Annotated in this window: 57 protein-coding genes (1 of these 57 running past the window's edge); 51 read left to right on the top strand and 6 right to left on the bottom strand. The window is 39.6% G+C overall.

The window, feature by feature from the left end:
- The 34 genes from rplD to J3U69_RS06135 form a co-directional block, all read left to right on the top strand.
- Positions 1–444, top strand: partial view of a 50S ribosomal protein L4 gene (gene rplD / locus J3U69_RS06300; protein ID WP_103752375.1) — the 3' portion only. It extends 189 nt beyond the left edge of the window; the window shows 444 of its 633 coding nt (coding positions 190–633); its start codon lies beyond the left edge, outside the window; the stop codon is at positions 442–444.
- Entirely contained in the window at positions 441–746 is a 306-nt protein-coding gene (gene rplW, locus J3U69_RS06295; RefSeq protein WP_103752376.1) for a 50S ribosomal protein L23, read from the top strand. Before rplD ends, rplW begins: the two co-directional genes overlap by 4 nt.
- A 15-nt stretch (positions 747–761) precedes the next feature.
- Positions 762–1,598 carry a 50S ribosomal protein L2 gene (rplB, locus tag J3U69_RS06290; protein ID WP_103752377.1) on the top strand — a complete coding sequence of 279 codons (837 nt, stop codon included), beginning with the start codon at positions 762–764 and terminating at the stop codon, positions 1,596–1,598.
- Positions 1,599–1,616: 18 nt separating this feature from the next.
- Positions 1,617–1,895, top strand: a complete 279-nt coding sequence (gene rpsS / locus J3U69_RS06285) for a 30S ribosomal protein S19 (RefSeq protein WP_103752378.1) — start codon at positions 1,617–1,619, stop codon at positions 1,893–1,895.
- A gap of 19 nt (positions 1,896–1,914) precedes the next feature.
- Entirely contained in the window at positions 1,915–2,268 is a 354-nt protein-coding gene (rplV, locus tag J3U69_RS06280; protein WP_038523752.1) for a 50S ribosomal protein L22, read from the top strand.
- A 13-nt stretch (positions 2,269–2,281) separates the two neighbouring features.
- Complete coding sequence (gene rpsC / locus J3U69_RS06275; RefSeq protein WP_103752379.1) at positions 2,282–2,953, top strand: 30S ribosomal protein S3; 672 nt, start codon at positions 2,282–2,284, stop codon at positions 2,951–2,953.
- The gene (rplP, locus tag J3U69_RS06270) at positions 2,953–3,393 is read left to right on the top strand and encodes a 50S ribosomal protein L16 (RefSeq protein WP_103752380.1); all 441 of its coding nucleotides are present in this window, start codon (positions 2,953–2,955) and stop codon (positions 3,391–3,393) included. The genes rpsC and rplP overlap by 1 nt, the downstream gene beginning before the upstream one ends.
- Positions 3,383–3,580 carry a 50S ribosomal protein L29 gene (gene rpmC / locus J3U69_RS06265; RefSeq protein ID WP_103752381.1) on the top strand — a complete coding sequence of 66 codons (198 nt, stop codon included), beginning with the start codon at positions 3,383–3,385 and terminating at the stop codon, positions 3,578–3,580. Before rplP ends, rpmC begins: the two co-directional genes overlap by 11 nt.
- Before the next feature lie 18 nt (positions 3,581–3,598).
- A complete protein-coding gene (gene rpsQ, locus J3U69_RS06260) occupies positions 3,599–3,865 on the top strand; it encodes a 30S ribosomal protein S17 (RefSeq protein ID WP_103752382.1) in 267 nt (88 codons plus the stop codon).
- Positions 3,866–3,897: 32 nt separating this feature from the next.
- Positions 3,898–4,266: a 50S ribosomal protein L14 gene (rplN, locus tag J3U69_RS06255; RefSeq protein WP_034980437.1), complete on the top strand. Its 369-nt coding sequence runs from the start codon at positions 3,898–3,900 to the stop codon at positions 4,264–4,266.
- A gap of 17 nt (positions 4,267–4,283) precedes the next feature.
- Entirely contained in the window at positions 4,284–4,535 is a 252-nt protein-coding gene (rplX, locus tag J3U69_RS06250; RefSeq protein WP_046307564.1) for a 50S ribosomal protein L24, read from the top strand.
- A gap of 14 nt (positions 4,536–4,549) precedes the next feature.
- Positions 4,550–5,092: a 50S ribosomal protein L5 gene (rplE, locus tag J3U69_RS06245; RefSeq protein ID WP_103752383.1), complete on the top strand. Its 543-nt coding sequence runs from the start codon at positions 4,550–4,552 to the stop codon at positions 5,090–5,092.
- 12 nt (positions 5,093–5,104) lie between these two features.
- Positions 5,105–5,290 (top strand): type Z 30S ribosomal protein S14, encoded by a 186-nt coding sequence (locus J3U69_RS06240; protein ID WP_103752384.1) that lies wholly within the window; start codon positions 5,105–5,107, stop codon positions 5,288–5,290.
- A gap of 22 nt (positions 5,291–5,312) precedes the next feature.
- The gene (gene rpsH, locus J3U69_RS06235) at positions 5,313–5,711 is read left to right on the top strand and encodes a 30S ribosomal protein S8 (protein WP_090092302.1); all 399 of its coding nucleotides are present in this window, start codon (positions 5,313–5,315) and stop codon (positions 5,709–5,711) included.
- A gap of 24 nt (positions 5,712–5,735) precedes the next feature.
- Entirely contained in the window at positions 5,736–6,266 is a 531-nt protein-coding gene (gene rplF / locus J3U69_RS06230) for a 50S ribosomal protein L6 (RefSeq protein WP_103752385.1), read from the top strand.
- Positions 6,267–6,290: 24 nt separating this feature from the next.
- A complete protein-coding gene (gene rplR / locus J3U69_RS06225) occupies positions 6,291–6,650 on the top strand; it encodes a 50S ribosomal protein L18 (RefSeq protein ID WP_103752386.1) in 360 nt (119 codons plus the stop codon).
- Positions 6,651–6,666: 16 nt separating this feature from the next.
- Positions 6,667–7,173, top strand: a complete 507-nt coding sequence (gene rpsE / locus J3U69_RS06220) for a 30S ribosomal protein S5 (RefSeq protein ID WP_103752387.1) — start codon at positions 6,667–6,669, stop codon at positions 7,171–7,173.
- Positions 7,174–7,186: 13 nt separating this feature from the next.
- Positions 7,187–7,372, top strand: a complete 186-nt coding sequence (rpmD, locus tag J3U69_RS06215; RefSeq protein WP_103752388.1) for a 50S ribosomal protein L30 — start codon at positions 7,187–7,189, stop codon at positions 7,370–7,372.
- Positions 7,373–7,395: 23 nt separating this feature from the next.
- On the top strand, positions 7,396–7,836 hold the full coding sequence (gene rplO / locus J3U69_RS06210) for a 50S ribosomal protein L15 (RefSeq protein WP_103752389.1): 441 nt from the start codon (positions 7,396–7,398) through the stop codon (positions 7,834–7,836).
- Positions 7,836–9,131, top strand: a complete 1,296-nt coding sequence (gene secY / locus J3U69_RS06205) for a preprotein translocase subunit SecY (RefSeq protein WP_103752390.1) — start codon at positions 7,836–7,838, stop codon at positions 9,129–9,131. The genes rplO and secY overlap by 1 nt, the downstream gene beginning before the upstream one ends.
- Before the next feature lie 10 nt (positions 9,132–9,141).
- A complete protein-coding gene (locus J3U69_RS06200; RefSeq protein WP_103752391.1) occupies positions 9,142–9,798 on the top strand; it encodes an adenylate kinase in 657 nt (218 codons plus the stop codon).
- Positions 9,799–9,863: 65 nt separating this feature from the next.
- A complete protein-coding gene (gene infA, locus J3U69_RS06195; protein ID WP_103752392.1) occupies positions 9,864–10,085 on the top strand; it encodes a translation initiation factor IF-1 in 222 nt (73 codons plus the stop codon).
- 14 nt (positions 10,086–10,099) lie between these two features.
- On the top strand, positions 10,100–10,216 hold the full coding sequence (gene rpmJ / locus J3U69_RS06190; protein ID WP_003647815.1) for a 50S ribosomal protein L36: 117 nt from the start codon (positions 10,100–10,102) through the stop codon (positions 10,214–10,216).
- A 23-nt stretch (positions 10,217–10,239) separates the two neighbouring features.
- Complete coding sequence (rpsM, locus tag J3U69_RS06185) at positions 10,240–10,587, top strand: 30S ribosomal protein S13 (RefSeq protein ID WP_046307546.1); 348 nt, start codon at positions 10,240–10,242, stop codon at positions 10,585–10,587.
- 24 nt (positions 10,588–10,611) lie between these two features.
- Entirely contained in the window at positions 10,612–10,995 is a 384-nt protein-coding gene (gene rpsK, locus J3U69_RS06180) for a 30S ribosomal protein S11 (protein ID WP_034980403.1), read from the top strand.
- Positions 10,996–11,040: 45 nt separating this feature from the next.
- Positions 11,041–11,979 carry a DNA-directed RNA polymerase subunit alpha gene (locus tag J3U69_RS06175; RefSeq protein ID WP_103752393.1) on the top strand — a complete coding sequence of 313 codons (939 nt, stop codon included), beginning with the start codon at positions 11,041–11,043 and terminating at the stop codon, positions 11,977–11,979.
- Between the two features lie 25 nt (positions 11,980–12,004).
- The gene (rplQ, locus tag J3U69_RS06170) at positions 12,005–12,388 is read left to right on the top strand and encodes a 50S ribosomal protein L17 (RefSeq protein ID WP_103752394.1); all 384 of its coding nucleotides are present in this window, start codon (positions 12,005–12,007) and stop codon (positions 12,386–12,388) included.
- 395 nt (positions 12,389–12,783) lie between these two features.
- A complete protein-coding gene (locus J3U69_RS06165) occupies positions 12,784–13,635 on the top strand; it encodes an energy-coupling factor transporter ATPase (RefSeq protein WP_220234744.1) in 852 nt (283 codons plus the stop codon).
- Positions 13,611–14,456, top strand: a complete 846-nt coding sequence (locus J3U69_RS06160) for an energy-coupling factor transporter ATPase (protein ID WP_267413430.1) — start codon at positions 13,611–13,613, stop codon at positions 14,454–14,456. Before J3U69_RS06165 ends, J3U69_RS06160 begins: the two co-directional genes overlap by 25 nt.
- A gap of 4 nt (positions 14,457–14,460) precedes the next feature.
- Entirely contained in the window at positions 14,461–15,258 is a 798-nt protein-coding gene (locus tag J3U69_RS06155; protein WP_220220056.1) for an energy-coupling factor transporter transmembrane component T family protein, read from the top strand.
- Positions 15,258–16,052, top strand: a complete 795-nt coding sequence (gene truA / locus J3U69_RS06150) for a tRNA pseudouridine(38-40) synthase TruA (RefSeq protein ID WP_103752398.1) — start codon at positions 15,258–15,260, stop codon at positions 16,050–16,052. Before J3U69_RS06155 ends, truA begins: the two co-directional genes overlap by 1 nt.
- 100 nt (positions 16,053–16,152) lie before the next feature.
- Positions 16,153–16,596, top strand: coding sequence for a 50S ribosomal protein L13 (gene rplM / locus J3U69_RS06145; RefSeq protein ID WP_103752399.1), 444 nt, complete (start codon positions 16,153–16,155; stop codon positions 16,594–16,596).
- A 13-nt stretch (positions 16,597–16,609) separates the two neighbouring features.
- Entirely contained in the window at positions 16,610–17,005 is a 396-nt protein-coding gene (gene rpsI, locus J3U69_RS06140; RefSeq protein ID WP_103752400.1) for a 30S ribosomal protein S9, read from the top strand.
- A 124-nt stretch (positions 17,006–17,129) separates the two neighbouring features.
- The gene (locus tag J3U69_RS06135) at positions 17,130–17,492 is read left to right on the top strand and encodes a DUF6176 family protein (protein ID WP_267413429.1); all 363 of its coding nucleotides are present in this window, start codon (positions 17,130–17,132) and stop codon (positions 17,490–17,492) included.
- 143 nt (positions 17,493–17,635) lie between these two features.
- On the opposite strand, the gene J3U69_RS06130 is transcribed toward J3U69_RS06135, so the two are convergent.
- The 4 genes from J3U69_RS06130 to J3U69_RS06115 all read right to left on the bottom strand — a co-directional run bounded on the left by J3U69_RS06130 (position 17,636) and on the right by J3U69_RS06115 (position 20,606).
- Complete coding sequence (locus tag J3U69_RS06130; protein ID WP_220232224.1) at positions 17,636–18,901, bottom strand: ABC transporter permease; 1,266 nt, start codon at positions 18,899–18,901, stop codon at positions 17,636–17,638.
- Positions 18,898–19,581 (bottom strand): ABC transporter ATP-binding protein, encoded by a 684-nt coding sequence (locus J3U69_RS06125; protein ID WP_220220053.1) that lies wholly within the window; start codon positions 19,579–19,581, stop codon positions 18,898–18,900. The genes J3U69_RS06130 and J3U69_RS06125 overlap by 4 nt, the downstream gene beginning before the upstream one ends.
- Positions 19,582–19,711: 130 nt before the next feature.
- Positions 19,712–20,341 (bottom strand): SdpI family protein, encoded by a 630-nt coding sequence (locus J3U69_RS06120; RefSeq protein ID WP_267413428.1) that lies wholly within the window; start codon positions 20,339–20,341, stop codon positions 19,712–19,714.
- Positions 20,334–20,606: an autorepressor SdpR family transcription factor gene (locus J3U69_RS06115; protein ID WP_103752405.1), complete on the bottom strand. Its 273-nt coding sequence runs from the start codon at positions 20,604–20,606 to the stop codon at positions 20,334–20,336. Before J3U69_RS06115 ends, J3U69_RS06120 begins: the two co-directional genes overlap by 8 nt.
- Positions 20,607–20,809: 203 nt before the next feature.
- Here J3U69_RS06115 and J3U69_RS06110 point away from each other — a divergent pair, with 203 nt between their 5' ends.
- The 7 genes from J3U69_RS06110 to J3U69_RS06080 all read left to right on the top strand — a co-directional run bounded on the left by J3U69_RS06110 (position 20,810) and on the right by J3U69_RS06080 (position 26,638).
- Positions 20,810–21,121, top strand: coding sequence for a PadR family transcriptional regulator (locus tag J3U69_RS06110; RefSeq protein WP_103752406.1), 312 nt, complete (start codon positions 20,810–20,812; stop codon positions 21,119–21,121).
- Positions 21,118–21,759: a DUF1700 domain-containing protein gene (locus J3U69_RS06105; RefSeq protein ID WP_267413427.1), complete on the top strand. Its 642-nt coding sequence runs from the start codon at positions 21,118–21,120 to the stop codon at positions 21,757–21,759. Before J3U69_RS06110 ends, J3U69_RS06105 begins: the two co-directional genes overlap by 4 nt.
- Before the next feature lie 2 nt (positions 21,760–21,761).
- The gene (locus J3U69_RS06100) at positions 21,762–22,625 is read left to right on the top strand and encodes a DUF4097 family beta strand repeat-containing protein (protein WP_267413426.1); all 864 of its coding nucleotides are present in this window, start codon (positions 21,762–21,764) and stop codon (positions 22,623–22,625) included.
- Between the two features lie 113 nt (positions 22,626–22,738).
- On the top strand, positions 22,739–23,563 hold the full coding sequence (locus J3U69_RS06095; RefSeq protein WP_267413424.1) for a CPBP family intramembrane glutamic endopeptidase: 825 nt from the start codon (positions 22,739–22,741) through the stop codon (positions 23,561–23,563).
- A 165-nt stretch (positions 23,564–23,728) separates the two neighbouring features.
- Entirely contained in the window at positions 23,729–24,802 is a 1,074-nt protein-coding gene (locus tag J3U69_RS06090; RefSeq protein ID WP_267413422.1) for a S66 family peptidase, read from the top strand.
- A gap of 192 nt (positions 24,803–24,994) precedes the next feature.
- Positions 24,995–25,255 (top strand): SemiSWEET family transporter, encoded by a 261-nt coding sequence (locus J3U69_RS06085; protein WP_220232219.1) that lies wholly within the window; start codon positions 24,995–24,997, stop codon positions 25,253–25,255.
- Positions 25,256–25,285: 30 nt separating this feature from the next.
- Complete coding sequence (locus J3U69_RS06080) at positions 25,286–26,638, top strand: hypothetical protein (RefSeq protein WP_267413421.1); 1,353 nt, start codon at positions 25,286–25,288, stop codon at positions 26,636–26,638.
- 68 nt (positions 26,639–26,706) lie between these two features.
- On the opposite strand, the gene J3U69_RS06075 is transcribed toward J3U69_RS06080, so the two are convergent.
- Positions 26,707–27,990 (bottom strand): glycosyltransferase family 2 protein, encoded by a 1,284-nt coding sequence (locus J3U69_RS06075; RefSeq protein WP_267413420.1) that lies wholly within the window; start codon positions 27,988–27,990, stop codon positions 26,707–26,709.
- Positions 27,981–28,481 carry a hypothetical protein gene (locus J3U69_RS06070; RefSeq protein ID WP_267413419.1) on the bottom strand — a complete coding sequence of 167 codons (501 nt, stop codon included), beginning with the start codon at positions 28,479–28,481 and terminating at the stop codon, positions 27,981–27,983. The genes J3U69_RS06075 and J3U69_RS06070 overlap by 10 nt, the downstream gene beginning before the upstream one ends.
- Before the next feature lie 500 nt (positions 28,482–28,981).
- Between J3U69_RS06070 and J3U69_RS06065 the strand changes: the two genes are divergently transcribed.
- The 10 genes from J3U69_RS06065 to J3U69_RS06020 all read left to right on the top strand — a co-directional run.
- Positions 28,982–29,431: a PTS sugar transporter subunit IIA gene (locus J3U69_RS06065; protein WP_220220044.1), complete on the top strand. Its 450-nt coding sequence runs from the start codon at positions 28,982–28,984 to the stop codon at positions 29,429–29,431.
- A gap of 4 nt (positions 29,432–29,435) precedes the next feature.
- The gene (locus tag J3U69_RS06060) at positions 29,436–29,753 is read left to right on the top strand and encodes a PTS fructose transporter subunit IIB (protein ID WP_220220043.1); all 318 of its coding nucleotides are present in this window, start codon (positions 29,436–29,438) and stop codon (positions 29,751–29,753) included.
- Position 29,754: 1 nt separating this feature from the next.
- Positions 29,755–30,852 carry a PTS fructose transporter subunit IIC gene (locus J3U69_RS06055; protein WP_220220042.1) on the top strand — a complete coding sequence of 366 codons (1,098 nt, stop codon included), beginning with the start codon at positions 29,755–29,757 and terminating at the stop codon, positions 30,850–30,852.
- 72 nt (positions 30,853–30,924) lie between these two features.
- Positions 30,925–33,594 (top strand): glycoside hydrolase family 38 C-terminal domain-containing protein, encoded by a 2,670-nt coding sequence (locus J3U69_RS06050; protein ID WP_267413418.1) that lies wholly within the window; start codon positions 30,925–30,927, stop codon positions 33,592–33,594.
- Positions 33,595–33,602: 8 nt separating this feature from the next.
- Positions 33,603–36,224 (top strand): glycoside hydrolase family 38 C-terminal domain-containing protein, encoded by a 2,622-nt coding sequence (locus J3U69_RS06045; protein WP_267413417.1) that lies wholly within the window; start codon positions 33,603–33,605, stop codon positions 36,222–36,224.
- Between the two features lie 57 nt (positions 36,225–36,281).
- On the top strand, positions 36,282–38,213 hold the full coding sequence (locus J3U69_RS06040) for a BglG family transcription antiterminator (protein WP_267413416.1): 1,932 nt from the start codon (positions 36,282–36,284) through the stop codon (positions 38,211–38,213).
- Between the two features lie 13 nt (positions 38,214–38,226).
- On the top strand, positions 38,227–39,105 hold the full coding sequence (gene scrK / locus J3U69_RS06035; RefSeq protein WP_267413415.1) for a fructokinase ScrK: 879 nt from the start codon (positions 38,227–38,229) through the stop codon (positions 39,103–39,105).
- Positions 39,106–39,356: 251 nt separating this feature from the next.
- The gene (locus J3U69_RS06030; RefSeq protein WP_220220037.1) at positions 39,357–39,617 is read left to right on the top strand and encodes a SemiSWEET family transporter; all 261 of its coding nucleotides are present in this window, start codon (positions 39,357–39,359) and stop codon (positions 39,615–39,617) included.
- A 1,106-nt stretch (positions 39,618–40,723) separates the two neighbouring features.
- Positions 40,724–53,068: a DUF1542 domain-containing protein gene (locus J3U69_RS06025; RefSeq protein ID WP_267413414.1), complete on the top strand. Its 12,345-nt coding sequence runs from the start codon at positions 40,724–40,726 to the stop codon at positions 53,066–53,068.
- 926 nt (positions 53,069–53,994) lie between these two features.
- A partial coding sequence (locus tag J3U69_RS06020) for a pectate lyase-like adhesive domain-containing protein (RefSeq protein ID WP_267413413.1) occupies positions 53,995–57,671 on the top strand: 3,677 nt, incomplete at its 3' end.

Raw genomic sequence — 57,671 nt, 5'->3', positions numbered from 1 at the left:
CCTTGGAAGCAAAAGGGTACAGGACGTGCTCGTCAAGGTTCAATCAGATCACCTCAATGGCGCGGCGGTGGTGTAGTCTTTGGACCAACTCCACGTTCTTACGCATACTCAATGCCAAGAAAGCAACGTCGTTTGGCTATCAAGTCAGTTCTTTCCCAAAAATTGATTGATCAAGATTTAATCGTTTTAGACCAGTTGACATTGTCAGCTCCTAAGACTAAAGAATTTAAGTCAATATTAGACAGCTTAAATATTGAAGGTAAAGTACTTGTTGTTTCAGAAGACAAGAATGTACAACTTTCAGCAAGAAACTTGCCAAAAGTTAAGGTTATTACAATTAACGGCTTAAACGTTGAAGATGTAGTAAATTACGACAAGTTAATCTTGACTAAAGACGCTATTGAGAAGATTGAAGAGAATGTTGAGGGGGCTTCGAAGAAATGAGTGCACATGATATCATTTTAAGACCTATCATTACTGAAAAGTCAACGAACTTAATGGATGATAAGAAGTACACTTTCAACGTGCTTTTAACTGCAACCAAGACTCAAGTTCGTAACGCTGTTGAAGAAATCTTTGATGTCAAAGTTAAGAAAGTTAATATCATGAATGTTCGTGGTAAAGACAAGCGTGTTGGCCGTTACACTGGTAAAACAGCTCGTAGCCGTAAAGCAATTGTCACTTTAACTGATGATTCAAACGACATTAAGATTTTCAAAGACGAAAATCAAGAAGAAAATAAGTAATAGGAGGTCAGTCAATTGGCTATTAAGATTTATAAGCCAACCACAAATGGTCGCCGTAATATGACTTCTTCCGACTTTGCTGAGATTACTAAGAGCAAGCCAGAACGTACCTTGCTTGAATCACAATCACACACTGCAGGTCGTAACTCATATGGTCATATTACAAGTAGACACCGTGGTGGTGGTCATAAGCAAAAGTACCGTATCATCGATTTCAAGCGTAACAAGGACAATGCAAAAGCTGTTGTTAAGGCTATCGAATACGATCCAAACAGAACTGCTAACATTGCACTTCTTCACTACACTGATGGTATCAAAGCTTACATTTTAGCTCCTAAAGGATTAAAAGTTGGCGATGTAGTTGAATCTGGTCCTAATGCAGACATTAAGCCAGGTAATGCTTTACCATTAAAGAACATTCCTACTGGTACTTCAATTCACAACATTGAATTAAGACCTGGTAAGGGTGGACAACTTGTCAGAAGTGCTGGTGCCAATGCTCAAGTTTTGGGTAGTGACGGTAAGTACACTTTAGTTAGACTTCAAAGTGGCGAAGTTCGTAAGATCTTGTCAACTTGTCGTGCAACTATTGGTGTTGTTGGTAACGAACAACACTCATTGATTCAATTAGGTAAGGCTGGCCGTAGCCGCTGGTTAGGCAGACGTCCACAATCACGTGGTTCTGTAATGAACCCTAACGATCACCCACATGGTGGTGGTGAAGGTAAGGCTCCAGTTGGTCGTCCACAACCTATGACTCCTTGGGGTAAGAAAGCTCGCGGTATCAAGACTAGAAATAGTAAGAGAGCTAGCGAGAAGTTAATTATTCGTCACCGTAAGGGTAACAAGTAATAGAAGGAGGGTTAATTAATGAGCCGTAGTATTAAAAAAGGGCCTTTTGCAGACGCATCTTTGCTAAAGAAAGTTGATGCACAAGCAGACACAGAGAAAAAACAGGTTATTAAAACCTGGTCACGTCGTTCAACTATTTTCCCTTCCTTCGTTGGTTTGACTATAGCTGTTTACGATGGTAGAAAACATGTTCCAGTTTACATTACTGAAGACATGGTTGGTCACAAGTTAGGTGAATTTGTTCCAACAAGAACTTTCCATGGACACAAGACATCTGACGATAAGGCAACTAAATAGAGGAAGGAGAAACACTTAAATGGCAGAACAAATTAGTTCAGCTAGGGCTGAAGCAAGAACTGTTCGTATTGCTCCAAGAAAAGCACGTTTAGTCGTTGACTTAATTCGCGGTAAAGACGTTGCAGAAGCATTAGCAATCTTGCAATTTACGCCTAGAGCTGCTTCCCCAATCGTTGAAAAAGTTTTACGCTCAGCAATCGCTAACGCGGAACACAACTACGATCTCGAAAGTGCTAACCTTTACGTATCAGAAGCATACGTAAACGAAGGTGCAACTTTAAAGAGATTTAGACCACGTGCCAAAGGTATGGCTTCTCCAATTAACAAGAGAACAAGTCATGTAGTTGTAGTAGTTTCAGAAAAGAACGATTAAGGGAGGTATATTAATGGGTCAGAAAATTAACCCAAATGGTTTTCGTCTCGGCGTAATTCGTGACTGGGAATCTAAATGGTATGCTGACAGAGGATACAAAGAAACCTTAAATGAAGACCTGAAGATCAGAAAATTCATTTCTAAGAAATTAAAGGATGCCTCTGTTTCTACTGTTGAAATTGAACGTGCAGCAAACAGAATCAACGTATCAATTAATACCTCAAAACCAGGTATGGTAATTGGTAAAGGTGGTTCTGAAGTTGAAGCTTTAAGAAAAGAATTAAATGCTTTGACTAACAAGCAAGTTCACGTTAACATTGTCGAAATTAAGAAACCAGATCTTGATGCTAAATTGGTGGCAGATAGTATTGCAAGTCAACTTGAAGCTCGTATTGCTTTTAGACGTGCAATGCGCCAAGCTACTCAAAGAACTATGCGTGCTGGTGCTAAAGGAATCAGAGTTCAAACTTCTGGTCGTTTAAACGGTGCTGACATGGCAAGAAGAGAATGGCATACTGAAGGTCGTGTTCCATTACAAACTTTAAGAGCTGACATTGACTATGCTTGGGTAAATGCCTTCACTACTTATGGTGAAATTGGTGTTCAAGTATGGATCAACCGTGGTGAAGTCTTACCTTCAAAGAGTAAGAAACCTGAAAAAGCTGTGAAGGGAGGAAACAAATAATGCCTCTAGTACCAAAAAGGGTAAAGCACCGTCGTGAATTCCGTGGTAAGATGCGTGGTGCTGCTAAGGGTGGCAAAACCATTGCCTTTGGTGAATATGGTTTACAAGCTCTTGAATCACACTGGATTACTAACCAACAAATCGAAGCTGCTCGTGTTGCGATGACTCGTTACATGAAGCGTGGTGGTAAAGTTTGGATTAGAATTTTCCCTCAAAAGTCATACACTGCTAAAGGTGTAGGTGTACGTATGGGTTCTGGTAAAGGTGCACCAGCCGGCTGGGTAGCTGTTGTTAAGAGAGAAAAGATTATGTTTGAAATTGGTGGCGTTAGCGAAGCAACTGCTCGTGAAGCTTTAAGACTTGCTTCAACTAAGTTACCAATTAAATGTAAGTTTGTGACTAAAAGTTCGGAAGTAGGTGGCAATTCTAATGAAGGCTAAAGATATCAGAGCACTAACCACTGATCAGATGTTGGACAAGGAAAAGCAATACAAAGAAGAACTCTTTAATTTGCGTTTTCAACAAGCAACGGGTCAATTAGAAAATACCGCTCGCCTAAGCAAAGTCCGCAAGAACATCGCTAGAATTAAAACAATTCTAAGTGAAGATGCATTGAAGAAAGATTAGTGGAAGGGAGTTATTAACTTGAGCGAATCAATCGAAAGAAATCGTCGTCACGTATATCAAGGTCGAGTAATTTCTGATAAGAATGACAAAACTATCACTGTTGTTGTTGATACTTACAAGAATCACCCTGTTTACAAGAAGCGTATCAAATATTCTAAGAAATATTACGCACAAGACGAAAAAAATGAAGCTAAAGTTGGCGATACTGTTCGTATCATGGAAACCCGTCCATTATCTCGTACAAAGCGCTTCCGTTTAGTAAAAATTGTCAAGAAATCTGTATAGTTTTGCGGATTTAGTGAGGGGAGGATTAAATAGTGATTCAAAATGAATCCCGTTTGAAGGTTGCTGATAACTCAGGTGCCAGAGAACTATTAGTTATTAGAGTCTTAGGTGGTTCAAGACGTAAGACTGGTAACATTGGTGACATCGTGGTTGCAACTGTTAAACAAGCAACACCAGGTGGCGTTGTCAAAAAAGGTGACGTTGTCAAAGCTGTCATTGTTAGAACAAAATCAGGCGCACGTCGTGAAGATGGTTCATACATCAAGTTTGATGAAAATGCCGGTGTAGTAATTAATGCAGATAAGAGCCCACGTGGTACTCGTATCTTTGGGCCTGTTGCACGTGAGCTGCGTGAGCACGACTTTATGAAGATCGTCTCTCTTGCTCCTGAAGTCTTATAATTAAGTGAGGTGCACTGATGTTTGTTAAAACTGGTGACAAAGTAAAAGTTATTGCCGGAAAAGACAAAGGTAAAGAAGGTACTGTTCTTTCTGTTAACGTTAAGAAAAACCGTGTGGTTGTTAAGGGCGTTAACACAATTAAGAAACACCAAAAGCCTTCGCAAACTAATGCAAATGGTGGTGTAGTTGAATCAGAAGGTTCAATTCACGCATCAAACGTAAAAGTTATTGCTAAGTCTGAAAGCAAAAAAGAAGAAACTAAGAAATAGGAAGGAGGACACAAATGGCAAATTATTTAGCTGAAGAATATAAAGAAAAAATTGTTCCTGCATTGCAAGAAAAGTTTGAATACAGCTCAGTTATGCAAGTACCTAAGATCGAAAAGATCGTTTTGAACATGGGTGTTGGTGACGCAGTTACTAACGCAAAGAACTTGGATGAAGCAGTCGAAGAATTAACTTTGATCTCAGGTCAAAAGCCTTTAGTAACAAAGGCTAAGAAATCAATCGCTAACTTCCGTTTACGTGAAGGTATGTCTATCGGTGCTAAGGTAACACTTAGAGGAGACAGAATGTATGATTTCTTGTACAAGTTAATTAGTGTTTCGCTTCCTCGGGTTCGTGACTTCCGCGGTGTTTCAAGCCGTTCATTCGATGGTCGTGGTAACTACACTTTAGGTATTAAGGAACAACTTATTTTCCCAGAAATTGACTTTGATAAGGTTAATCGGACAAGAGGTTTAGATGTTGTTATCGTTACTACTGCCAACACTGATGAAGAAGCTCGTGAGCTTTTAAGTCAATTTGGTATGCCGTTTGCAAAATAATGGAGGACACTAATGGCTAAAACATCACAAATAATTAGAAATCATCGTCCTGCTAAATTCTCTTCACGTGAATATACTCGTTGCGAGAGATGTGGTCGTCCACACTCCGTTTACCGTAAGTTTGGTTTATGCCGTATTTGCTTGAAGGATTTAGCTCACAAAGGTCAAATCCCAGGTCTTAAAAAGGCTAGTTGGTAATACGGTTAGGAGGATAGCATAAATGGTCATGACAGATCCGATCGCAGATTACTTGACTAGAATTAGAAATGCCAATATGGCAAAGCATAGTTCAGTTGAAATTCCTGCATCAAACATTAAAAAATCTATTTCAGAAATTTTGAAACGCGAAGGTTTCATCCGTGATTACGAAGTTACTGATGACAACAAACAGGGCATTATCAAGATTTTCTTGAAATATGGTCCAGACGGAGAACGTGTCATTTCAGGCTTAAAGCGTATTTCTAAGCCAGGTCTTAGAAATTACGTTAGTGCTGAAAACTTACCTAAAGTTCTTAATGGTTTAGGTATCGCCATCGTTTCAACTTCTGCTGGTGTAATTACCGATAAAGAAGCTAGACAAAAAGACGTCGGCGGCGAAGTTATCGCTTACGTTTGGTAATTCTGACAGAAAGGAGAACAATCAATGAGCCGTATTGGTTTAAAAACAATTGAAGTCCCAGATAGTGTCACAGTTACCAAGGATGGTGACAACATCACCGTTAAGGGACCAAAGGGTGAATTAACTAGATACTTCGATCCAAAGATTACTTTCAAGCAAGAAGATGGCAAGATTAACTTTTCACGTTCAAGTGAAAGTGATAAAGCACTTCACGGTACTGAAAGAGCTAACTTAGCATCAATGGTTGAAGGTGTAGTTAATGGCTACAAGAAGACTTTGAAGTTAATCGGTGTTGGTTACCGTGCAACAGCACAAGGCAACAAATTAACATTAAATGTTGGTTACTCACACCCAGTTGAAATGACTGCACCAGAAGGTGTTTCCGTAAAAGCTACTTCAGCAACTGATATTGAAGTAGAAGGGATTTCTAAGCAAAATGTTGGACAATTTGCTGCTGAAATCCGCGATGTACGTCCACCAGAGCCATACAAGGGTAAAGGTATTCGTTACACTGACGAATATGTACGTCGTAAGGAAGGTAAGACAGGTAAGTAATAAATAAATTTTTGAGGTGAAATTGTGATTTCAAAACCAGATAAAAATAAGTTACGCTTAAAGCGTCACAAACGTATTCGTGGCAAGATTTCTGGTACTGCTGAGCGCCCACGCTTAAGCGTTTTCCGTTCAAACAAAAACATCTACGCTCAATTAATTGATGACGTAGCGGGTGTAACGCTAGCAAGTGCCTCAACTTTGGATGATTCCGTAGCTAAGGATTCAACTAAGGTAGAACAAGCTCAAGCTGTAGGTAAGGCAATTGCCGAAGCAGCTAAAGCTAAGAACATTTCAAATGTTGTGTTCGATAGAAGTGGTTACCTATACCACGGCCGTATTTCAGCTTTGGCAGATGCCGCTCGTGAAAACGGATTAGATTTCTAGGGAAGGAGAATAATACATGGCAAACCGCAACGATTCTCGCAATAATCGCAGAAATAAAGACGACATCGAAGATCAGTTAGTAGCAATTAATCGTGTCACCAAGGTTGTCAAGGGTGGTCAACGAATGAGATTTGCTGCCTTGGTAATCGTTGGCGACAAAAAAGGTCGTGTAGGCTTTGGTACTGGTAAAGCTCAAGAAGTTCCAGAAGCAATCCGTAAGGCCGTTGAAGCTGGTAAGAAGAACATGATTACTGTTCCTAAGGTTGGTACTACCATTCCTCACGAAGTAATCGGTCACTATGGCTCAGGTAGCATCTTAATTAAACCTGCTCCAGCTGGTTCCGGAGTTGCTGCCGGTGGTGCCGTTCGTATCGTTATGGATATGGCTGGTATCGCTGATGTTACTTCTAAGTCACTTGGTTCAAACACTCCAATCAATGTTGTTCGTGCAACTATCGATGGGTTGAAGAAACTTAAGACCAGTGAACAAGTTGAAAAACTACGTCACGCTGATTTAGATTAGGGAGACAAAATAAATGACTGAATTAAAAGTTACTTTAATTAGAAGTGCTGCGCACCGTCTACCTAACCAACAAAAAGTTGTTAAAGCCTTAGGCTTAGGTAGAATCAATAGTACAGCTACTCTACCAGACAACGCTGCTACTCGTGGTGCATTGTTGAAAATTGCACATTTAATCTCTGTTGAAGAGATCAATAAATAATTAATTGAGGAGGTGCCGAATTAATGAAGCTTCATGAATTACATGCTGCTGAGGGTTCACGCAATACTAGAAAACGTGTTGGACGTGGTACTTCAAGTGGTTACGGAAAGACTTCTGGCCGTGGACAAAAGGGTCAATTAGCCCGTCAAGGTGGACACACTCGTTTAGGTTTTGAAGGTGGTCAAATGCCATTATTCAGAACTATGCCTAAGCGTGGTTTTAAGAACGTTAACCGTAAAGAATATGCAATTATTAATTTAGACGACTTAAACAAGTTTAAAGACAACGACGAAGTTACTGTTGCTAGTCTTAAAGAAAACGGCTTGGTAAAGAAAGAATTATCAGGCGTTAAGCTACTTGCTAAAGGTGAGCTAAAAGTTAAGTTAAACGTAAAGGTTAACAAGGTTTCCGCCGCTGCTAAAAAAGCAGTTGAAGCTGCAGGCGGATCTGTTGAGGTGATCTAATGTTTTCGACTTTGAAGAACGCCTTCAAGGATAAAGAAATTAGAAATAAGATTTATTTCACACTCTTTATTCTTTTGCTGTATCGCATTGGAGCTAACATTACTGTTCCAGGTGTCAATGCAAAAGCGATTACTCAAGTCGCACAAACTGGTTTAGTTCCAATGCTGGACACTGTTTCCGGTGGTGGGCTAGATAATTACTCGATTTTTTCACTTGGTGTTTCGCCCTTCATTACTGCGCAAATTGTTATCCAATTGTTGCAAATGGACATTGTTCCTACTTTAGTGGAATGGGGCAAGCAGGGTGAAGTTGGTCGTCGTAAGACCAATCAAGCTACAAGATGGCTTGCATTATTTGTCGCATTTTTTCAAAGCATTGGAATCACGCTTGGTTTTAACGCTTTGACTGAAATGGGATTGGTTAAATCCCAAACGTGGCAATCATACTGTGAAATTGCAATCATTATGACTGCAGGTACGATGCTGTTGACTTGGCTTGGTGATGAAATTACCGATAAAGGTTTAGGTAACGGCGTTTCAGTAATTATTTTTGCCGGTATTATTGCTCGACTTCCACGCGGTCTTTGGCAGTTATATAAAGATGAAGTGATCAATAATAGTGCGAGTGATCGTTGGCAAGGAATTGTGTTCTTCATTGCGATTCTCATTGCAATACTCATCGTAACGCAAATAGTTACTTGGGTTGAACAGGCTGATCGCCGTATTCCAATCCAATACACTAGACGAGCAACTACTAGTGGCTCAGAAAGTTTCTTACCATTAAAAGTTAATGTCTCAGGTGTGATTCCAGTAATTTTCGCTAGTTCGTTTATTGTTACACCAGCTACAATTTTAATGGCCTTTCAAAGAACTCAAGGCGACCAACAATGGTACAAGGTAATGACTAACATTTTTAGTATGCAGACTACAACTGGTGTTATCATTTATACTCTTTTGATTGTACTGTTTACCTTCTTTTATGCTTTTGTTCAGGTTAATCCTGAGAAGCTTGCAAAGAACTTGCAAAAACAAGGTGCTTACATTCCTAGTGTATGGCCGGGTAAGGATACGCAAAAATATGTTTCAAAGTTGTTAATTAGATTATCAACTGTTGGTTCAGTATTCTTGGGTTTGGTAGCTTTACTACCACAACTTGCTACTAATATTTGGGACTTACCGAGTTCAATTGGACTAGGTGGAACTAGTCTTTTGATCGTAATCGGAGTTGTCTTGGAGTTATCTCGTCAAATTAACGGTTTGTTAATGAAGAGAGAATATGTAGGATTCATCAGATAGGAACGAATAAATGATTAATTTATTTCTTTTAGGTTTGCCGGGTGCTGGTAAAGGAACAGTATCAGAGCAAATTGTTGATAAATATCATCTAACTCATATTTCAACTGGGGATATGTTTAGAGAAGCAATGGCTAATGAGACCAAAGTTGGTCTTGAAGCTAAAAGTTACATTGACAAAGGTGATTTGGTACCGGACGAAGTTACTGCTAGATTAGTAGAAGAACGTTTGGGTCAACCAGATATTAAAGAAGGCTACATTTTAGATGGCTTTCCTCGGACAATTGTTCAAGCTGAACTTTTGGAGGATATCACTAAGAAGTTGAACAAACCTTTAACTAACGTAATCTCTTTAGAGGTTAAGGAAGATACTTTAGTCAAACGTTTATCAGCACGCTTTATGTGTAAAAAGTGTGGTGCCACTTATAACAAAATTACTAAGATGCCTAAAGTAGAAGGTACTTGTGATCGTTGTGGCAGTCATGAATTTTATCAACGTGAAGATGACAAGCCAGAAGTAGTTAAGAATCGTTTACAAGTTAACGAAAAGATGAACACACCTTTGAAAGACTATTATCAAAAGAATGGGTTGTTAACCTGTGTAGATGGTGAACAATCTCCTGAGAAAGTCTTTGAAAGTGTTGATGCGGTTTTAAGTAAAAAGCAATAATTTGTATATTTACTTTTCCGTGTTATAATTTCAAAGTATGACTGTTTAAATGCGGAGGAACAGCTTTGGCAAAAGATGATGTCATTGAAGTAAAGGGTAAAGTTATTGATACTTTGCCTAATGCTATGTTTAAGGTTGAATTGGAAAATGGAGCAGAAATATTAGCACATGTTTCTGGGAAAATCAGAATGCACTATATTCGTATTCTGCCCGGAGACCGTGTTACTGTAGAACTTTCTCCTTACGATTTAACAAAAGGTAGAATTACTTATCGGTTTATAAAGTAATAACGGAGGGAAACATGAAGGTTAGACCATCTGTTAAACCAATGTGTGAACATTGTAAGATTATTAAAAGACATGGTCGTGTGATGGTTATTTGTTCTGCAAATCCAAAACACAAACAGCGTCAAGGTTAAAAATAAAATAGGAGGTGCAATTTATGGCACGTATTGCTGGTGTTGACTTACCAAGAGATAAAAGAATAGTTGTTGCATTAACATACATTTATGGCATTGGTGAACCAACAGCTCAGAAAATTTGTGCGGATGCTGGTGTTTCTGAAGACATACGTTCAAAAGATTTGACTCCAGATGATCAAGAAAAGCTTCGCGCAGAAGTTGATAAATACCGTGTTGAAGGTGACTTGCGTAGAGAAGTCAGCATGAATATCAAACGGTTAATTGATATTGGTTCTTACCGTGGTATGCGTCACCGCCGTGGACTTCCAGTTCGTGGACAAAATACCAAGAATAATGCCCGTACTCGTAAGGGTAGTAAGAAGAGATAAACAAAAATATAAGGAGGTTTATTGATGCCTAAAACAGCACGTAAGCGTCGTGTGAAGAAGCACGTTGAAAAAGGCGTTGCTCACATTCATTCTACGTTTAATAATACTTTAGTCATGATTACTGACGTTCAAGGCAATGCAATTGCTTGGTCTTCAGCTGGTGCATTGGGCTTTAAAGGTAGTCGTAAGTCTACCCCATTTGCAGCTCAAATGGCAGCCGAAGCAGCAGCTAAGAGCGCAATGGACCAAGGCATGAAACATGTAGAAGTTTCTGTTAAGGGTCCTGGTGCTGGTCGTGAATCTGCTATAAGATCACTTCAAGCTACTGGACTTGAGATCACTGCAATCCGTGATGTCACTCCAGTTCCCCACAATGGTTCTAGACCACCAAAACGTCGTCGTGTTTAATTTTGTTCTTAATGAAGGACGTTGCGTTTTGAAAGGGGCCTAGTAATGATTGAATTTGAAAAACCAAATATTACCGTTGTGGACCAAGAGAAGGCTTATGGTAAATTTGTTATTGAACCACTTGAACGAGGCTTTGGTACTACTTTAGGTAACTCATTACGTAGAGTTTTACTTACATCTATTCCAGGTACTGGACTTGTTTATGTTCAAATTGATGATGTTTTACACGAATTCTCCACTGTTCCAGGTGTTAGAGAAGATGTTGCTAAGATTATCTTGAACCTGAAGAAGCTTGAATTAAAATCTTTTTCAGATGAGCAAAAGACCATTGAAGTAGATGTTGAGGGTCCAGCTACTGTTACCGCCGATGATCTGAAAGCCGATTCAGATATTCAAATTCTGAATCCAGATCAATATATTTGTACCATTGCTGACGGTGGTCACTTGCATATGCAGATTGCAGTCAAAAATGGCCGTGGTTACGTTGCCGCAAGTGAGAATAAGAGTGAAGATATGCCAATTGGTGTTATTCCGGTTGATTCTCTCTTTTCACCAATTAAAAAAGTTAATTACCAGGTTGAGTCAACTCGTGTTGGTAAAAGAGACGATTTTGACAAGCTCACTTTAGAGATTTGGACTGATGGTTCAATCAAGCCTAATGACGCCCTTAGTTTTGCTGCCAAAATTTTGGTAGCGCACTTTAAAGTGTTTGAAACTGCTGATGCAAATACCCAATTCAATGATGTTATGGTTGAAAAAGAGGACGATACTGCAGAGAAGAAGCTCGAAATGACAATTGAAGAGCTTGATTTATCTGTTCGTTCATACAACTGCCTTAAGCGTGCCGGCATTAATACTCTGCAAGAACTGACTGATAAGACAGAAGCAGATATGATGCGTGTACGTAATTTAGGACGTAAATCATTAGAAGAAGTTAAAAATAAATTAACTGATTTGGGACTTTCACTTCGTCAAGAAGATTAACTAACAAATAAAAGGAGGTAAACTGATGGCATACCGTAAATTAGGTCGCGATAGTGCACATAGAAAAGCAATGCTTAGAGAAATGACTACTCAATTGATCATGAACGAACGCATTGTTACTACTGAAACACGTGCTAAAGAAGTCCGCAAAACTGCCGAAAAGATGATTACTTTAGGCAAGCGTGGTGATTTAGCTGCAAGAAGAAAAGCTGCTGCTTACGTTCGTAATGAAGTTGCTGACATTCAAGAAGAAAAAGATGCAGTTGTTGTAAAATCAGCATTGCAAAAACTCTTCAGTGATATTGCACCTCGTTACAAGGACCGTAATGGTGGTTACACCCGTATTTTGAAGCTTGCCAAGGCTCGTAGAGGCGATGCAGCTCCAATGGTTATTCTAGAATTGGTTTAAGTTAGAATAACCAAAACTTAATAGCTATTAAGAATTATCCATGAAAGTGAGAATAAGCGTTAAGATGATGACGAAAGTTTAGTCTAGCTTAGATAATGAAAATTATCCCTCTTCATGGGTGATTTTTTTTGCTCTTTTTATTTCAATAAAAACGCTAAGTTTGATGTGAACCCCGAAGTTAAGACAACTTCGGGGTTTTTGTTATATAAATTAATGTTTTTTTTTGAAAGGTTGCAATGAAGGCTCATTTTTATATAATGAGTCACTGCTTAAAATCTTCTGCGTAAGAATAGCGAATTTAGACTAATAAGAAACTATTTATTCGCCATTATCTTAATTTATTACGAGGTCTTTTTTTGGTACAATTGAATAAGACTTTTTAGGAGGGTGAGAGCATGACAAAAGATAGTATCATTAAAGTTAATAATATCAGTTTTACATATCCTGAGTCCGACTCGCCTGCGATTGATAATATCAGTTTTGAAATTAAGAGGGGTTCTTGGACGTCGATTATTGGTCATAATGGTAGTGGGAAGTCCACCATTATTAGATTGATCAATGGCTTACTAGTAGCTGATGAAAAAGACGATTCCTATATTGAAGTCGACGGAACCAAACTTGATGATGATAGTGTATGGGATATCAGAGATAAGGTTGGCGTCGTTTTTCAAAATCCAGACAATCAATTTGTCGGTGCCACAGTAGCTGATGATGTTGCCTTTGGCCTTGAGAACCGGGGGGTTCCCCGCACCGAAATGCTCAAAATCGTCCCAGAAGCGATTAAAGCTGTCGACATGACAGAATATACTGATACCGAGCCAGCTAACCTCTCTGGTGGGCAGAAACAGCGTGTGGCGATTGCAGGGATTCTTGCAATCAAGCCTAAGATTATTGTGCTAGACGAAGCAACATCAATGCTTGATCCCGAAGGTCGGGATAAAATTTTGGGGATTGTTCAGCAAATGAAGCAGGAATACGACTTAACCGTAATCGCCATTACCCATGACATTGATGAAGCTAATATGGCCGATAATATCATTGTGATGAATGATGGTAAGCTGATTACTCAAGGAAATGCAACGAAGGTATTCAGCCAAGTTAAACTGCTAAAGGAAATTGGGCTGGATGTTCCTTTTTTCCAACAAGTAATGGATGATTTACGTAGTGACTCAATCACAATCCCAGAAACAATTAATTCAGAAGAAGAGTTGGTAAAGTACTTATGTCAATTAAATTCGAACAAGTAGGATATACTTACTCACCAGGTTCACCATTAGAAAAAAAGGGTTTAGAAGATGTCAATTTTGAATTAAAAACTGGCTCTTTTACGGCCATTATTGGTCACACCGGCAGTGGAAAATCGACGTTGATGCAGCATTTTAATGCGCTGTTAAAACCGACAGAGGGCAAAATTGAAATCGCAAATACAACAATTACGCCTGCAACTACCAATAAAGATTTAAAGGAATTAAGACGGCACGTAAGCCTGGTTTTTCAATTTCCTGAAGCACAATTATTTGAAAGTACTGTGCTCGATGATATTGCTTTCGGTCCCAAAAACTTTGGCTATAGTCCCGAAGAGGCAAAGAAAAGTGCCAAAATATGGTTAAGAAAAGTTGGCTTGCCAGATGATATCGCTCGGCGTTCACCGTTTGAGTTATCAGGCGGGCAAATGCGCCGGGTAGCAATTGCTGGCGTAATGGCTTATGAGCCCGATATTTTATGCTTAGATGAGCCAGCTGCTGGACTTGATCCACGGGCACGCAAACAGATGATGCATCTTTTTGCCCAATACCAACAAGAAGGTCATACGGTAATTTTAGTTACACACAATATGGATGATGTCGCTGATTATGCGGATGATGTTCTGGTAATGGAACACGGAAAGATGATCAAGCATGACTGTCCGGCAAAAATCTTTCAGGATCGGACATGGTTAAAAAAGCATCATCTTGAGGAGCCTAAGGCATCGCTATTTGCGTCACGATTAACTAATTTTAATTTTGTTCAACCACCATTAACGGAGAAAAAACTTGTAGAAGAAATAGAGCAAAATTTAAGGGGATGAACTTGTGAATAAAATTTTAATTGGTCGGTACATTTCCGGAGATTCGCTAGTTTATAAGATGGATCCACGGGGAAAACTATTAACAACAATTTGCTTTATTTTGTTAATATTTTTGGCTAATAATCCCGTTACATATATTATTGTTACGCTTTTCAGTATCCTTGCAGTGGCAGCAACAGGTTTGAAACCAAAGGTCTTTTGGGATGGAGTCAAACCAATGATTTGGCTGATTCTATTTACCTCTTTTTTGCAATTATTTTTTACCGTTGGTGGAAAAGTTTATTGGCGATGGGGGATTTTTGCCATTTCAACTTATGGTATTACTAATGCGGTTTTTATCTTTATTCGGTTCACTGTCATTATTTTAATTTCAACAGTCATGACCGTAACAACAATGCCGCTAGAAATTGCGGATGCAATTGAGTGGCTGCTAATCCCCTTAAAATTATTTAGGATACCTGTGGATAAAATTGCGTTAGTAATGTCAATTGCCTTAAGGTTTGTCCCCACGCTTTTTGATGAAACTTATAAAATCATGAACGCACAGCGTTCTCGGGGAGCCGATTTTAATAATGGCGGCTTAATTCAACGTGCTAAGGCAATAACGCCACTTTTGGTTCCTTTATTCATTAGTTCATTAGAAACAGCCATCGACTTATCAACAGCAATGGAATCACGCGGCTATCGCGGTGATGAGGGACGAACTAAATTCCGAGTTTTAAAATGGTCAAAATATGATTTAGTGAACTTAGGTTATTTCGTCGTCTTAACAGCTCTATTATTAATTTTTAGGACACATTAATGAATTACACAAGGTATAAAATGACACTTGCCTACGATGGGCACCTTTTTCATGGCTTTCAATCGCAACCTCGTCAGCGGACAGTGCAGGGAACAATTGAAGCCGCGTTAAAGAAAATGACTAAAGGTCGCGAAGTCGCTGTTGAAGGTTCAGGAAGAACGGATGCAGGCGTGCATGCTTTCGGTCAAGTTATTCATTTTGATTATCCGGGGACAACAATTCCGCCAGAACGCATGATTTGTGCACTTAATTCAATCATGCCGCTTGATATTGTTTTTAAAGAATGTGAAATTGTTGATGAAAACTTTCATGTTCGTTATAGTGCGAAGGGAAAATGGTATCGTTACCGAGTTAGCCTAGATCGCTTTGTTGATCCCTTCAAGCGTTTTTATACGGGCCATTATCCTTATCCGGTTGACTTGGAAAAAATGCAGCTAGCAGCAAAAGATTTATTAGGAACACATGATTTTACTAGTTTTGCCGCTAGTGGAGGCCAGATAAAAAACAAAGTTCGCACAATGTATTATGTCAATGTGCAAAAAGATGAAGAGGAAAATGAAATAATTTTTGACTTCATTTGTTCCGGTTTTTTATACAATATGGTCAGAATTTTGGTGGCAACTTTACTGGAAATCGGTAATGGTAAAAGACCGCTCAATGATATACCCCGAGTAATTAAAGCAAAGAACAGGGAAGAAGTCAGAGAAACGGCACAAGCCAACGGCCTGTTTTTATATCACGTCTTTTATGAAGATATTCCGAAAAAATATCGCCTAGATAGCGAATTATATTGACAATTAAGCAAAAAGGACGTATTCTATTTAGGTATGTTTGTCCACGATAGGCCCCGGAATCTTATTGTATTCAAACAACGTATAAACGGAGGAAATTAAATTGCGTACTACACAATTAGCAAAACCTAATGAAATTGAACGTAAGTGGTATGTTATTGACGCAACAGATGTATCTTTAGGTCGTCTGTCTACTGCAGTAGCAACTATTTTAAGAGGTAAGAACAAACCTCAATACACACCAAATGTTGACACTGGCGACAACGTTATTATTATTAACGCTGCTAAGTTAAAGTTAACTGGTAAAAAGGCTACTGACAAGATTTACTATCACCACTCTTCTTACCGTGGCGGTTTAAAGGCTACCCCAGCAGGTGACTTACTTGCCAACAACCCAGTTAGATTAGTTGAATTGTCAGTTAAAGGTATGCTTCCAAAGAACACTCTTGGTCACCAAGAATTCATGAAGATGCATGTTTATGCTGGTGAAGACCACAAGCATGAAGCACAAAAGCCTGAAAAATTGGACATTAATAAATTAATCTAGGAGGTTATTATAAATGGCACAACAAGTTGCATATGCTGGTACTGGCCGGCGTAAAGATGCTGTCGCTCGTGTACGTTTAGTACCAGGCAGTGGAAAAATTACAGTTAATAACAAAGATGTTGATCAATACATCCCATTCCCTAACTTAGTTAAGGATTTAAAACAACCTTTGACTTTAACCGAAACTGACAGTCAATACGACGTTAAGGTTAACGTTAATGGTGGTGGTTTCTCAGGTCAAGCTGGAGCAATTCGTTTAGGTATTGCCCGTGCTCTTCTTGAAGTAGACCCAGATTTCCGTGGCCCATTAAAGAAGGCTGGCTTCTTAACTCGTGACCCAAGAATGGTTGAACGTAAAAAGCCAGGTCTCAAGAAGGCCCGTAAGGCATCACAATTCAGTAAGCGTTAATTTATTTACGTCTATTGAACAGATCAATAAAACTATTTGGTTATTGGATTACTTATCCTTTTTCCAGACGAGTTTTCAAGGCATCAGTGTTAAACTGATGTCTTTTTTTATAAGGTAGTAAAAAATGGCAAATATCGAATTAACACGTTTTCGGATTAAAAAGGGCAAAGAACAAATAGCACAAGAATGGATGAATTTCTTAAACCGGCACCACCAAGATACTGTCGCCACCATGGCAGGTGAAAAAATGTATGTTGAAACGGTTTTTAAGGAAAGCAATCCAGACGGTTATACATACTTCTACTGGTATTCAATTCAGGGGATAGGTGGAAATGCGGTTGAAGATTCTACCAGTTATATTGATCAAAAGCATTTAGAATATTGGGAAGAATGCATTGATGAAACCTATCGTCCGGTTGATATGGTGGTTGAACAAAGTTTATTAGCACCACTAATTGAGCAGGCAATCACGCAATCCGAACAATAATTGTGAGTTGCTTATACTAAGCAGCTGCCGATTTTAGTTCTGTTAGCGAAGAATATCTGTTATTTTACCTGATTATTAATTTTTAATTCAATCAAAAAAGTGCGAGAGTAATTTCTCGCACTTTTTGTTTGGTTTAGAATTTGTTATTCATATCGCAGGGCTGTAATTGGATCGAGTTTAGCTGCTCGTCGTGCTGGTAGTGTTCCTGCCAAGAAGGTAATTAAACAGATGATACCAATGATTATCAAACTGCTTGACCAATTGAATTGTACCAATGTAAAGCCATCTAGTCCCTTTAGGAAACTTGTAGTTGCAACCTTATTAATGGCTTGTCCAATGCCCATTGCCGCTAACAAGCCAAGTAGAGATCCGATCAGGCCAATTAAAATTGCTTCACAACTAAAGATTGAGAAGACTTTTCCGCCGCCTAATCCAAGGGCCTTCATCAAGCCAATTTCGCGCGTACGATCACGCACTGACATGTAAAGCGTGTTGATAACGCCAAAACTAGCAGCAATCAGTGCAATTGCACCGAATAAAATCAGTACGCCAGTCACAGCATTAAAGACTTGGAATAATTGTTTAACCGATTCCTTGAGTGTCATTGCATCAAAGCCTTTTTTGTTGAGCCTGTCCTCAATTTCCGTAATCTTTTGATCATCCTTACTTGTTGGTGTGGCTACAACTTCAACGTAACGTGCTTTTAGTGCTTTAGGTAAACCGGCTTGGTTGGCAGCAATAATCTTATCACTTAAGCCGGTGCTATAAACCGATTGACCGCTGCTGACCATGCTTTCGTTACGAACGCCCACGACTTTAGCTGCAATCTTTTCCTTTTTCTTAGTCACAGGTGAAATTGCTGTCAAATTAATTTGTTGACCAATCGCGTGCCGTGGATTTTTGTAGCCAAACGCCTTAGCCATCTCTTTAGTCAGCAGAATTTCGCTTGCCTGACCTTGAGTAGCAACTTGACGTCCGGCCAACAAGTCATATTTAATTCCTAAGGTTACCTGAGCATCAATTAGGTATTTGGTTTTGCTTTTACCCTGAGCATACTCAACGTTACTATCTTTAAGAGCCTTAACGTCTTTTAGCCCTTTGACAGACTTGATTTTGGCGACATCTTTTTTACTAATCATGCCATCGGCATTGTGGCTGCTCTTACTTGAGTTGTATTTTTGTGGTCCTGAACCATCACTGCTAGAATATTGCGGGCTAATAATCATTTGTTCAGTATTGCCAACATTGCCAATTTGCTTATGCAAATAATCGTTAACACCGGTATTGATTCCAAGCGTAATACTAATTGTCAAAGCACCGATTAACACCGCGATTATGGTTAAAAAAGTGCGTCCTTTGTTATGCCATAAATTAGTTGCGGCGGAATTTAAAATATCACGAAATTTCATTCTTTGCCTCCTTCAACTAACTGGCCATCTTTAATTTGAATTTGTCGTTCACACTTGTTTGCTAGATCTGGATCGTGGGTGACGATAATTAAGGTGATTCCTTTTTCTTTATTTAAGTTGAATAAAATATTTTCAACCATTTCACCAGTGCCAGAGTCAAGATTACCAGTTGGTTCGTCAGCAAAAATTATTTGCGGATCATTGACTAAAGCACGTGCGATGCAGACCCGCTGCTTTTGACCACCAGAAAGTGCGTTAGCCTTATTATTAGCCTTGTTTTCAAGGCCCACGGCTTTAATTGCCTTTAAGGCAGCTTCACGCCTTTTCTTCCCCGTGATACCAGCTATTTTCATTGGCAACATGACATTTTCGAGTACACTGTCTTGAGCATTAAGAAAAAATTGTTGGAATACAAAGCCAAAAGTCTTGTTACGCAACTTATTCAAGTCTCGCGCCTTGATTTTAGCTGTTGGTTCGTCATTAAGCCAAACGCTACCCGAAGTGGGGTGGTCAAGTAAGGCCATGATATGCATCAAGGTTGATTTACCCGAACCACTTTTACCGATGATGGCAACTGATTCGCCCTGATTAATTTGTAAACTGATTCCACGCAGCGCATCGAACTTAGAGGCACCTTTGCCATAAGTTCGTGTGACTTCGCGCGTTTCTAGTAGACTCATCTAGTCTTTCCTCCTTGGATCACTGTATTATTGATATAATACAGCTCAGTATATTAATAGTCAATACTTTTTTAATAAAAATCACAGATTAGCGTAGATAGCTGTTACTATTAGATTTACAAGTGCTTTCTTACTTCTTACTTAAATAGTATGAGTAGATAATGGGCACAATAAGATCGATAAGAATAATGATGATAAAAAGGGACATTGTTTGATCAAGTGCGGTTACTAATAAAAATAGCCCACTAAGCAGCATGAGCCAACCAGCTAAACGATGTGTTTTTTGCCAGTTAACATTATTGTTCAATGTCCAAGGAAGACGAAAACCGATTTGACCATTCGGTCTGGTTTTTGGCAGGTAATTGCCGAAAATAACCAGTATTAATCCAAACAAAGTATTGAAAACGAATGACATTTTAAGTGGGTAGCCGAGTGCAAAAGCGTAAATTGAATAACTGGTTATGTTAACAATAATTGGAATAAACCATAAGGTAATGTTAACGATCTTAAAATTTAAACTACCGGTCTTTGACTCATGCGCAATGAGATAAAAAACTAACAATTGCAACAGCAACATTAAGATTGGAATAGCACAAATTGCCCAAATTTTAGCAGCAAAACCGTTTGGACTATCATTTAGGCCAAAGTGAATTGCCATTCGCGCAGGTAATTTATTATATAGCAGTAAACCAACTAAAATTGGTAAAAGCGTTAGTAAACAGGTAATCACAAACGTTTTTTGGTATCTTTTTTTATTCATCTTGATCTCCTTTCAAATCAACGAGCCAAGTCATGATTTCTTCAATGATGGAAGTATTTAAAGAGTAATAAATATAGTTTTTTTCTTTTTCTTCACTAATTAAATCAGCTTTTTTAAGAACGTTTAGATGATAAGAAATTGTTGCTTGTGTCATATCAAAGTGACTAGCAATTTCACCGGCAGACATCTGTCCAGCTTTTAATAACTGCAAAATCTTACGTCTGACAGGATCTGCTAACGCTTTAAAACTGGTTTCAAAAGCCATTTTTTCTCCTTTCTATTTAGAAAAACATCTAATTAGGTATTTTTCTAAATAGTACCACCTTTTTTACTGAAAGCAATCATTATTATTTCTACAGAATAGCTTTTTTTAAAGATTAAATTATTGTGTTTTAATTTTTGAGTTGAAAATAATACTTTTAAGTTTTACAATATTATATAAAATATAATATTGGAAGGAGCAAAAAAATGCCTTTACAAATTCAGCCTCGTTTACTTGATGGGGCAGTCTTATGTCTTATTAATAATGATCGATTATACGGTTATACGCTTTCAAAACAGGTGCAGTCTTACTTTGATGTCTCAGATTCTGCTATTTATCCTGTTTTGCATCGCTTAAAAAAGAAAAAATTTGTTATTACTTATGACAAACCGTTTGAGGGAAGAAATCGCCGCTATTATCAGATCACCGACTTAGGAACTAATGAATTGCAGACTATTACTAATGAATGGTGGATTTTTAGTGATAAGGTCGACCAGTTGATGGGGGAGCAGAAATGAATAAAATAATTGAAAATTATATCAGTGAATTAAGCAATAACTTGAGTGCATTGCCTTATTCTGATCGTCAAGATGTAATTGAGTTTTACCAAGAATTTTTATTTGATGGTGATTTTAAAACTGAACAGGACATTGTTGACGATTTAGGCACACCCAAAATGTTGGCACGTAAAGTGTTAGCTGATTACTCCATTTCGGATAAAGATAACCCACAGCCACGTAATGCTTCCTCTAAATCGAACTTAAAAACAATTTGGGTAATTTTACTTGGAGTGCTTGCGGCACCAATTGGTATTCCCTTAGCTATTCTTGCCGTTCTGTTAATGATTTTAATTCTCCTTATTTTCTGTGCAGTGTTTATTGCAATTACGCTTGCAATTACAGGATTGTTTATAACAGGAGCTTTAATTTTATGTAAATCATTCGGCTTGATTTTTACCATTAATTGGTCGACTGGCCTGCTTTATAGCGGAGCCGGTATCATGCTAATCTGTGTTGGCCTATTGCTATTCCCACTTCTAATGAGATTTATCCGGTTCCTAATTGCGGAATGTACCACATTCTTCCGCTTTCTTGGGAAAAAGATTTTTAAGAAACAATATTATAAGACTAATTCTAAAATGAAAACGGAGAAATAATTATGAAAAAGTATTTTCAAATTACCGGCGTGGCGCTAATTGTTGGAATTATTATGACACTGATAGGTTGGGGTAATAAAGGAGTCAAACCAGTAATTGATAATCATGACCGCTTTACTTTTACTGCTATCGGCAATAATAAGCTCACACGCAAAGAAACTATTAATAACAATTTTAACAAAATAGCAATTCAAGCAGAAAATTCAGATTTTCATATCCATTCTGGCAATCGTTTCCAGATTAAGGTTACTGGCGTTAATCCAAATGCAGTGCAGGTAAAAGTGAAAGATGATACCCTGAACATCTATGAACCCAGACCGTTTGCGATTAACTGGCGCAAGATTAACTCCAAAGTTGACATCACGATTCCTAAAAAACATAAGTTGGTTGAAACATTCGTAGCAAGCTCGGGAAACATCAAAGTAGACAATATGACAATGACCCGGCTACTTATTTCAACTTTTTCTGGAACAATAACAGTTGATAAAATAACTACCAAAGAATCAACCATAGAAACAGAAGAAAACTATGGGCTCAAAACTATTAATTCGAATTTAGGTAATTCGGCTTTAACAGTTGATCGAGGTAAATTAACTATTGATCATTGTCAATTAAGCGCTATGGGAACGTCTAATTCTGGTGACGTGTATATTGCTAATTCGCGTCTTCTCAATAAGAGTCAGTTTGATATGGATCGAGGTAAATTTGTGTTAAAAAATGTTCCTAATCTCAGTTATCAACTATCTGCAGACGGCAAAGCAATTACATATATGGGGTCCAAACCATACGAAAATTTCATCAAAAAGACTTCAGATAAGAATTTACTGATTGTTAATTCATCGGAAGGTACAATTATAATTGAGTAAGATGTACCCAATTAAATGAGTAATAGAAAGCGGATGACAATCAAGTAAGTTAGTTTATGTGGAAATTGAATGAGATTTTATCATCGGCTAGTTAAGAGATTGTGAAGTAAGAAATGAAAACTAGTAAAACTATTTTAGGCTCAATAATGGCATTTGCTTTTCTGGTAATTGGCCAAATGCTGGCGGAAATTACTGATTTTGGATTAAAGTTAATCCATTGCCCAGTTACTATCTCAGCAATTATTAGTGGATTAGTCTATTTTGTGGCTGTGTTTTATTGTGTTAAATTGCTTTGTCAATATTATTTGCACTTGCCTTTATCAGCAATTGGAGTAACAAAATTTCATCTTAATTTGGTGTGGGGAATAACTGCTTTTATCCTGCCAGTAATGGTCATTAGCGTGTTTATCTTATTTGGTGGTTATTTCAAAACCGCTGCTTTACCCAATTGGGAATTAATCATGATTAACATCTTCTACGGCAGTTTTGCTGCTGGCTTTGTGGAAGAGTTAGTTTTTCGGGGAGTAATTTTAAATCTTTTGTCAATTAGGTGGAATCGCTGGATAGGGGGGTCAGTCACATCATTGATCTTTGCCAGCATGCACATTATTGGCCGTAAATTATCAGCTATAAGTATTTTGCAGTTGCTAATTGCATGTACTTTGGCAGGAATTATGTTTGTACTTATTGAAACTGAGCAGCGTACGATTTGGAATAATGCCGTGATTCATTCAATCTGGAATTTATTGACGAGTGCGTTGGTGGCTGTTAATGTAACTTTTAAAAATGATGCACTTATTACTTTTATTCCTAATAATAAGAATTTCTTGTATACAGGTGGCGACTTTGGAATAGAGTCTTCCCTTATTGCATTAGTGGCCTATCTGATTGTTATTCTTTTAGCAGTATATTTAATTAAACAGAGAAAGCATGTCTAATAATCTGTTGTAAGGATTTCTGCAAAAAGTGTAACCTGAAAATAATAAGCAAAATTAATGTCTCTTGTAGTTAGTTGTATTGAAATGAGTTTGACTTAACTGTTATTAATACCCATAATAGTCAGCATATAAGCGGGTATTGTGATAACCAACAGGAGATACTAGATGTTAAAAAAACCGCACCGTCTAAACCAAGGAGACCAAATTGCTATTGTTAGCTTATCAATGGGAACGCTAGGAGAGGATTTTGCCGCACACCAACTTAAGCTGGGCAAGAGGCGGATTGAAGAACTCGGCTTAAAACCAGTTTTTATGCCACACGCTCTTAAGGGAATTGATTATGTGAAAAATCATCCGGAAAAAAGGGCAGCGGATCTGAAAGATGCCTTTCTAACTCCTAGCATTAAAGGTATTGTTGCTGCAATTGGGGGCGATGACACTTACCGAATTCTACCTTATTTGCTGGAAGACGAGGAATTTAAACAAGCGGTAGTAGATCATCCGAAGCTGTTTACCGGTTATTCGGACACTACTAATGATCATCTGCTGTTTTATCGGTTAGGGATGCAGAGCTTCTACGGCATTAGCTTTTTAAACGATTTTGCTGAACTAGATAATGACATGTTGCCGTATACTGCAAAAACGATTGCCCACTTTTTTACTAATCCGCCAGTAACGGACATCACCGCTAGCACAACTTGGTATGAAGAGCGAACGGATTTTTCTCCGACCCAATTGGGCCAAGCTCGCGTGAGTCATCCTGATACAGGCTACAAAGTTTTACGCGGCAAAGGTAAGATTCAAGGCCAACTTTGGGGCGGCTGTCTTGACAGTCTAGCCGATGATTTAGGTGATGATCGCTATCCTGATGAACCTGAAGTTATTTCCCACTACCATCTATTGCTTTCGCCCGAGGAAGCCAAGGGAAAGCTGCTATTTATCGAAACATGCGAAGAACAGCCTGAGCCCGCTCTTTTCCGTGAAAAATTAGCTAAACTTGATAAGGTGGGAATTTTACCCAGTGTCAGTGGTATTTTAGTCGGTAAGCCGCAGAATAAAAAATATTTTGCAGAATATCAGCAAGAATTACTGGCTGCAACCGCGGACTACCAAACACCGATTTTATATAACGTCAACTTTGGTCATGCCTATCCGCATACGGTCCTGCCATACGGTGCTACTGCCGAAATTGATTGCGAGCAAGCGGGCTTACGGATTCTAGAACCGTGGTTTGCTTAGTATAATTTTTTGCTAGGTCATTAAATGAAGGTTCACATGTTTTAAGCTTCATTTATATAAAAATCGTGCCACGGCTGCTGTAGAAAACTTGGTAACTCCACCAACATAAATTATTTTTCATCTGCGACTTCAAATCTTTGTGAAAGCGATTGCTTAATGCTAGGCTATTCATATAGATAGGAGGTAAAGTTGATGAAAATTGATAAATTTATGAATACGCTAGGATGGATTGCTTCGATTACGGCAATCATTATGTATGTCGCATATATACCGCAAATTTTTAACAATATAAGAGGGATGAAAGGTAGTCCAATACAACCTTTAGCAACGGCCATCAACACTTTTTTATGGGTAATCTATGCTCTTTTTAAAAAAGATCGTGACCTTCCTTTAGCTCTGTGCAATGCCGCTGGTGTAATTTTTGGTTTAATTGCATTTTTCACCGCTTTGTAAGTTACAAATCATTAAAACGAAAGGAAAGCTATGGTTAAAGTTAAAATTTTTAATCCTCAAAAAGGCAGCAAAATTCCGCTACCTGTTAAATTTAAATTACCTGCTGAAATTAAGGGCGATTATTGGGTAACGAAAAATAGTAAGGGAGAAACAATAGTAGCGCAGCGGTTATATCATGATGAAAAAAATAATTTTGTAGCAGTAGTTACGTTTGCAGGCGCTCAAGAAGAATTAACCTTTGACCACGAGATAAGCGTGGATCAAGTCAAGGGAATCAAAGAAATAAAAACTGCTCAGGAAAAAGATGCGTATGTGCATCTGAATACGGGTAAATTTGACTTTGAACTTTGCCGCGGAACCGCTATGGGAGAGGGCTCATCGAAATGGGGCTTGCGACATTTCATGGCAGTTGATGAAAAGAAAGATTTACTTCCTTCTGGTAACAATGCCATCGGTGGCTTTTATGGGCCCTTTTTTACGCCGGATAACGGCTTAATTAATCCCGCCGAGCATATCATAGTTGATATTGAGCCAATCGAAGATGGTCCGGTAATGAAGAAGTATCGTTTATCTGGACGCATACCGGATGGGCTAAAACCTGAACTTCATGGTAAGCGTTTCGCTTTGGACTGGTCTTTTTATTATAATGTTCCTTTCTTTTCGAGAACGTACCAGGTTGATCATTTTCAGACCACTGTTAATAACCGCTCAATCGTTGATAAGATTACCGTTGGTGATGAATTTGAAAGTGGCATTGGTCAACTAGTTTTTGATCGGTTTGCCGCATATGACGGTGTTTGGTACCGTGAAGGTGATCCATATTCCGGCCAATTGGCGAAAAAAGTGCAAGAGCTAGTGCATGACAGTCAAAAAAGATCTACCAGGTTTGAAAATTTCCGTCAGCAACTGACTGATAACATGGAAAATGCTCATTGGGATTTATATTGGCGGTTGTTTTCTGTATGGGAGAATGCTTTGACACCAGATGAAATTGAAACTAACCTGCAAGATGTGCGGCAAAAGGCCTTTGTGTTGGCAGAACTAAATAATCGGCCCTGGTTGTATAGCTCTGATCCGGTTAACGTCAGTTCCGTTCCTGATCAAACGATTTTTGCTGGTCCGGCTACTAAGAGTGCCGAAATTAATACCAAAACTGGCCAAGCAATGATCTGGCAAACAGATCAGGCTGCAAGCGCATTTCAAATCGTTCAACGACCGCAATCTGGTTGGCAAAATTGGGGCACAAATGCTGAAAATGAATGTCCTTCATTGCCAGTAGGCAGTTTAATTCATACGGCTTATGGTCCTTATCAAGATAATTGGCGTGAAATAGCTGATAGTTTGGCGGCAATCGTTAAGATTAAGACCGAAATTCACCTCTAGATTTTAATTTAAGAATCAAAAAAGCGCTGTTCAACTGAGAATAGCGCTTTTAATATCTTAAAAATTATTTACCGCGATGGACTGACCCAGGTGCCAGACCCGTGACCCATAATCGTTTTAACCGCGGGGATGAAGGTGGTAATAATCGTTATGGTGTTGATAACCCATAGACATAATAAATAGATTGGTGCAAATAGCAGGTACTCAATCTTATTTCCGCGTTTATCAATTACCAATGCCGTTACTAATTGCATAATTCCGGCAAGCATTTCAAAGCTAATTAAGATCAAGGCCGAGAAACATAAATAAGCTAAAGAGGACCAATTTTGCGTAAGTAAAGCGCTAACTGCTAAAACTGCAAAGATGGCGGTAGAAATCCAGAAGAAGAATGCCCAGCAAATACTTAGGGTTTGGTCAAAAAGCATCAGCACTTCACCTAAATTTTTAAGTGGGTGGCGCAAAACTCGTAAGAGATTGGTCAACCAAACTTCAGTCCCACCTTTGGCCCAGCGCTTACGCTGATGGTATAAATCACGCAAATTTTCTGGCACTAAGGTGTAGGAGATTATATCAGGTGCAAAAACTGCGAGCCAGTTGTTGAGCTGATGATCCCACGCAATGCTAATGTCTTCGGTTGCCCGATCTTGCCGAAAAAGCCCGACATCCATCAAAGCACTCTTTCGGTACATCGTGTTAGCACCACTATAAGCAAAAATGCTGCCAAACACGCCCATTTCCGCGCGTTTAATGATACCGACGATACTGGAAAATTCAACCGTGATTGATTTGGTAATCAGCTTCGTCCGATTGCGCACTTCTACGTTAGAAGTTACTGCCGCAATATTTTGCCCCTCGGGACTATTAAAATAATTGACATAACGTTTCAGCGCATCCGGTTCAGGAATCGTATCTGCATCGTTACTGAGAACCAAATCTCCTCGGGCAAATGCTAATCCAACATTAAATGCATGAGCCTTACCATGATTTTGTTCTAGCCGAATGACGCGCAGCTTAGCGTATTGCTTTTGCAATTTGGCGAGAATGGTCGGCGTCTGGTCAGTTGAGCCGTCATCAATCACCAATAATTCGTAGTTGGTGTAGTTAAGCTGGGTTAGGAGGTAATGAATGGTTTCTGCCAGCGAAACTTCTTCGTTATGGGCGGGAATCATGATTGTAATCATCGGTTCTTTTTCCGGTGGAATCATGGCAAATTTCTTTCTTTTATTTTGAAAAACATATTTATAGCATAAACCACCGATAAACCAGGCTAAGCCCCCTAAAATTGGGTAGGAAACTAAAATCAAAAACAAAAATTGCGGAACAATTTTGAAATTAAGCCATGTTAAGTACACTGATGATCGTCTCCTTTGTCAAATAATAGCTGGGCAAAGTAGGGCTCAAGATTTTGTTGCTTTTTTACGGTATAAAAACTGTCTTGCTGCCGTTTTTGTAAATTACCAAATTTATCTGTCCAAGCATTTTCAATTAACTCTTTTCGAACATCACATCTGTGAGTATTAATCGCGACTCGGCGGGTCCAAGTTGACGAAAACCGGTAGTTGTTCCACTCAGTCAGACTAAAGTATAAAAGAGCGATAATGACAAAGTATTCGTCAAAAAAGCGCGCGAGAAATTTTAGTGGAATGATAATCCGATGGTAATAGTTAAATGGCAGTGCATGTCTTGCCTGCGGGAGCCATAAGGGCAACATCAAAAAGAAAAATGGCAAAATAACGCCAAGCCAGCCAACTAACGCAATAGCAGTTTGCTTTGCTTTAAGCTGCCAATTAGATGAATTAAAATAGTCATCTTCAACCAATTCAATTTTGTTTTTGTGATTCAATGCTTTCTCCTCCGTCGAAACAATTATTAGGCCTGAAAAGCGCGTTTTCTACTTTATTAGCTTGCCCAATATAATTCAAATTAGGAACCTTAGCTTAAGATATTCTCAATAAAGGTTGTTATTTGGTAAAGGACTTTAGTTTACCTTAATCAGGTGAGTAGCCAAATGACCCTTATGGCAGAAAGCCAGTCGAACTTCTTGTTAGCATTAATTGATTTTGCCCCTGTGCTTTTAAGCAGGGGCTTTTTGGTGTGCCTAAAAGCCAATAATTGTTTAACAAGTAGGAATCAGCTGATATATATGCAGTTTTTTAAATTGCTCAACTATTAAAAACAATCCGGGCTAAAAGCTGCACTAGCAAGCATTTTGCGACTTAAAGGCATTATGGTAAATATTATTTTTCCATTTTAAATGGAAATAAGCAGTAATTACAAAGTAAGCGTTTCAGTTTAGTATTAATCATTGTAAAGGGTTACAAAGAACGGAAGTGAAAAATAGTAATGAAATTTACCGCCAATGACGTGTTTTTGGATGTCGATGAACAAAGCGTTGCTTCTTTTTTAGAGTTTGCCGCCAAAGCAGCTAAAGATGCTGGCTTTACTGATGATGTCAGTGAATTAAAACGCAGTTTTTTAGAACGGGAAAAGGAATTCTCAACGGGATTAGAAGATGGCTTTGCCATTCCTCATGCCAAAACAGCGGCTGTGTTAAAACCTGGGTTCTTATATTTTAGGTTGACGCAGCCAATTGACTGGCAGACCTATGATGATCAACCGGTCAGCGATATTTTTACCTTAATGGTCCCACCTGAAAATGCGGGTGATGAGCATTTAAAGATGCTGGCCAACCTGTCGACAGCATTGCTTGAAGATGACTTTAAGGTCAAATTACGGGAGTTAACTTCCAAGAAAGCAATAGCAGATTTTATTAACCAAAAGATTGGAGAATAGCAAGATGAATGTAGTAGGAGTTTCTGCTTGTCCTGCAGGACTAGCACATACACCAATGGCTGCTAAGGCATTGGAAAAAGCCGGTACTGAACTCGGCTGGAATGTAAGAATTGAACAACAAGGAATGATGGGCCCAGTTAACCCAATCACGCAAGATGAGGCTAATGCAGCAGACTTTGTCTTAATTGCTTCTGATCAAAAGATTACTAGCATGGAGCGTTTTGAGGGGAAGCCAGTTATTCGAGTTGACATTAATACTTGTATTAAAGCGCCAAAGGCCGTTTTGAAAAAGTGTGCGGCTGCAGTTCAAAAGGAGAACTAAAATGAAACGGATTTTGAAGGAATGGGAAGGAGCCATCATGAGTGGGATCTCCTACATGATCCCTACGGTCATTGGTGGTGCTCTCGTTGTTGGTGTCCCGCAGTTAATTGGGATGTGTTTTGGCTATGGTGACTTATCGAAGTTTGCGAAAACACAAGGCTTTTTCCATTTTTTGTATCAAATCAACCAAGTGGGTTGGATTGGAATTGGCTTAGTTAACCTAGTTATCGGAGGTTATATTGCCTATGCCTTAGGTGATAAGCCTGCCCTAGGTGCGGGTTTTATCGGCGGACAGCTCGCAACCAATAACCAATTAGGTTTTATTGGTGCGATTGCAGCCGGCTTAATTGCAGGTTATGTAGCACGTTGGTGCCGCAAGATTAAGGTTCCTGACAAATGGAATTCAGCAATCGAATTGATTGTAATGCCACTTTTAACAGTGGGGTCGGTCGCGCTCTTTGTTGGCGTGGTCTTAACGCCGCCACTAGCGTGGATTAATAACGGACTGACCTCATGGGTTAAGTTTATGGTAGAGCAAAAGACTAATGCCATTTTGTTAGCTGCAATTATGGGTGGCATGATTGGCGTCGACCTTGGTGGCCCAGTTAATAAGGCTGCTTGGGGCGTGGGTAATTTCTTCTTCATTGAGGGAATTTACCAACCTTGTCTTTACACTAATATTGCAATTTGTGCTATTCCAATGGGTTACGCAATCATGAGTTTTATTTGGCCAAAGAAGCGTTTTTCACCAGAATTACTTGAAATGGGCCACAACAACCTCATCATGGGAACTTTCGGCATTACCGAAGGAGCGATTCCTTTCATGATGAAGGCACCACAATTGATTATTGTTAATGTTATTGGGGGCGCACTTGGCTCTGCTACCGGTGCATTCTTAGGAGTAAAATCACATATTCCTCCTCTAGGCGGTTTGCCAGGCATTTTAACAGCTGATAACATTATTGCCTACTTAGCCGGAATTTTGGTTTGTGCATTGTTTATCGCAATTGTTGCACCATTAATTGCTGACTTTACCGATCAAGACTCAACTGGTGAGGAATCAATGAGTGATGACGATATTGAATTAAATATCCAATAATATGAAACCAAAAACTATAGTTTGGAACGAATTAAGCAATTTCTAGCTATAGTTTTTTCTTTAGGAGAGAAAATGACTAAAAAAGTTTACGTAGTCCCGCATACCCACTGGGATCGGGAGTGGTTTTTTACCGCGTCTAAAGCAAAAGTCTACCTATTAAAAGACGTCAAGGATGTCCTAGATTATTTGGAACAAGGTGGGGTGTTTAAGTCCTTTTTGCTAGACGGGCAATCGTCACTAATTACCGATTACCTTAAATGGCGCCCGCAAGATACCGAACGCGTTAAGCACTTAGTGCAAGAAGGAAAATTAGCGTTAGGTCCGTGGTATACGCAAACCGACCAGTTTTTACCTTCGGGTGAAAGCATTATTAATAACTTACGCATTGGGATTAAGCAAAGTGATCGTCTCGGCGGTCATATGCCGGTTGCTTATGTACCCGATTCTTTCGGGCAGGAATCCAGCATGCCGCAGATCTACCGCGGCTTTGGCATTAAGGATGCGGTTTTGTACCGTGGCTTTTGCCGGGACACTGCTGCTAAATCTGAATTTATCTGGCGCGGTGAAGATGGCACGGAAGTTACTGTTTTTCGGATGGCCTGTGGCTACTTTGTCGGTGGCGTGATTGATGAAACGAAACTAGCACAATTAATGACGGAAGAACCATTTAAAACGATCGTTGATGAGGCAACAACAGCCAATATTTTATTCCCGAATGGTTCAGATATGGCACCACTACGCTTTGATCTGCCCGTGTTACTCCAAAAGTTAACTGCGGCGAATCAGGGCAAATATACCTTCGAAGTTGCTTCTTTAACCGATTATGTTAACGCCGTCAAAAAGGAGCAGCCCCACTTTTTGCGCCTAACGGGTGAGCAGGACAGCGGAAAAGATATGCGAGTGCATAAGTCGATTTCCTCTTCTCGGGCAGACTTGAAGAAGTTAAATACGGAATTGCAAAATTACTTGAGCAATGTGATGGAGCCAGTTTTGGCTTTAGGAGATTATTACGGTTTGCCATATCCCTCCGAAGCAGTCGATGACATCTGGGAAAAGATGTGTCAAAATGCGGCACATGATTCAATGGGCAACTGCGTTTCTGACCGGGTTAATGAGGATATTAAAGCCCGCTATCTAACCGTGCAAGAGATTGCCACTAGCCTAGTCGATGTTACTTTGCGTCAACTTGCTACCCGCATAAAAAAGCAGGAGCAGCCGATAACCCTAACCGTTTTTAATTTGCTGCCACATCCGCGTAAGGGTGTAGTTAGTCAAACAATTTATTCGCCTAGCCGTAATTTCGTACTTCAAGACGAAACGGGTAAAAAGGTCCCGTATGAGATTACAGCAGTAACGGAGGTAACGGAATTAATTAAGGGAGCAACAATTCAGCTTGATCCTGGCAAGAAGATTTACCAACCGGATAAGGTTTACCGCTTAGAAGTTAACTTAGAGTTTGAGCAAATTCCGGCCATGGGCTATCAGCAATTTTACCTTATTCCGCTAGCTGACAAGGAAATCGAATTGGCTAACCGGCAGCAAGATTCGACAATTGAGAATGAATTTTACCGAATTACGGTAAACGATGACGGTAGTTTAGCGATTTTGGATAAGCGCAACCAGCACTTGTACCAGCATCAGGCCGTGATTGAGGAAAATGGGGACGACGGTGATTCCTATAATTATTCTCCTGCTAAGAAGGACTTGGTGATTTATTCCACCAGTCAGCCGCACCATGCACAAGTTATTCACGGGAAATTAGTCAGTAAATTAATACTTGATTTTGACTTCATGGTACCCGGTGATTTGACTAAGCGGGCTCAAGGAATTACAGATACACCGATGCCGGTTCAGCTGGAAGTTACGTTGAAGAAAAACGAGTCGGCAATTAATTGCGTACTCAACATCGATAACACCAAGCCTAAGAGCCACCGGGTATGCATTGATTTTGCCGGTGACATTGCCGCCAAGACCAGCATTGCAGATATCCAGTTTGGCGCAATTAAGCGCCCACTTGTTAAAGAAAAAGAACTGCAAGATTGGGAACAAAATCAGGCTAATTGGGAAGAAAAACCAATTGCAATTAACACGATGCAGAGCTTTGTTGCTTTATCAGATGAGCAGCGTTTGCTAGCCTTGGCACCGCAAGGGGTACGGGAATATGAATGTTGCGGAAAAAAGCACAATACAATCAGGTTAACAATTTTTCGTACCTACGGGATGCTGGGCAAGCGCGATTTATTGTACCGTCCTGGACGTGCCTCAGGAGACGAGACTGTTCCAACACCGCAGGCTCAGCTTAACCAGCAGCTCAGTTTTGCCTTTAGTTTAATTACGGGGCAAACCAGTTACGAAAACAGTAATTTAGCAAATAAGGTAAAAGAACTCGAAACGCCACTACAAGTGTACGAATATGCCGAGTTCTTGAACGGCCGGCTGACATTTCCGTTTAATCCTGCAACCAGAGTCTACGAACCGGCTTTTAGTTGGCTGACAACAACTAACCAGTTGAGCATCAGTACAATTCAAAAAGATCATGAGCGCCCGGGATACATCATCAGGATGTATAACCCCAAGGAGCACCCAATCCAGGAGCACATCACTTTTACTAAATTGCCGCAAAAAATCGAAATCGTAGATTTACGTGGTGAAAAAATCAGGTCATTGACGCCGGTTAAAAAACAGGTTGTTTTACCCGAATTGACGCATGCCAAGTTAATAACAGTTTATTTTGAATATTAGGAGAAATTATGGTTAAAGCATATTTTGTAAATCACACTCATTGGGACAGAGAATGGTATTTCACAACGCAGGATGCCCAAGTACTGAGTGATCAGCTCTTTACCGAGGTTCTTGATGAACTCGAGCAGCATCCAGAAGCCAATTTCACGCTCGATGGCCAAATGTCAATTGTAGATGAATATGTAGAAATTCACCCTGAAGCCAAGAGCCGGATTCATGACCTAGTTGAGCGTAAGCAGTTGTTCATTGGCCCCTGGTACACACAGACAGATGCGCTGGTGCCCAATGCCGAATCACTCTTACGCAACTTGATTATCGGTATCTTGGATGCTCGCAAAAATTACGGTGAGCCAATGATGCTGGGATATTTACCCGATACATTTGGCTTTAATGCTAATTTGCCAATGATTTTGCGCCAAGTTGGAATTCATGATTTCTTATCGTGGCGCGGGACTAACTTTAAGCGCCAGACTAATTCTGTTTACTTTAAGTGGAAAGCTCTTGGCGGTAAGGCCGTCTTTGCGGCCAACTTCCCTTTGGGCTATTACACTGGTCAAATTGATTTAGAATCAAAACAAAATTTAGCGGACTTTGTCAAAAACAGGCTGGATCAGGGGATTGAATTTGAAGCGTTAAACGGCAATAACCAAGAGGTTCTGATTCCTTCAGGCATTGACCAGATGAATATTATTCATGACCTCGCGCACACACTCAAGCAGGTGAATAAATATTCTAAGCATGACGTAGTTATTGGGACTTATCCAGAATTTATGGCCAAATTACGTGGACAAAAATTACCAGAATATCAGGGTGAATTACGCTACCCAACTTATTCACGCGTTCACCGCACAATTGGCTCGGTTCGTTCACGCAATAAGCGGAGCAACTTTAAGCTTGAACAGCTTATTACCAAGAGAGTTGAACCATTAATGTTAATTGCTAAGTATGCTGGTATCCCTATTTCAAACGGCATTGTGATCAAACTGTGGAAATTGCTGTTTGAATTACAACCGCATGATACATTGGGTGGCAGCGTGACAGACAATGTTGCGCTTGATATCAATCAGCGCATTAAGCAGGCAACTGAAATTGCGGAAGGAGTGGAAAATTACGTTAAAAAGCGCTTGGCTCAGCGACTAAAATTAAATGACCATGATGTTCTTATTTTTAACCTGGACCCAAGTGAATTTGATGGCCGTAAGACCGTGACCATCATTAGCCCAACTTCCCAGATTGAATTTCCAGCAGAAAATGAAGCGGTGATTGTTGCTAAAGAAGAAATTAAAGCGCGGCCACATATTATGCAGTTAACACCCAACGGTTATGAGTTTAAGGATGAACCAGGTTACTTTAAACTTAAAGTTAGCCTGCACGTTAAGATGGCTGGGTTGGGCTATCAGGTGCTGCACTTTAATGACAGCAAGCATGCTGCTCCGGAGCTGCAAGAAGAAAGTGGCAGCTCAATTGGCAATAAGCACGTTGAATTAGTCTTTGAAGAAGGCAAGTTCTATTTGATTACCAAGAATAAAACCTTCAGTGATGTCATCAGCATTTATGACCAGGCCAATGATGGCGATACCTACGATTTTTCACCATTAAGGGGTGATAGCGAGGTGCGCTTACCGTGGAATGGCATTATCCATAAACAGGCAGCACCAGGAATCGAAAGCTTGACTCTAAAGGGTAAGTGGCAATTACCGTACGATCTGGCGGATCGGGTGTCTACCGCCGAGAGCAAATTAAAGGATGTTAATTACCAGTTGCTGCTGTCAATTACCGATGAGGCAAAGGTAATTACGGCTAAACTAATTATCGATAACCAAGTACTGGCACATCGTTTACGGTTGCGGCTGAAGACTGATATTGAAACTGACTATGCGCACGCACAAATTCAGGGCGGTTTTCGCGAAACTAAAAATGAACCAATTGCAGCCAACTGGAATGATGAGTTTGTCGAAAAGCCCGTTAATATTTACTTGTTTGACCGCATGGTTGGTCTAAGAAATCAAAATCAAGGGTTGTATTTCCTAGGGACAGGGCAAAAGGAATACGAAAAAGTAGGGGATGCACTCTACATTACGTTAATGGCGACAACTGGCCAGTTGGGTAAACCCGACTTATTGTGGCGTCCTGGACGTGCTTCGGGTGATACCACTTCGGTAGGCCACATTATGATGCCAACGCCAATGGCACAAGAACAGGGCCTTAACGAATTTACTTTTGGACTATATGCCACCAGTTCCCAGCCGGTGACCGAAGAAAGTTTATCAAAGCAATTAACTAAGTGGTATTCACCGTCTGTTAGTTACCAGTTGCAAAAATACAATTTATTCGTCAATCGCCTGGATAACAAACTATGGGATATTGAGTTTGCACCAGATTTGCCAAAACTTGCACGCACGCAATCCTGGCTTAACCTTAAGCCAGATCTGGAAGTGGCTGCTTTGTACCCGGCTTATACCGTTAAAGATAACCTGGTTTTACGCTTATCAAATCTTACCGGTGAAACACAGGATGTCTCTTACCTAAAAGATGAAGGTTTCATTGTTGTTAATGGCTTGGAAGAAACAATCGCGCAAGACTACCAAGTTGCGCCATACGACCTGATTACCTTAATTAAGCCAATCTAGCAAGAATCACCTGCAGGCAACCAATTTTACAAAATCAAAATGAGAAGAAGTGAAAGTATGAAACTATCTTATAAACGATTGGGAACAATCCTTGAATTCTTATTAAACAATTCAGCCAACCGCTACGTTTCTGCCTCCTTTTTAGCTCAAAAATGCAACGTTAGTACTAGAACAATCAGATCCGATATTAAGGAATTAAATAAGGAACTTTCTAGCGACCACGTTAAAATCCAAAATAAACGAGGTGAGGGCTTTTATCTTAATGAGATCAGTGATGCAACAAGGCAAAAGCTGAGTGAGATTGCTAAAAGCGATTTGCCAGCTTCGAGTTCTGGCGAGCGCATCATCGAGGTGGAACAATATTTACTGGTTAATGACCGAGTTCGCCTTAGTCAATTGACAGATAAGCTATTCATCAGTGACAACACCTTTTTTACTTATCTGGTGACCATTAAGAAAGAATTTAGCCAATTCAATTTACGGGTTGTTAAGAAAGGCGATTATTATTTGGTGGCTGGTACTGAGTCAGCCAAGCGCAAATTCATTATTGCTAAGTTAATTAATAAAAAGTCCAACAGCTACATCGTTGACTTCACCGAGCAGGAAAAAATCATCTTTGCCAATATTGACTTAGACCAGCTCAAGCAGCTAATTCACGGCTTTTTACGCCATTATAGTTATCATATTTCAGATATTAATACGAAAAATATTATCTTACATGCGGCTTTAACTATTTCCCGAATCAAACTGGGTTTTCACTTGGAGAATAGTAATACGGTCAAGATTAAACCTGCAGTTCTAGCAACTTTAACAAAATTGTGCCAGAAGCTGGAAAAGGTATTTAACGTTAAGTTTAATTGCCATGAGGTTAATGATTTAGTGTATCATTTTGCCTTGAATTATCCGGAATGTGTTCGTAGCAGCAATAAGATTAATACTAAGGAAAAAATTATCAGGGCCGTGACGATTTTTTTGCAAAATATCAAGAAAGAATTTGCGATTGATCTTCTGGATGATAATGAGTTGCGAATTAACTTAGTCCAGCATCTGGAAAACTTGGTGAAGATTAAGACAGTTAACGGTAACCGAAAGAACCCACTGTTAAATGTTATTCTGTCGACTTTTCCTTATGCCTATGAGATTACGGCTTATTCCGCGCCGATTTTAGAACACATGCTTGACTTGAAGCTCAATGATGATGAACTGTCATTTATTACGCTGCATGTGGGTGCGTCAATCGAGCGGCAGGGCAATCGTTCTTACCAAAAGAATGCGGCCTTAATTTGCGGGACGGGGATGTCCACGGCTTCGCTAGTGCGGGCCAAGCTAGAGACGCAGTTTGCTTCATTTTTAAATATCACGGGGACTTATACTTATGATGAATATCTTGAAGGCAAGGCAGCGGGCAACGACTTTCTAATTTCCATGGTGCCGCTAAATGATGCCACGATTCCAGTAATTCAGATTGACTTAGCTAACTTCCATAATGATATTTTGCAATTGTCTGAGTATCTAAAGTCGCTTAATAATCCTTACCGGGCAATTAATAAATTATTTGATGAGGAAAATATCTACCTGATAAAAGACAAGATGTCTAAAACGCAGTTGTTAAATATGCTAATCCATAATCTAGAACAGAAAAAAATTGTCAGTAAGGATTTTATGCCGAAGGTCTATGAACGAGAGCAAATGTACTCAACTGCAATCGGTGGCAAAATTGCGATACCACACTCGTTGGGCTATGCAACTAAGAAGTCAAAGGTTTCCTTTGCTAGACTTGATCAGCCAATCAAATGGGATCAAAAAAACGAGGTAAAGTATGTCTTTTTGCTGGCAATAGCTCGACCGGATTATCTCAGTGTGCAAAAGTTGTTCGATTTTATTGTTGATTTGCAAACCAATTCTACTTTTAGAAAAATTATCGATAAAAGCTCTAAACCAGCTGAAATAAAGAATGCAATCAGCTCGTTAATTAAAAGCAGTTATTAAAGAAAGGGCAAAAATGTTATTTGGATCAATTGAGGCAGGGGGAACCAAGTTTGTCTGTGCTGTTGGTAACGAGGACTACCAAGTTAAAGAGCGGTGCGTAATTCCCACTACGAATCCGCAAGAAACTATTTCAAGGGTCATTAATTATTTAAAGCAATTCGATGTGGCGGCAATTAGTATCGCATCATTTGGCCCAATTGAAATTAAAAAGACGGCACCTAATTATGGGTATATTACAACAACACCCAAGAAGGGCTGGGCTAATACGGATATTGTTGGCCTGATTAAAGCAGCAATTAAGGTGCCAATCTTTTTTACCACCGATGTCAATGGCTCGGCATATGGTGAATACGTGATGTCACGCTTATCTAACGAGGATATCAGTTCACTCGTATATTACACAATTGGTACCGGCGTTGGCGGTGGTGCGATTATTGATGGCAAGGTGTTAGGCGGAATCGGTCATCCAGAAATGGGGCACGTCTTGGTCAAGCGTCATCCTGCAGATAGCAATTTTTCAGGTATTTGCCCGTACCACCGAGATTGTTTGGAAGGGTTAGTCTCAGGGCCAACTTTTGCAAAACGGCTAGGTAAGAAAGGGGAGGATGTGCCGTTAACCGATCCAGTTTGGGCAATTTTAAGTTATTATGTTGCTCAGGCTGCCTTACAGGCCACGCTCATCCTGCGGCCTGATAAAATTGTGTTTGGCGGCGGCGTTGTTAGTGAATTGTTTTTGAAAAAGGTGCGGCAAGAATTCGCTCAGCTTTTAAATGACTATGTTCAAGTTCCAGATTTAACTCAGTATATTACGATGCCAGCAATTGCGGAAAATGGTTCGGCTACTGTCGGAAACTTTGCTCTTGCCAAGAGGCTACTTCGGTCATTTGATTAAATTGTTGAATAAAAAGATATGTAAGTAATCAAACCAAGGTGCAAATTAAGCTCCTTGGTTTTTGTGTTTATTTTCCAGAAAATCTTTAATAATTAGCTTTAGTGATTTTGCCAATAACGCCACTGTAGCAATGAAAACAGCAATAATAAAGCGCTAACTCAAAATATAAGTTTGAAGCTTATACATTGATTAAATGTTCTGGCAGTGTAAAATACCCAATGCTAACATATTCTCCATAAGGAGTTGACGTAATGAAGTTAGAAAAAGCGATGGATATTCTGGGTTGGGTGGCTTCAATCACTGCAATTATTATGTATGTAGCCTATATTCCGCAAATTATCAATAATCTGCACGGATTAAAGGGTAACCCAATTCAACCTTTAGCAACGGCAATCAACACCCTTTTGTGGGTAGTTTATGGTCTGTTCAAGGAAGACAGAGACATTCCAATTGCAGCATGTAATGCTGTTGGCTTTGTTTTTGGTCTTGTTGCCTTTTTTACTGCACTATAAAGTAGTCTCAAAGTCGCAAATATTTATTTAAAAACACCTCCAAGTTAATTAGGTTGATTTGGAGGTGTTTTTGTCTCCGTAAACAAGAGTAAATAAGATTATACTTGCAAAAAAATTTCGGAGTTTACCAGTGGGATTATTGTCTGATGCCAATAGAGATTGCAGTTTATCGGATAAAACTGCTAAACAATAAATCACGAAATCACGCAGTGCATCACCCAAAACTGATTTTCGAATAAACCTTAAAAGACATTCTTGCTAGCAAGAATGCCTTTTTATTTGCTCTCAGCCATAATTTCAGTTCGAAAATAATAAATAACTTGCTGTGCTTGTCAGCCGCACCGATTAACTTTGTTAATTTGTGTAGCTTAAAAAGTTACTATAGTAATATAAAAAGCAAAAAATGCCGCAAGTGTTATTTATGGTACTAAATGCCACTGAATACCTCTAAAACAGTATTATTACAGGGAAAAGCAAATTTATAAGCAAATTTTATAGTCAATAATGAGCTCGTATATACATTTACCGCAAGAATAGTTATTTAAAAGGCTAGTGGTCATCGTCAAGCAAAAAGAGCAAGAATTTGTCATTGCTAGGGAAATGGGGTCTTTTACTAGTTAAAAGGTGATTTCCAATGTGAACTTGCTTTGAATAATATCCCAGCATTTTAGAAAAAAGCAAATTATACATTGATAATTTATAAATGATTAGTTGTTAATAGCTGAAATCTACTAAAACTATCGGCGAATCCTGATATAGATACCATTTAACAAAATAACTTAAAATAATAGTTAATAAATTATATATAATCGTATAGTCTATGGATAATAAATCAATCTAATTGATTATGAATATCTAATGTAATACTCATAAATCCCAATATAACAGCGATAATGCTTAAAGTTATGGTGCGATAAATTTAAGCATTAATAATATCGATAAAACTTTTTTATTGTTAATTGCTAAAAAATGCTATATTACGGCGAAATTGTAACTTGATATAAAATAATGTTTTATAAATGTCTTTATATTTATTAATTAACATGTTAAAATCACATTTATGTAAATAAAGTTGTTATAAATCATATTAGGAAGTGATGTAAATTTTGAAAAAGCCAAATCTTATTGAAGACGTAAAAAACACTAATTACAAAATGCATAAAGGGAAAAAGGGCTGGACTGTCAGCTATTCTCTCTTAACTTTTATGCTTGGTGGGATATTTTACGGTAATACTTCAGCTCAACAGGTAAATGCAGCTGATATTGGTACTAAGACTACCCAGCTTACCAAACAAGACAAAGGTCAACAAGAAGTGGAATCAAAGTCGATTGACGATGCCAGAACAACTGCTGGCTTGACTTTGGATACTGAGGCAACAAGTACTAAGAATAAGATTAATACTGATGCAAATTTGACAAATAAAGAAAAAGCAGCTCAGATTGAAACTATTGATTCTTTGGTTGCTAATGGAAAAGCTCGCATAGCAGAAGCTACGGAATTAGTAAGCATTAAAGCAATTGTTGATCAAGCTGTTGCAAATATTAATTCAAGTTACAAACCAGGTAGTGTTATTTCTGAAAGCAAGCCAGCTAAGAATAATAAGACGAACTCTTCTACTAAGGTAGCAGCAAATACTAAGAAAACTCCTACTATTAATGAAGCTAAAAAACCAGCTTCTAAGAAAGTGGCAGTTTCAACTTATCAAGGACTTAGCTCATTCTTTAAGGAAGATGCTCCTGTCGAAGCTAATAAGCCAGCGCTAGCAAATACTAACACTAATAATTCTTCATCCAAAGACGATAATAAGGAAGAAACAAGTTCTTTAATTGCGCCGCAGGATAAAAAAGTTAGTGCAGCATCGTTGCAAGGCAAGAGTATTACAACGAAAACCGATGAAGAAGTTGAAGCTAACACCGACGCAACGGTTGCACCAGATCCAGATGCGGGTCGGGAAGATTTTGAAGATCTAGTTAAGAAACCTAGTGGGAAAACTCGTACTTCAATTAATGTTCCTGTACCAAAAGAAGTGACTAACCCTGATACAAGCCAGTCGGCTGATGTTTCAACCTTTGCTCAATTAGCTGATGCTTGGGGAAATTCAGCTGTAACCTATATTAATATTACCCAAGATATTGCTTTTGATAGTGCAGTTGCTTCTAGAGCCGGAGGATTTGGAACTAGAGGTAAAAATGCTAGAACACCGGCTACAAGCGTAGTTATTAACGGTAATGGTCATAAAATTGATATGGGTAACCAAAGCCTGAGGGTTGGTAATTATCGGGTACCGCAAGCCACATCGATTACTGTGACAAATGCTAAATTCACCCAATCATTCACTTCTGCTGGTGGTGCCGCAACAGCTTTATTAAGTAGTACTTATGCTGGTAATGGTCCATTATTAACATTTAATATTGATAATGTTGAACTTGAACCAAGTGCAGCAGGTACGTATTCCGTGCGTGGTGTTGTAGCATATGGTGCTAAAATTGTCTTTTCTGGCGATAACAAATTCGTTATTACCAACGAAGTTGCCCGCGGAATGGCCAGCGTATACTTTGCTAATGACGCAAGTGTCCAAACGGTTAGAAATTCCAATGACTTTGAAGATGATAATAGCGACGGCGATGGTGACGATGGCTCTACTTCAGATCCTTCAGTAGTTCTCGATAGAGCGACTCCAGAATTCGCATTTAATAGAGGTAACGGTAATAAGAACCAATTTATCATGGGTGACCGTTCCTCTAACTTAGCCGCAACTTTAAACGGAGTTTCAACGAGATACCCAGCTTTACAGGGCTCGATTATGACTCTTCAAGTTGGTGACGACGTATCCTGGACGCAAAAAGGATTTGCCTACTTCTTGCTGGCTTCAAATGGAGCTGCATTTAGAAGTGCAAGTTACGTCTTTGGCCAAAACTTTGACTTGGAATGTCCATCTGCTACTCGTGGTGGGGTTATTCACTTATACCGTAACCAAAGCTTAGTATTTAATCCTGGAACGATTCTTGATATTAATCAGCAAGTTTCAAATGATTCAATTATCGTTGTTGCTGGAACTTCATCTGTAACGTTCAACTCACCAAGAGAATTGGACTTGGCAATTACCAATAAGGGTGATGCTGCCGCAACTGCCAGAAGAGGTATTGTTTCAGGATCTGGTACCGTTAAGATTAATAATTCAAGTATTAGAACTTGGGACGGTTTAAACTCTTCCGAAGAAAAGCCTGATGGTGATTACTCAGCTAAGTTTAGCAATATCACTATTACAAATGGTGTAGCAACAATTAGCATAGTTGGTGGTAATGCAACATCATCAAATATCCTGACTGCTACCACACGTGAATTAAAGACTAATGCCATCAAGCCTGGTAAGGTTAAGATTGAATATGTTGACCGTCAGGGCAATAATATTGGCAATTATGAATTACCATTCGGTGAGGGTCTTTATGAAAACTCTTATATCGGTCAAAGAATTCCGTTAGTAAGTGAAGATATTATTAATCACATTCCTGAAGGCTACATGTGGGCACTAGGCAATCAGATCTATTCTGGTGCAGCCGCCGATCAACAAAGTGGTGGTGCAGCAACTGATGAAGATAATGGTGATGCCAGTGGTCAACCAAACGTAGCAATTGTTCCAATGGATGATGGCTCATTTACATACAAGGTCTATGTATATGGAACTAAGCAAAACGTGACATACAAGTATGTCGATGTTAATCATCCTGATAAAGTCCTGACAATTCCTAAACTTGCAGGAACCGAAGATACTAGCGGCCTGGTTACTGCTAACTATGGCAACACGATTGATTGGACGAATAAATACTACACACAAACAAATGTACCTGTCGGTTACCATTACAAGACTGATGCTGAAAATCAACCAACAACGACTCTTGTTTCGAATGATAATCCAGTTGTAATTCTCTATGTTGAGGGTGACGAACAAAAGATTGTTCCTACCTATGTAGATGGCGACGGCAATGCTATTACCCCAGATAATCCGGTTGAAATAACTGGTAGAACAGGCGATACCATTACGATTCCAACTGCTCCTGATGTTAAGAATTTAGCAGTAGATGAAATTTATCTGAATGGCAACCTTGTGACTACTGGTTCCAGTTTTGAAATGCCTGATCAGGCACATTTATCTGCTAAAGACAAATATACTATAGTATATAAATATCGTTCACTACAGATCGATAAAGATGAAGCTATTAAGGCAATAGAAACAGCTGCTAATAATGCAACTGAGAAAATCGGTATCAATAAAACTTGGACGACTGCAGGCAAAGAAAACCAGTCAAACAAAGTAATTCAGGCTAAAATTGATGCTATCAATGAAATTAATAATTGTGAAACTCTTAGTCAATTGAACTCTGTAAAAGATAAGTGGATCGAAGAAATTAATAGACTTGGTGATGAGAATGGCGAACCATTAGAAACTCAGAGAACCAAGGCTAAAGGTCTGATTGATGATAAAGCTAAGGAAGTCAAGGATCAGATTGACACTGATGTAACTTTGACTAATGCCAAGAAGGCCGAGCAAAAAGCTGATGTTGATAAGGCAGTCGCAGATGCCAAAACTGCCATTGATAACGCAGAAGATGCGCAGGGTATCGAAAACGCATTGAATAAAGGTAGAGAACAAATTGGTAATAAACATCGACCAGAATCACTAACTCAACAACAAACAGATGCCAAAAGCGCCATTGACGGCAAAGCTAAAGAAGTCAAAGACAAGATTGATGCTGATAAAACTCTGACAAGTGCCCAGAAGACTGAGCAAAAGGATGCTGTTGATCAAGCAGCAGCCGCAATTAAAGATGCCATCGATAAGGCAGAAGATGCCCAAACAATTGAAGACACTTTAATCGCTGGCAAAGACAAGATTGATGCAGTATACAAACCGGGCGATCCGATTAGTAGCCAAAAGGAAGCTGCCAAGGGCAAGATTGACGACAAGGTCAAGGAAGTCAAAGGCAACATTGACGCTGATAAGAACCTGACTGATGCTGAAAAAGAAAAGCAAAAAACTGATGTTGATAAGGCAGCCACAGATGCCAAGGATGCCATTGACAAAGCAGATACGGCTCAAGGAGTTCAGGATGCTTTAGATAAAGGTAGAGATAGCATAGGTAATGCTTATGTACCAGGTGGTCCGCTTAGTGATCAAAAGACTGCTGCAAAAGGCAAGATTGATGACAAGGTCAAGGAAGTCAAAGGCAACATTGACGCTGATAAGAATCTGACTGATGCTCAAAAAGAGAAGCAAAAAACTGATGCAGATAAGGCAGCCACAGATGCTAAAGATGCCATTGATAAAGCAGATACAGCTCAAGGAGTTCAGGATGCCTTAGATAAAGGCAGAGATAGCATAGGTAATGCTTATGTACCAGGTGGCCCACTTAGTGCTCAAAAGATTGATGCAAAAGGCCAGATTGACGACAAGGTCAAGGAAGTCAAAGACAAGATTGACGCCGACAACAACTTAACTAATAAGCAGAAGGCAGAGCAAAAAGATGCTGTTGATCAAGCAGCTATTGTCGCTAAAGAAAACATTGATCTGGCCGAAACAGCTCAGGGAATTGAAAATGCCTTAAATATTGGTAAGGATAAGATTGATGCAGCTTACAAGCCAGGTAGTTCTTTAACCGGTCAAAAGATTGATGCCAAGAGCAAGATTGACGATAAGGTCAAGGAAGTTAAAGGCAAGATTGATGCTGACAAGAACTTAACCGATAAGCAAAAGGTCGACCAAAAAGCTGAAGTGGATCAAGCGGCAGCTGATGCCAAGGATGCGATTGACAAGGCCGAAACAGCTCAAGGAGTTGAAGATGCCGTAACTACTGGTAAGGCTAATATCGATGCGGCTTACAAGCCAGGTGGTTCACTTAGTGGCCAAAAGACAGAAGCCAAAGGTCAGATTGATGACAAGGCTAAAGAGGTTAAGGGCAACATTGATGCCGATAAGAACCTAACCGATAAGCAGAAGGCAGAGCAAAAAGATGCGGTAGATAAAGCAGCATCCGATGCCAAGGATGCGATTGATCTGGCCGAAACAGCTCAAGCGGTCGAAGATGCTGTTAATACTGGTAAAGATAAGATTGATGCGGCTCACAAGCCAGGTAGTTCATTAAGTGGTCAAAAGACTGATGCAAAAGGTCGGATTGATGATAAGGCTAAAGAGGTTAAGGGCAACATTGATGCTGATAAGAACTTAACCGATAAGCAGAAGGCAGAGCAAAAAGACGCGGTGGATAAGGCAGCAGTTGATGCGAAGGATGCGATTGATAAGGCCGAGACAGCTCAAGGAGTTGAAGATGCCGTAACTACAGGTAAAGCTAATATTGATGCGGCTTACAAGCCAGGCTCAGCACTTAGTGGTCAAAAGACAGATGCTAAAGGTCAGATTGATGACAAGGCTAAAGAGGTTAAAGGCAACATTGATGCCGATAAGAACTTAACCGATAAGCAAAAGACTGATCAAAAAGCCGATGTGGATAAAGCAGCGTCCGATGCGAAGGATGCGATTGATCAGGCGGAAACAGCTCAGGCAGTTGAAGATGCTGTAACTACCGGTAAGGATAAGATTGGTGCGGCTTACAAGCCAGGCAGTTCTTTAACTGGTCAAAAGACAGATGCTAAAGGTCGAATTGATGATAAGGCTAAAGAGGTTAAGGGCAACATTGATGCCGATAAGAACTTGACTGATAAGCAGAAGGCTGATCAAAAAGCTGACGTTGATAAAGCAGCGTCTGATGCCAAGGATGCAATTGACAAGGCCGAAACAGCTCAGGCAGTTGAAGAAGCTGTAACTACCGGTAAAGCCAACATTGATGCGGTTTATAAGCCAGGCTCAGCACTTAGTGGTCAAAAGACAGATGCTAAAGGACAAATTGATGACAAGGTCAAGGAAGTTAAAGGCAAGATTGACGCCGATAATAACTTGACTGATAAGCAAAAGGCCGACCAAAAAGCTGATGTGGATAAAGCAGCATCCGCTGCGAAGGATTCAATTGATCAGGCAGAAACAGCTCAAGCGGTCGAAGATGCCGTAACTGTAGGTAAAGCCAATATTGATGCAGCCTACAAGCCGGGCAGTTCTTTAACCGCTCAAAAGACTGATGCAAAAGGTCGAATTGATGACAAGGTCAAGGAAGTCAAAGACAAGATTGACGCTGATAAGAACCTAACCGATAAGCAGAAGACCGACCAAAAAGCTGCGGTGGATCAGGCAGCAGCCGATGCGAAAGATGCAATTAACAAAGCAGATACAGCTCAAGCGGTCGAAGAAGCCGTAACTACCGGTAAAGCCAACATCGATGCGGCCTACAAGCCAGGCTCAGCACTTAGTGGTCAAAAGACAGATGCCAAAGGTCAGATTGATGATAAGGCAAAAGAGGTTAAGGGCAACATTGACGCTGATAAGAATTTAACCGATAAGCAAAAGGCCGACCAAAAAGCTGACGTTGATAAAGCAGCGTCCGATGCCAAGGATGCAATTGACAAGGCCGAAACTGCCCAAGCGGTTGAAGATGCCGTAACTACTGGTAAGGCTAATATTGATGCAGCCTACAAGCCAGGCTCAGCACTCGGTGGTCAAAAGACAGATGCCAAAGATCAGATTGACGACAAAGCTAAAGAAGTCAAAGACAAGATTGATGCCGACGTCAATTTAACCGATAAGCAAAAAACTGATCAAAAGGATGCTGTCGACAAAGCAGTCTCAGATGCTAAGGACGCCATTGACAAAGCAGATACAGCTCAAGGAGTTCAAGATGCTTTGAATGATGGTAAAGATAAGATTGATGCAATATATGCACCAGGTAGTTCACTTAGTGGTCAAAAGACAGAAGCTAAAGGCAAGATTGATGACAAGGCTAAAGAGGTTAAGGGCAACATTGATGCCGATAAGAACTTGACTGATAAGCAAAAGGCCGACCAAAAAGACGCCGTTGATAAGGCAGCTGCTGATGCGAAGGATGCGATTGATCAAGCCAAAACAGCTCAAGCGATTGAAGATGCCGTAACTACAGGTAAAGCCAACATTGATGCAGCCTACAAGCCTGGTAGTTCTTTAACCGGTCAAAAGACAGAAGCTAAAGGCAAGATTGATGATAAGGCTAAAGAGGTTAAGGGCAAGATCGATGGCGATAAGAACCTAACCGATAAGCAGAAGTCAGACCAAAAAGCCGCGGTGGATAAAGCCGTATCTGATGCGAAGGATGCGATTGATCAGGCTGAGACAGCTCAGGCGGTTGAAGATGCTGTAACTACTGGTAAAGCCAATATTGATGCAGCCTACAAGCCAGGCAGTTCTTTAACCGGTCAAAAGACGGATGCTAAAGGTCAGATTGATGATAAGGTCAAGGAAGTCAAAGGCAACATTGATGCCGATAAGAACTTGACCGATAAGCAGAAGACAGAGCAAAAAGATGCGGTGGATAAAGCAGCAGCTGATGCGAAGGATGCGATTGATCAGGCTGAAACAGCTCAAGCAATTGAAGATGCCGTAACTACAGGTAAAGCCAACATTGATGCAGCCTACAAGCCGGGTTCACCAGTTAGCGGTCAAAAGACTGCTGCGAAGGGTCAAATTGATGACAAGGCCAAAGAAGTTAAGGGCAAGATTGATGCCGATAAGAACTTAACTGATAAGCAAAAAGCTGATCAAAAAGCTGACGTCAATCAAGCTGTAACTGAAGCTAAAAATGCGATCGATCAAGCCGAAACAGCTCAAGCGATTGAAGATGCCGTAACTACTGGTAGAGACAAGATCGATGCAGCCTACAAACCTGGTACGCCAATTAGTAATCAAAAGACTACTGCAAAGGGTCAAATTGATGACAAGGTCAAAGAGGTTAAGGGCAAGATTGACGCCGACAATAACTTAACTGATAAGCAGAAAGCAGATCAAAAAGAGGCCGTTGATAAGGCTGCAACAGATGCGAAGGATGCGATTGATCAGGCTGAAACAGCTCAAGCGGTTGAAGAAGCTGTAACTACAGGTAAAGCCAACATTGATGCAGCTTACAAGCCTGGTTCACCAGTTAGCGGTCAAAAGACTGCTGCCAAAGGCCAAATTGATGATAAGGCCAAGGAAGTTAAGGATAAGATTGACGCTGACAAGAACCTAACTGATAAGCAAAAAGCTGATCAAAAAGCTGACGTTGATAAAGCAGCATCTGATGCGAAGGGTGCGATTGACAAGGCTGAAACGGCCCAAGCAGTCGAAGATGCTGTGACAACTGGTAAAGATCAGATTGAAGCAGCTTACAAGCCGGGTACATCACTCAGTGGTCAAAAGACTGCCGCTAAAAGTCAGATTGATGACAAGGCCAAAGAAGTCAAAGACAAGATTGATTCTGATAAGAATCTGACTGATAAGCAGAAGGCTGACCAAAAGGTGGCAGTTGATAAAGCAGCCGCTGATGCGAAGGATGCGATTGATAAAGCAGAAACAGCTCAAGCAGTTGAAGATGCTGTAACTACTGGTAAGGCCAATATTGAATCAGCTTACAAACCGGGTAGTGATATCAGTAATCAAAAGACAGAAGCTAAAGGTCAAATCGATGACAAAGCCAAAGAAGTTAAAGACAAGATTGACGCAGACAAGAATCTAACTGATAAGCAAAAATCAGAGCAAAAAGATGCGGTAGATAAAGCTGCAGCCGATGCGAAGGATGCTATTAACAAGGCTGAAACTGCTCAAGAAGTTCAAGATGCCATTAACAAGGGTAAAGATCAAATTGATGCAGCCTATAAGCCAGGTAGCGCTATTAGCGGTCAAAAGACAGATGCTAAGAGCAAGATTGATGATAAGGTCAAGGAAGTTAAGAGCAAGATTGATGCCGATAAGAACTTAACTGATAAGCAAAAGGCTGATCAAAAAGCTGATGTGGATCAGGCAGCAGCTGATGCTAAGAATGCGATTGATCAGGCCGAAACAGCTCAAGCAGTTGAAGATGCCGTAACTACTGGTAAAGCCAACATTGATGCAGCCTATAAGCCAGGTTCATCACTCAGTGGGCAAAAGACAGATGCTAAAGGTCAGATTGATGACAAGGGCAAAGAAGTCAAAGACAAGATTGATGCTGACAAGAACTTGACCGATAAGCAAAAGGCTGATCAAAAGCTTGAAGTTGATAAGGCAGTATCTGAGGCTAAAGATGCCATTGATAAGGCTGGATCAGCTCAAGAAGTTCAAGATGCTCTCAATAAAGGCAAGGATAAGATTGATGCGGCTTATAAACCTGGTACAGTAATTACTGACCAAAAAGATAAAGCCAAGGATAAGATCAACGAAACGGTTAAAGACGTTAAGGATAAGATCGATGCCGATAAGAATCTGACTGATGCTGAAAAGGAGAAGCAAAAAGCAGATGCTGATAAGGCTGCGGCCGATGCTAAGGATGCGATCGATAAGGCTGAGACAGCTCAAGAAGTTCAGGATGCAGTTAATAAGGGTAATGATAGAATTGAAAATGCCTATAAGCCTGGTACTGCACTAACTGCTCAGAAGTCTAATGCTAAAGATCGAATTGATGATGAAGCCGATACAATTAAAGACTTAATTGCAAAGGATCGTTCATTAACCGATAAGGCTAAAGCTGACCAAGTTGCTGCTGTTGATGCTGCTGCTCAAACAGCCAAGAATCGCATTGATGCTGCAACTACGGCTCAGGAAGTACAAAATGCAGTTGATCGTGGCATCAAGAATATTGACTCTAAATACGTTACCAACCCAATTACTTTAGCTGAGCAAAAAGAATATGCACAGCAATTGATTAGGGACGAAGCTGAAATTGTCAAAGGTCAAATTGAAAGCGATCCTGCACTTGATACTGAAACCAAGGCGCAACAGGCAAAGGCGGTAGATGCTCAAGTTCAAAAGGCAATTAACAAGATTGCTCAAGCACCAGATGCACAAGCAGTTCAAGAAGAATACAATAATGGTATTATTGCAATTCATGCTCAACACCTTAAAGGTACTGAATTAGAAACCCAAAAGCAGAAAGCTAAGGATTCGATTACGCAAGAACTGACTACTATTAAGGAAGCAATTAGTAAAGATGTCAGCCTCGTTTCATCAGAAAAGGCTAAACAAATTGCTGATGCAGAATTAGCTGCTGGTAAAGCACAAAATGCTATTGATCGTGCGAACAAGGCACAAGATATCAGTGATAATTTAGCTGCCGGTATCATTGCAATTGATAATGCATACATTCCAGGTAAGCCACTTGCTGATCAAAAGAGTGAAGCAAATAAAGCTCTAGATGATGCAGCTGCAGCAGCCAAAGATAAGATTGATAAAGATCAATCTAAGACTGCTGAAGAGAAGGCTAATGAAAAGCAGAAGATTGATGATGCCGTATCGAAAGCGAAAGACGCAATCGACAAAGCCAAGGATGCTGATGGTGTGAATAATGCTAAAATTGAAGGCACTTCAGAAATTGAAATTGCGCAAAAGCCAACTGCTACAGTGGAAGATCAAAAGAACTCAGCTAAGAAGGAAATTGACGACGCTGCTAATGCTGCTAAGAACAAGATTAGTCAGGATGTAAGCTTAACAAACGAACAAAAAGCTGCTGCTAATAAGGCTGTAGATGATGCAGCTGCAGCAGCTAAGGATGCGATTGATAAAGCAAGCAATTCTGATGAAATTAACAAAGCTAAGCAAGATGGTATCAACGCAATTGACAAGATTACGGCTGAATTAGACTTGCAAAAGCTTAAGGATCAATCAAAGGCCATCATTATTGACAGTGCACAAGCTGCTAAGAATAAAATTGATAATATAGCTAATGTGAGTGATGGTGAAAAGCAAAGTGCTAAGGAAAAGATTGATCAAATTCTTGAAGCCGGAAAAGCTAATATTGACAAGGCAAACAGTTTTGAAGAGATCTTACAAGTAATTGACCGCACGAATAAAGAAATCGGATTGGTAACTGTTGTTCCAAATAATAACAATTCTAACGGCTCCGATGGCTCCGGTTCAAATGGTTCAGACGGTGCTGGCTCTAATGGCTCCGGTTCAAATGGTTCAGACGGTGCTGGCAGCAATGGCTCCGGTTCAAATGGTTCCGACGGAGCTGGCAGCAACGGTTCTGTTCCAAATAGCTCTGACGGTACTGGCAGCAATGGTTCTGTTCCAAATGGTTCAGACGGTGCTGGCTCTAATGGCTCCGGTTCAAATGGTTCAGACGGTGCTGGCTCAAATGGCTCCGGTTCAAATGGTTCAGACGGTGCTGGCTCTAATAGCTCCGGCTCAAATGGTTCAGACGGTGCTGGCTCTAATGGCTCCGGTTCGAATGGTTCAGACGGTGCTGGCAGCAATGGCTCCGGCTCAAATGGTTCAGACGGTGCTGGCAGCAATGGTTCCGGCTCAGGAAATTCAAATGGCTCCGGATCAAATGGTTCTGACGGTGCTGGCAGCAATGGCTCCGGATCAAATGGTTCAGACGGTGCTGGCAGCAACGGTTCTGTTCCAAATGGTTCCGACGGAGCTGGCTCTAATGGCTCCGGTTCAAATGGTTCCGACGGAGCTGGCTCTAATGGCTCTGGTTCAGGAAGTTCAAATGGCTCCGGTAGCACAAGTACCGGCTCGAACGGTTCTGGTTCAACTGTAAATAATCCAGCTACTAGTGAAGGTACAGCTGCTGCAACTGCTGGTGAAGAAACCGGTGATGCAGTTGACAGAAAACTTAACCACAATGCCTACTTCTATAACAAGGATGGTAAGCGGGCAAACTTATTAGTAGCTAAGAAAGGTTCGGTAATAAGTACTTACAAGCAAGAAAGTATTAATGGCCGAGACTTCTACCTAACTGATAATGGTTTGTACGTTGCCGTAAACAACTTCAAGGAACAAACTCGTTTATTGAAGAAGAATGCATTCCTATATAGTTCAAAGGGCAAACGAATCAGTACTAAGTTATTGAAGAAGAATACTAAGGTTAAGACATATGGCGATCCTGTTACCATTAAGGGCAAGCAGTACTACATTACTACTGGTAATCGCTACGTTAAGGCAGCTAACTTTGCAGTTGTTGCTAAGGAAGCCAATAATGTGGTTGCCGATGGTGTAACAGCCAATGCAATTCTGGAACATGATGCATATATCTATAATGATGAAGGTAAGAGAATTAATCGTGTTGTTCTTAAGGCGGGGTCACAACTTGCTACAGGTGAAACAAAGACAATTGATGGACGTCAGTTCATCGAAATTGGCAAGGGTCATTATGTAGCAAGTGACAACGTCACGGGTACAGCTCGTAAATTAAGTACTAAGGCGTATGTCTATGATCAACATGGACAACGCATAGGTAAGCAAACATTGAAGAAGAACGATACTGTTCAAACCTACGGCGAACCAGTCAAGAAAGGAGGCCAAGAATTTTATATAATTGGAAATAATAAATTTGTAAAAAAAGGCGTTGTAAAATAATCCATAGATAATTATTGAACTACCATTTTTGCAAATAATCGAGGCATATTTAGTAGATAGAGAACACCAAGCTTACCGTAAGCTTGGTGTTTTTCTTTAGATCATAAATGTAAATAATCACTTTTAAGTATACATTTATAGGTAATAATTTTATGTTCTTCAAGTGGCGATTGAAATGATTGCTTTTAACTGGGTGCGCTTTTGATTTTTGGGCTGAATAACCAGATAAAAAATAACAAACTCTTCTTGTCAAAATAACGTTTTTAAAATTGGGGTAAGTTCGGTAAATTGAATTCCGATTTAATAAAAATTCTTTATTACGCTAAATAATTTCTTCTTAAAAATTATTATAGTTTTTTGCTTAGCTATTTGCGGATAGCATAAAACAAAAAGGAGCTAAAACTAAAGTAAAAATCCGCTAGAACGGTGTTCTGCGCTGGATTTGCCACTCATCAAATTAAGAATCAGTCAATTTACAATTGGTGATTAATCACACAATCAATTATTTAAATGTATATGAAGATAGTAAAAACATAATTACGGTTCATTAATAACTAAAAAAATTTAGTAAATATTTTTAATTATTTTAAATAACAGTAGTTTTGCAATTAAGAAAAAAATAATATTTAAAATAAGCACAAAAATTAAATAACTTGACCCAAAATAATGATTTTAGTATATGAAATGACTTGATAAATAAAGGTTTATTAATTTTTTGAATCGGGTAATTTTTTGTCTTATTTAAAAAGACAGAGCTTATAAAAATCATTTATTGCATTTTTGAAAAGCGCTTTACAGTGGGGTGTAGCAGCCACTTTGTTAATAAAATCATTTGAAAAAGAGCTTTATACATCATGATAAATGTGCTAAACTACTTTTGTTATATATTAATGTTATATATTAAATGAAAGAATGGTGAGTATAATTTGAAGAGAAACTCGAATCTTATCGAAGAAACGAAAAATACAAATTATAAGATGCATAAAAGCAAAAAAGGATGGCTTGTTAGCTATTCTTTATTAACATTTATGCTCGGTGGAATTTACCTAGGAAGTAGTTCAACTGCTCCCGTAAAGGCCGCTGATATTGATAATCAAAAGGATCAAAAAGGAGTAGATCAAGACCTTCAAAAGACTGTCGAATCGAAGTCGCTAGAAGATGCAAAATTAAATGCTTCTACTACTATTAACACTGAAGCTACTACTATTAAGGAAAAGATTAATTCTGATTTGAACTTATCTAGTAGCAAAAAGGCGCAACAAGTCAAAAAAGTTGATGCCTTGGTTACTGCTGCAAAAACTAAGGTTGATGCAGCAGCTAATTTAGCTGATGTTAAAGCGGTTATTGAAGAGACTGTATCAAATATTGATAATGCTTATGAACCAGGCTCAGTTGTTACTAAAGCTAAGTCAACTGCTAAAAAGAGCACCAAAAAAGCTCCTGTAATAAGTAAGAATGTTAAGCCTGCTTCAAAGAAGGTTGGCGTTACTACTTATAAAGGTTTGAGTTCATTCTTCAAATCTGCATCAACTTCTAACGGTGTAACTGCAACTAATGATAATTCAGCAGCTGCAGCTGCAACTACGGCTAAGACTGATAAATCTGAAGCAACCAGTTCACTTGTAGCTGATTCTGCCGCAAATTCAGCAACTGATTCTGCTAAAATTGCAGCAAATAATGCAACTACTAATACTAAAGTAGAAGGCACTTCAGACAATAAGGCAGTAGACAAGAGAAGTACAAATGATGTAACTGCTCAAGATGAAGCAACGCCAAGAATTGATACAGCAGCTGACACAGATGGTGGCAAAGCTGTTGCTGTTGGTAACGACCCAGATGGTGGACGTAATAAGTTTGAAACTGACTTGAATAATCCTGCAGGTAAAACTAAAACTTCTGTTGATGTACCTACACCTGATCAGGTGCTACATCCTGAAAAATATAATCAAGACGCAACTCAAGTTGCAACAGTAGCAGATTTTATTAAAGCCTGGAATACAGCTACAACTAGTTATATCAATGTTACAAGTGACTTGACCTTTTCTACCTCTGATAGGCTAACAACCCGTAGCGCTAATGCAAAGGATATAGTTATTAATGGTAATGGTCATACAATTGACTTAAAGATGCAGAACTTCAGATTGGCTCCTACTACTGCTGCTAACCCGACAACTATAACTTTGACCAATGCAACCTTTAAACAAGGGCTAACCAACTGGGGTGATGACTCGAATGCTTTAGTTTCATCAACTAATGGTGCTGGGCTACAAGTTAATATTGATAATATCAATTTGTTAAGCAATTATCCTGATGGAAGTCAATATGGTCCAAACCATGTTCTTTATGCTGCGTATGCTGGAATTAAGTTTTCGGGTAATAATCATTTTGACTTAATGAATGAGGTTACTCGTAGCGTAACCTATATTGAATATGCTAATAATAGCTATGTTAAAATGACTAGACGTCCAGGAACAAGCGATAACTATAAATATTCCGAATTTTGGGTAAATGTAAGGGATACTACTGGTCGTGGCAATAAGCTCATTATGGGTGACGGGTCAACTAATGACGCATCTACAGCTAGTGGTATTTCTGCGAACTATCCAGCATACTATGATTTCATTGGTGGTATGACGGTTGGTGATAATGTTACATGGAAGCAAACTGGTTTCCAATACTTTGTTGATGCCAATCGTGAAGCTGGCTATTTCCAAGATGCTCGATTTGATTTCGGTGAAAACTTTACGTTAAGTGCACCAGTAACAGTACAGGATGGTGTTATCAAGCTTGGATATAGACAGCAGGCTAACTTTGCTGCTGGTACAAAGATGGAAGTTAATCAGAATGCTATCGGAGCTATATTACAAGTTAACGGCACCTCAAGTATAAGCTTTATTTCTCCTAAGGCTTTGCATTTAGCAATGTTTAATGCCTCAGGTAATCCGATAAATCAGTATTCTGGTATCTTTACTGGTACAGGAACCGTTTCGCTAAATGATTCAAGTATCAGTACTTGGAACGCAACTAATGTGGGACCTAATAGCCCTGATAACACTGCAGTCTTCACACAAATGAGCTATCAGAATGGCACAGTTACGCTTAAGGACCTTGATGGCAAACAAGTATCAGGTTCCAAGATTGTTTCTAACAATACTCGTGAGCTACAAACGAACGCAATTTCCGTTGGTACTATGAGCGTTCAATATGTTGATCAATTTGGTAAAGTAATTAGCACTGTAAAGGTGCCAGTGACAGATAAAGATAACTTCATTGGTCAGTCAGTGCCATTTATTACTAAAGAATATGCTGTTACTAATATGCCTAAGGGTTATATGTGGGCAATTGGTAATCAAGTTTATTCTGGTGCTGTAAAAGATCCTACCGTTGATACAATCGACCAATATGGTCAAGCTAAATATGGTATTGTACCAATGCGGACTGATACTAGTGATACTAAACCTGACAAGACATACACTATTTATGTCTACGGTACACCGCAAAAGGTTAGCTACCAATACGTTGACTACAAGACCAACCGAGTATTGACTTCACCACTTTCAGGTAAAGCTGGTACTGAAGCTGTTGGTGGTATAACACCAGCTAACTACGGTAACACAATCGACTGGACTAACAAGTACTACAAGACTGATAATGTTCCAGCTGGTTACCATTATTCAACCCAAGCTGCAACTGATGGCAAGCAACCGACAACAACTCAAGTTACTGATAATAATCCGCTAGTTACTATCTTTGTTGAAGGTAATGAACAGACTATTCCAGTAAGTTTCGTTGATTTGAATAATACTCCTGTTAGTCCTATAAGTGGGGTAACTGTTACTGGTGTAACTGGTCAAACAATGACCATTCCAGAAGCTCCAGAAGCAATTAACTCGCAACTTGATCACATTGAGTTAAACGGTAAGACGGTTAAAGCTGGTGATACCTTTGAAATGCCAGATCAAACCAACCTGCCTGCCGATCAAAAGTATTCACTTAAGTATGTTTATGGACCTCTGGATAAAAGTGGTGCAAAAGGAAAACTTGATGACGAACTCAAGAGGCTAAATGACTTAGTTGACAATAATGTCAATTTGACGCAAGGCCAAAAAGCCAAAATAAAAGGTGATATTAATACTCAATATCAAGATGCTATAAATGAAATTGCATCACCTATTACTGATCGTCCGACCCTATTAGAGCAAGCTAAAAATAAAGGTATAGCAGCTATGGATAAGGCTTATGAAGACGGTGTTGCTCTAGAAACAAACAGAAACGATCAGAAAAATAAAATTGATGCTGAGGCAACTACTATCAAGAAAGCCATTGATGACGATCCAACGCTGACGACAGAAGTAAAGAACAAACAAAAGGCCAATGTCGATAAACATGCCCAGTTAGCCAAGGAAAATATTGACAAGGCAACTGATGCAAAAGGTATAAATGATGCCTTTGATGAAGGTAAAACGAACATTGATAATGATCACGTGCCAGGCGATTCATTAGGCGACCAAAGGGCAGCAGCCAAAAAGCAACTAGAAGCAGATGCTAAGACAGCTAAGGACAAGATTGCCGCTGCTCTTGACCTAGATAATGAAGCCAAGAA

This window comes from Lactobacillus sp. B4026 (assembly GCF_026535825.1).
Taxonomy (GTDB): Bacteria; Bacillota; Bacilli; order Lactobacillales; family Lactobacillaceae; genus Lactobacillus; species Lactobacillus panisapium.
This window is presented reverse-complemented; position numbering and strand designations above follow the sequence as displayed.

Bases quoted from the DNA above. Each gene is read 5' to 3' on its own strand.
- J3U69_RS06165 (WP_220234744.1), top strand. From the start codon at position 12,784: ATGACAAAAGATAGTATCATTAAAGTTAATAATATCAGTTTTACATAT.
- J3U69_RS06115 (WP_103752405.1), bottom strand. From the start codon at position 20,606: ATGGCTTTTGAAACCAGTTTTAAAGCGTTAGCAGATCCTGTCAGACGT.
- rplV (WP_038523752.1), top strand. From the start codon at position 1,915: ATGGCAGAACAAATTAGTTCAGCTAGGGCTGAAGCAAGAACTGTTCGT.
- rplX (WP_046307564.1), top strand. From the start codon at position 4,284: ATGTTTGTTAAAACTGGTGACAAAGTAAAAGTTATTGCCGGAAAAGAC.
- J3U69_RS06120 (WP_267413428.1), bottom strand. From the start codon at position 20,341: ATGAATAAAAAAAGATACCAAAAAACGTTTGTGATTACCTGTTTACTA.
- rplP (WP_103752380.1), top strand. From the start codon at position 2,953: ATGCCTCTAGTACCAAAAAGGGTAAAGCACCGTCGTGAATTCCGTGGT.
- J3U69_RS06110 (WP_103752406.1), top strand. From the start codon at position 20,810: ATGCCTTTACAAATTCAGCCTCGTTTACTTGATGGGGCAGTCTTATGT.
- J3U69_RS06095 (WP_267413424.1), top strand. From the start codon at position 22,739: ATGAAAACTAGTAAAACTATTTTAGGCTCAATAATGGCATTTGCTTTT.
- J3U69_RS06090 (WP_267413422.1), top strand. From the start codon at position 23,729: ATGTTAAAAAAACCGCACCGTCTAAACCAAGGAGACCAAATTGCTATT.
- J3U69_RS06080 (WP_267413421.1), top strand. From the start codon at position 25,286: ATGGTTAAAGTTAAAATTTTTAATCCTCAAAAAGGCAGCAAAATTCCG.
- scrK (WP_267413415.1), top strand. From the start codon at position 38,227: ATGTTATTTGGATCAATTGAGGCAGGGGGAACCAAGTTTGTCTGTGCT.
- J3U69_RS06175 (WP_103752393.1), top strand. From the start codon at position 11,041: ATGATTGAATTTGAAAAACCAAATATTACCGTTGTGGACCAAGAGAAG.
- J3U69_RS06085 (WP_220232219.1), top strand. From the start codon at position 24,995: ATGAAAATTGATAAATTTATGAATACGCTAGGATGGATTGCTTCGATT.
- J3U69_RS06100 (WP_267413426.1), top strand. From the start codon at position 21,762: ATGAAAAAGTATTTTCAAATTACCGGCGTGGCGCTAATTGTTGGAATT.
- J3U69_RS06050 (WP_267413418.1), top strand. From the start codon at position 30,925: ATGACTAAAAAAGTTTACGTAGTCCCGCATACCCACTGGGATCGGGAG.
- J3U69_RS06130 (WP_220232224.1), bottom strand. From the start codon at position 18,901: ATGAAATTTCGTGATATTTTAAATTCCGCCGCAACTAATTTATGGCAT.
- rpsK (WP_034980403.1), top strand. From the start codon at position 10,612: ATGCCTAAAACAGCACGTAAGCGTCGTGTGAAGAAGCACGTTGAAAAA.
- rplQ (WP_103752394.1), top strand. From the start codon at position 12,005: ATGGCATACCGTAAATTAGGTCGCGATAGTGCACATAGAAAAGCAATG.
- J3U69_RS06065 (WP_220220044.1), top strand. From the start codon at position 28,982: ATGAAATTTACCGCCAATGACGTGTTTTTGGATGTCGATGAACAAAGC.
- J3U69_RS06040 (WP_267413416.1), top strand. From the start codon at position 36,282: ATGAAACTATCTTATAAACGATTGGGAACAATCCTTGAATTCTTATTA.
- rpmC (WP_103752381.1), top strand. From the start codon at position 3,383: ATGAAGGCTAAAGATATCAGAGCACTAACCACTGATCAGATGTTGGAC.
- rpsE (WP_103752387.1), top strand. From the start codon at position 6,667: ATGGCAAACCGCAACGATTCTCGCAATAATCGCAGAAATAAAGACGAC.
- rplE (WP_103752383.1), top strand. From the start codon at position 4,550: ATGGCAAATTATTTAGCTGAAGAATATAAAGAAAAAATTGTTCCTGCA.
- rplO (WP_103752389.1), top strand. From the start codon at position 7,396: ATGAAGCTTCATGAATTACATGCTGCTGAGGGTTCACGCAATACTAGA.
- rpsC (WP_103752379.1), top strand. From the start codon at position 2,282: ATGGGTCAGAAAATTAACCCAAATGGTTTTCGTCTCGGCGTAATTCGT.
- rpmJ (WP_003647815.1), top strand. From the start codon at position 10,100: ATGAAGGTTAGACCATCTGTTAAACCAATGTGTGAACATTGTAAGATT.
- rplF (WP_103752385.1), top strand. From the start codon at position 5,736: ATGAGCCGTATTGGTTTAAAAACAATTGAAGTCCCAGATAGTGTCACA.
- J3U69_RS06030 (WP_220220037.1), top strand. From the start codon at position 39,357: ATGAAGTTAGAAAAAGCGATGGATATTCTGGGTTGGGTGGCTTCAATC.
- J3U69_RS06060 (WP_220220043.1), top strand. From the start codon at position 29,436: ATGAATGTAGTAGGAGTTTCTGCTTGTCCTGCAGGACTAGCACATACA.
- J3U69_RS06045 (WP_267413417.1), top strand. From the start codon at position 33,603: ATGGTTAAAGCATATTTTGTAAATCACACTCATTGGGACAGAGAATGG.
- secY (WP_103752390.1), top strand. From the start codon at position 7,836: ATGTTTTCGACTTTGAAGAACGCCTTCAAGGATAAAGAAATTAGAAAT.
- J3U69_RS06055 (WP_220220042.1), top strand. From the start codon at position 29,755: ATGAAACGGATTTTGAAGGAATGGGAAGGAGCCATCATGAGTGGGATC.
- rpmD (WP_103752388.1), top strand. From the start codon at position 7,187: ATGACTGAATTAAAAGTTACTTTAATTAGAAGTGCTGCGCACCGTCTA.
- rplW (WP_103752376.1), top strand. From the start codon at position 441: ATGAGTGCACATGATATCATTTTAAGACCTATCATTACTGAAAAGTCA.
- rpsM (WP_046307546.1), top strand. From the start codon at position 10,240: ATGGCACGTATTGCTGGTGTTGACTTACCAAGAGATAAAAGAATAGTT.
- rpsH (WP_090092302.1), top strand. From the start codon at position 5,313: ATGGTCATGACAGATCCGATCGCAGATTACTTGACTAGAATTAGAAAT.
- J3U69_RS06240 (WP_103752384.1), top strand. From the start codon at position 5,105: ATGGCTAAAACATCACAAATAATTAGAAATCATCGTCCTGCTAAATTC.
- J3U69_RS06105 (WP_267413427.1), top strand. From the start codon at position 21,118: ATGAATAAAATAATTGAAAATTATATCAGTGAATTAAGCAATAACTTG.
- truA (WP_103752398.1), top strand. From the start codon at position 15,258: ATGAATTACACAAGGTATAAAATGACACTTGCCTACGATGGGCACCTT.
- rpsS (WP_103752378.1), top strand. From the start codon at position 1,617: ATGAGCCGTAGTATTAAAAAAGGGCCTTTTGCAGACGCATCTTTGCTA.
- J3U69_RS06135 (WP_267413429.1), top strand. From the start codon at position 17,130: ATGGCAAATATCGAATTAACACGTTTTCGGATTAAAAAGGGCAAAGAA.
- J3U69_RS06200 (WP_103752391.1), top strand. From the start codon at position 9,142: ATGATTAATTTATTTCTTTTAGGTTTGCCGGGTGCTGGTAAAGGAACA.
- rpsI (WP_103752400.1), top strand. From the start codon at position 16,610: ATGGCACAACAAGTTGCATATGCTGGTACTGGCCGGCGTAAAGATGCT.
- J3U69_RS06125 (WP_220220053.1), bottom strand. From the start codon at position 19,581: ATGAGTCTACTAGAAACGCGCGAAGTCACACGAACTTATGGCAAAGGT.
- J3U69_RS06160 (WP_267413430.1), top strand. From the start codon at position 13,611: ATGTCAATTAAATTCGAACAAGTAGGATATACTTACTCACCAGGTTCA.